General features: G+C 58.9%; 55 protein-coding genes (2 of these 55 cut by a window edge). 20 read left to right on the top strand and 35 right to left on the bottom strand.

Features of this window, described 5'->3' with window-relative positions; translation table 11 throughout:
* A protein-coding gene (gene cfa, locus ACTJJ6_RS03925) for a cyclopropane fatty acyl phospholipid synthase (protein ID WP_004931341.1) crosses the window boundary here: on the bottom strand, window positions 1-1,113 show its 5' portion. The gene continues 39 nt to the left of window position 1, outside the view; 1,113 of the gene's 1,152 nt are visible here — the first part of the coding sequence; the start codon lies at window positions 1,111-1,113; the stop codon falls past the left edge of the window.
* A 344-nt stretch (window positions 1,114-1,457) separates the two neighbouring features.
* Window positions 1,458-2,669 carry a purine nucleoside transporter PunC gene (punC, locus tag ACTJJ6_RS03930; protein WP_028128175.1) on the bottom strand — a complete coding sequence of 404 codons (1,212 nt, stop codon included), beginning with the start codon at window positions 2,667-2,669 and terminating at the stop codon, window positions 1,458-1,460.
* 123 nt (window positions 2,670-2,792) lie between these two features.
* Between punC and punR the strand changes: the two genes are divergently transcribed.
* Window positions 2,793-3,749, top strand: a complete 957-nt coding sequence (gene punR / locus ACTJJ6_RS03935) for a DNA-binding transcriptional activator PunR (RefSeq protein ID WP_089184537.1) — start codon at window positions 2,793-2,795, stop codon at window positions 3,747-3,749.
* Here punR and purR read toward each other — a convergent pair.
* Window positions 3,737-4,762: an HTH-type transcriptional repressor PurR gene (gene purR / locus ACTJJ6_RS03940; protein ID WP_004931336.1), complete on the bottom strand. Its 1,026-nt coding sequence runs from the start codon at window positions 4,760-4,762 to the stop codon at window positions 3,737-3,739. The two genes, punR and purR, sit on opposite strands and share 13 nt — an antisense overlap.
* 324 nt (window positions 4,763-5,086) lie before the next feature.
* Between purR and cydH the strand changes: the two genes are divergently transcribed.
* Complete coding sequence (cydH, locus tag ACTJJ6_RS03945) at window positions 5,087-5,176, top strand: cytochrome bd-I oxidase subunit CydH (protein ID WP_004931335.1); 90 nt, start codon at window positions 5,087-5,089, stop codon at window positions 5,174-5,176.
* Between the two features lie 64 nt (window positions 5,177-5,240).
* Here cydH and sodB read toward each other — a convergent pair whose 3' ends face one another.
* Entirely contained in the window at window positions 5,241-5,819 is a 579-nt protein-coding gene (gene sodB / locus ACTJJ6_RS03950) for a superoxide dismutase [Fe] (RefSeq protein ID WP_004931333.1), read from the bottom strand.
* A gap of 199 nt (window positions 5,820-6,018) precedes the next feature.
* Window positions 6,019-6,837: a C40 family peptidase gene (locus tag ACTJJ6_RS03955; protein ID WP_049300308.1), complete on the bottom strand. Its 819-nt coding sequence runs from the start codon at window positions 6,835-6,837 to the stop codon at window positions 6,019-6,021.
* Window positions 6,838-7,253: 416 nt separating this feature from the next.
* On the opposite strand from ACTJJ6_RS03955, the gene ACTJJ6_RS03960 reads away from it, so the two are divergent.
* Entirely contained in the window at window positions 7,254-7,601 is a 348-nt protein-coding gene (locus ACTJJ6_RS03960; protein ID WP_004931329.1) for a Grx4 family monothiol glutaredoxin, read from the top strand.
* Window positions 7,602-7,669: 68 nt separating this feature from the next.
* Here ACTJJ6_RS03960 and rnt read toward each other — a convergent pair whose 3' ends face one another.
* The 6 genes from rnt to ACTJJ6_RS03990 form a co-directional block, all read right to left on the bottom strand.
* Window positions 7,670-8,353 (bottom strand): ribonuclease T, encoded by a 684-nt coding sequence (gene rnt, locus ACTJJ6_RS03965; RefSeq protein ID WP_016927925.1) that lies wholly within the window; start codon window positions 8,351-8,353, stop codon window positions 7,670-7,672.
* A gap of 79 nt (window positions 8,354-8,432) precedes the next feature.
* On the bottom strand, window positions 8,433-8,840 hold the full coding sequence (gene gloA, locus ACTJJ6_RS03970; RefSeq protein ID WP_004931325.1) for a lactoylglutathione lyase: 408 nt from the start codon (window positions 8,838-8,840) through the stop codon (window positions 8,433-8,435).
* 342 nt (window positions 8,841-9,182) lie between these two features.
* Window positions 9,183-10,286: an alkene reductase gene (locus tag ACTJJ6_RS03975; protein ID WP_016927923.1), complete on the bottom strand. Its 1,104-nt coding sequence runs from the start codon at window positions 10,284-10,286 to the stop codon at window positions 9,183-9,185.
* A gap of 89 nt (window positions 10,287-10,375) precedes the next feature.
* Window positions 10,376-10,996: a TetR/AcrR family transcriptional regulator gene (locus ACTJJ6_RS03980; RefSeq protein WP_079449299.1), complete on the bottom strand. Its 621-nt coding sequence runs from the start codon at window positions 10,994-10,996 to the stop codon at window positions 10,376-10,378.
* Between the two features lie 103 nt (window positions 10,997-11,099).
* Window positions 11,100-12,737 (bottom strand): phosphoethanolamine transferase EptA, encoded by a 1,638-nt coding sequence (gene eptA / locus ACTJJ6_RS03985; protein ID WP_016927921.1) that lies wholly within the window; start codon window positions 12,735-12,737, stop codon window positions 11,100-11,102.
* A gap of 139 nt (window positions 12,738-12,876) precedes the next feature.
* Window positions 12,877-13,518 carry an NAD(P)-dependent oxidoreductase gene (locus ACTJJ6_RS03990; RefSeq protein ID WP_016927920.1) on the bottom strand — a complete coding sequence of 214 codons (642 nt, stop codon included), beginning with the start codon at window positions 13,516-13,518 and terminating at the stop codon, window positions 12,877-12,879.
* Window positions 13,519-13,657: 139 nt separating this feature from the next.
* On the opposite strand from ACTJJ6_RS03990, the gene ACTJJ6_RS03995 reads away from it, so the two are divergent.
* The 3 genes from ACTJJ6_RS03995 (at window position 13,658) to ACTJJ6_RS04005 (ending at window position 15,846) form a co-directional block, all read left to right on the top strand.
* The gene (locus ACTJJ6_RS03995) at window positions 13,658-14,587 is read left to right on the top strand and encodes a LysR substrate-binding domain-containing protein (RefSeq protein ID WP_187178368.1); all 930 of its coding nucleotides are present in this window, start codon (window positions 13,658-13,660) and stop codon (window positions 14,585-14,587) included.
* A gap of 23 nt (window positions 14,588-14,610) precedes the next feature.
* On the top strand, window positions 14,611-14,850 hold the full coding sequence (locus tag ACTJJ6_RS04000; protein ID WP_015377731.1) for a DUF1289 domain-containing protein: 240 nt from the start codon (window positions 14,611-14,613) through the stop codon (window positions 14,848-14,850).
* Between the two features lie 99 nt (window positions 14,851-14,949).
* Window positions 14,950-15,846: an aldo/keto reductase gene (locus tag ACTJJ6_RS04005; RefSeq protein WP_440802167.1), complete on the top strand. Its 897-nt coding sequence runs from the start codon at window positions 14,950-14,952 to the stop codon at window positions 15,844-15,846.
* A 59-nt stretch (window positions 15,847-15,905) separates the two neighbouring features.
* Here the strand turns inward: ACTJJ6_RS04005 and ACTJJ6_RS04010 are convergent, their stop codons facing one another.
* Window positions 15,906-17,750 carry a polyurethane esterase gene (locus tag ACTJJ6_RS04010; RefSeq protein WP_097102149.1) on the bottom strand — a complete coding sequence of 615 codons (1,845 nt, stop codon included), beginning with the start codon at window positions 17,748-17,750 and terminating at the stop codon, window positions 15,906-15,908.
* 241 nt (window positions 17,751-17,991) lie between these two features.
* Here ACTJJ6_RS04010 and sodC point away from each other — a divergent pair, with 241 nt between their 5' ends.
* Window positions 17,992-18,513: a superoxide dismutase family protein gene (sodC, locus tag ACTJJ6_RS04015; protein WP_033640491.1), complete on the top strand. Its 522-nt coding sequence runs from the start codon at window positions 17,992-17,994 to the stop codon at window positions 18,511-18,513.
* Here the strand turns inward: sodC and ACTJJ6_RS04020 are convergent, their stop codons facing one another.
* The 3 genes from ACTJJ6_RS04020 to ACTJJ6_RS04030 are packed head-to-tail and all read right to left on the bottom strand — an operon-like array spanning window position 18,514 to window position 21,651.
* A complete protein-coding gene (locus ACTJJ6_RS04020; protein WP_049300533.1) occupies window positions 18,514-20,544 on the bottom strand; it encodes an FUSC family protein in 2,031 nt (676 codons plus the stop codon).
* A gap of 3 nt (window positions 20,545-20,547) precedes the next feature.
* Window positions 20,548-21,411 (bottom strand): efflux RND transporter periplasmic adaptor subunit, encoded by an 864-nt coding sequence (locus ACTJJ6_RS04025; protein WP_004931305.1) that lies wholly within the window; start codon window positions 21,409-21,411, stop codon window positions 20,548-20,550.
* 3 nt (window positions 21,412-21,414) lie between these two features.
* Window positions 21,415-21,651: a DUF1656 domain-containing protein gene (locus ACTJJ6_RS04030; protein WP_004931303.1), complete on the bottom strand. Its 237-nt coding sequence runs from the start codon at window positions 21,649-21,651 to the stop codon at window positions 21,415-21,417.
* A 180-nt stretch (window positions 21,652-21,831) separates the two neighbouring features.
* On the opposite strand from ACTJJ6_RS04030, the gene slyA reads away from it, so the two are divergent.
* A complete protein-coding gene (slyA, locus tag ACTJJ6_RS04035; RefSeq protein WP_004931301.1) occupies window positions 21,832-22,263 on the top strand; it encodes a transcriptional regulator SlyA in 432 nt (143 codons plus the stop codon).
* 92 nt (window positions 22,264-22,355) lie between these two features.
* On the opposite strand, the gene ACTJJ6_RS04040 is transcribed toward slyA, so the two are convergent.
* On the bottom strand, window positions 22,356-22,820 hold the full coding sequence (locus tag ACTJJ6_RS04040; protein ID WP_028128178.1) for a glycine zipper 2TM domain-containing protein: 465 nt from the start codon (window positions 22,818-22,820) through the stop codon (window positions 22,356-22,358).
* A 359-nt stretch (window positions 22,821-23,179) separates the two neighbouring features.
* Here ACTJJ6_RS04040 and anmK point away from each other — a divergent pair, with 359 nt between their 5' ends.
* From anmK to tyrS, 4 genes are all read left to right on the top strand, one after another.
* Window positions 23,180-24,301, top strand: coding sequence for an anhydro-N-acetylmuramic acid kinase (anmK, locus tag ACTJJ6_RS04045; protein ID WP_016927911.1), 1,122 nt, complete (start codon window positions 23,180-23,182; stop codon window positions 24,299-24,301).
* A gap of 44 nt (window positions 24,302-24,345) precedes the next feature.
* Entirely contained in the window at window positions 24,346-24,648 is a 303-nt protein-coding gene (locus ACTJJ6_RS04050) for an MliC family protein (RefSeq protein ID WP_016927910.1), read from the top strand.
* 89 nt (window positions 24,649-24,737) lie between these two features.
* Window positions 24,738-25,391 carry a pyridoxamine 5'-phosphate oxidase gene (gene pdxH, locus ACTJJ6_RS04055; protein ID WP_028128179.1) on the top strand — a complete coding sequence of 218 codons (654 nt, stop codon included), beginning with the start codon at window positions 24,738-24,740 and terminating at the stop codon, window positions 25,389-25,391.
* Between the two features lie 138 nt (window positions 25,392-25,529).
* A complete protein-coding gene (tyrS, locus tag ACTJJ6_RS04060) occupies window positions 25,530-26,804 on the top strand; it encodes a tyrosine--tRNA ligase (protein WP_049300531.1) in 1,275 nt (424 codons plus the stop codon).
* Between the two features lie 76 nt (window positions 26,805-26,880).
* On the opposite strand, the gene ACTJJ6_RS04065 is transcribed toward tyrS, so the two are convergent.
* Window positions 26,881-29,985 (bottom strand): DUF4214 domain-containing protein, encoded by a 3,105-nt coding sequence (locus tag ACTJJ6_RS04065; protein WP_143778931.1) that lies wholly within the window; start codon window positions 29,983-29,985, stop codon window positions 26,881-26,883.
* 139 nt (window positions 29,986-30,124) lie between these two features.
* The gene (locus ACTJJ6_RS04070; RefSeq protein ID WP_164052863.1) at window positions 30,125-32,479 is read right to left on the bottom strand and encodes a hypothetical protein; all 2,355 of its coding nucleotides are present in this window, start codon (window positions 32,477-32,479) and stop codon (window positions 30,125-30,127) included.
* Window positions 32,480-32,784: 305 nt separating this feature from the next.
* Between ACTJJ6_RS04070 and pdxY the strand changes: the two genes are divergently transcribed.
* The gene (gene pdxY / locus ACTJJ6_RS04075; RefSeq protein WP_033640488.1) at window positions 32,785-33,645 is read left to right on the top strand and encodes a pyridoxal kinase PdxY; all 861 of its coding nucleotides are present in this window, start codon (window positions 32,785-32,787) and stop codon (window positions 33,643-33,645) included.
* A 39-nt stretch (window positions 33,646-33,684) separates the two neighbouring features.
* Here pdxY and gstA read toward each other — a convergent pair whose 3' ends face one another.
* The 4 genes from gstA to ACTJJ6_RS04095 all read right to left on the bottom strand — a co-directional run bounded on the left by gstA (window position 33,685) and on the right by ACTJJ6_RS04095 (window position 36,683).
* Entirely contained in the window at window positions 33,685-34,290 is a 606-nt protein-coding gene (gstA, locus tag ACTJJ6_RS04080) for a glutathione transferase GstA (RefSeq protein ID WP_016927904.1), read from the bottom strand.
* Window positions 34,291-34,382: 92 nt separating this feature from the next.
* Entirely contained in the window at window positions 34,383-35,267 is an 885-nt protein-coding gene (dapA, locus tag ACTJJ6_RS04085) for a 4-hydroxy-tetrahydrodipicolinate synthase (RefSeq protein ID WP_049300527.1), read from the bottom strand.
* Window positions 35,268-35,628: 361 nt separating this feature from the next.
* Window positions 35,629-35,892, bottom strand: coding sequence for a DUF3811 domain-containing protein (locus tag ACTJJ6_RS04090; RefSeq protein ID WP_004938373.1), 264 nt, complete (start codon window positions 35,890-35,892; stop codon window positions 35,629-35,631).
* Window positions 35,893-35,987: 95 nt separating this feature from the next.
* Window positions 35,988-36,683 carry an HD domain-containing protein gene (locus tag ACTJJ6_RS04095; RefSeq protein ID WP_079449294.1) on the bottom strand — a complete coding sequence of 232 codons (696 nt, stop codon included), beginning with the start codon at window positions 36,681-36,683 and terminating at the stop codon, window positions 35,988-35,990.
* A gap of 202 nt (window positions 36,684-36,885) precedes the next feature.
* Between ACTJJ6_RS04095 and ACTJJ6_RS04100 the strand changes: the two genes are divergently transcribed.
* Window positions 36,886-37,278 carry a nuclear transport factor 2 family protein gene (locus tag ACTJJ6_RS04100; protein WP_004938379.1) on the top strand — a complete coding sequence of 131 codons (393 nt, stop codon included), beginning with the start codon at window positions 36,886-36,888 and terminating at the stop codon, window positions 37,276-37,278.
* Here ACTJJ6_RS04100 and ACTJJ6_RS04105 read toward each other — a convergent pair.
* The gene (locus ACTJJ6_RS04105; protein WP_004938382.1) at window positions 37,275-37,544 is read right to left on the bottom strand and encodes a hypothetical protein; all 270 of its coding nucleotides are present in this window, start codon (window positions 37,542-37,544) and stop codon (window positions 37,275-37,277) included. The two genes, ACTJJ6_RS04100 and ACTJJ6_RS04105, sit on opposite strands and share 4 nt — an antisense overlap.
* Before the next feature lie 276 nt (window positions 37,545-37,820).
* On the opposite strand from ACTJJ6_RS04105, the gene ACTJJ6_RS04110 reads away from it, so the two are divergent.
* Window positions 37,821-38,201: a nuclear transport factor 2 family protein gene (locus tag ACTJJ6_RS04110; RefSeq protein WP_015377744.1), complete on the top strand. Its 381-nt coding sequence runs from the start codon at window positions 37,821-37,823 to the stop codon at window positions 38,199-38,201.
* A gap of 7 nt (window positions 38,202-38,208) precedes the next feature.
* Here the strand turns inward: ACTJJ6_RS04110 and ACTJJ6_RS04115 are convergent, their stop codons facing one another.
* The gene (locus tag ACTJJ6_RS04115) at window positions 38,209-38,589 is read right to left on the bottom strand and encodes a RidA family protein (protein ID WP_028128181.1); all 381 of its coding nucleotides are present in this window, start codon (window positions 38,587-38,589) and stop codon (window positions 38,209-38,211) included.
* Between the two features lie 188 nt (window positions 38,590-38,777).
* On the opposite strand from ACTJJ6_RS04115, the gene ACTJJ6_RS04120 reads away from it, so the two are divergent.
* Complete coding sequence (locus ACTJJ6_RS04120; RefSeq protein ID WP_370446670.1) at window positions 38,778-39,623, top strand: aminoglycoside phosphotransferase family protein; 846 nt, start codon at window positions 38,778-38,780, stop codon at window positions 39,621-39,623.
* Here the strand turns inward: ACTJJ6_RS04120 and ACTJJ6_RS04125 are convergent.
* Together ACTJJ6_RS04125 and ACTJJ6_RS04130 are read right to left on the bottom strand one after the other, a co-directional pair.
* Window positions 39,588-40,091: a cupin domain-containing protein gene (locus ACTJJ6_RS04125; protein ID WP_004938395.1), complete on the bottom strand. Its 504-nt coding sequence runs from the start codon at window positions 40,089-40,091 to the stop codon at window positions 39,588-39,590. The two genes, ACTJJ6_RS04120 and ACTJJ6_RS04125, sit on opposite strands and share 36 nt — an antisense overlap.
* 100 nt (window positions 40,092-40,191) lie before the next feature.
* Window positions 40,192-41,379: a benzoate/H(+) symporter BenE family transporter gene (locus ACTJJ6_RS04130; RefSeq protein WP_049300526.1), complete on the bottom strand. Its 1,188-nt coding sequence runs from the start codon at window positions 41,377-41,379 to the stop codon at window positions 40,192-40,194.
* A 115-nt stretch (window positions 41,380-41,494) separates the two neighbouring features.
* On the opposite strand from ACTJJ6_RS04130, the gene ACTJJ6_RS04135 reads away from it, so the two are divergent.
* Together ACTJJ6_RS04135 and ACTJJ6_RS04140 are read left to right on the top strand one after the other, a co-directional pair.
* The gene (locus tag ACTJJ6_RS04135; RefSeq protein WP_151254786.1) at window positions 41,495-42,058 is read left to right on the top strand and encodes a helix-turn-helix domain-containing protein; all 564 of its coding nucleotides are present in this window, start codon (window positions 41,495-41,497) and stop codon (window positions 42,056-42,058) included.
* Window positions 42,059-42,252: 194 nt separating this feature from the next.
* Entirely contained in the window at window positions 42,253-44,346 is a 2,094-nt protein-coding gene (locus tag ACTJJ6_RS04140; RefSeq protein ID WP_440802181.1) for a prolyl oligopeptidase family serine peptidase, read from the top strand.
* A 75-nt stretch (window positions 44,347-44,421) separates the two neighbouring features.
* On the opposite strand, the gene dtpA is transcribed toward ACTJJ6_RS04140, so the two are convergent.
* From dtpA to rsxD, 5 genes are all read right to left on the bottom strand, one after another.
* Window positions 44,422-45,936: a dipeptide/tripeptide permease DtpA gene (gene dtpA / locus ACTJJ6_RS04145; protein ID WP_016927896.1), complete on the bottom strand. Its 1,515-nt coding sequence runs from the start codon at window positions 45,934-45,936 to the stop codon at window positions 44,422-44,424.
* A gap of 603 nt (window positions 45,937-46,539) precedes the next feature.
* Window positions 46,540-47,181, bottom strand: coding sequence for an endonuclease III (nth, locus tag ACTJJ6_RS04150; RefSeq protein WP_004938407.1), 642 nt, complete (start codon window positions 47,179-47,181; stop codon window positions 46,540-46,542).
* The gene (locus tag ACTJJ6_RS04155) at window positions 47,181-47,879 is read right to left on the bottom strand and encodes an electron transport complex subunit E (RefSeq protein ID WP_004938409.1); all 699 of its coding nucleotides are present in this window, start codon (window positions 47,877-47,879) and stop codon (window positions 47,181-47,183) included. The genes nth and ACTJJ6_RS04155 overlap by 1 nt, the downstream gene beginning before the upstream one ends.
* Window positions 47,876-48,505 (bottom strand): electron transport complex subunit RsxG, encoded by a 630-nt coding sequence (gene rsxG, locus ACTJJ6_RS04160; protein WP_004938412.1) that lies wholly within the window; start codon window positions 48,503-48,505, stop codon window positions 47,876-47,878. Before rsxG ends, ACTJJ6_RS04155 begins: the two co-directional genes overlap by 4 nt.
* A 9-nt stretch (window positions 48,506-48,514) precedes the next feature.
* Window positions 48,515-49,600: an electron transport complex subunit RsxD gene (gene rsxD, locus ACTJJ6_RS04165; protein WP_016927895.1), complete on the bottom strand. Its 1,086-nt coding sequence runs from the start codon at window positions 49,598-49,600 to the stop codon at window positions 48,515-48,517.
* 365 nt (window positions 49,601-49,965) lie between these two features.
* Here rsxD and ACTJJ6_RS04170 point away from each other — a divergent pair, with 365 nt between their 5' ends.
* Window positions 49,966-50,859 (top strand): helix-turn-helix domain-containing protein, encoded by an 894-nt coding sequence (locus tag ACTJJ6_RS04170; protein ID WP_016927894.1) that lies wholly within the window; start codon window positions 49,966-49,968, stop codon window positions 50,857-50,859.
* Window positions 50,860-50,892: 33 nt separating this feature from the next.
* Here the strand turns inward: ACTJJ6_RS04170 and rsxC are convergent, their stop codons facing one another.
* From rsxC to ACTJJ6_RS04190, 4 genes are all read right to left on the bottom strand, one after another.
* A complete protein-coding gene (gene rsxC, locus ACTJJ6_RS04175; protein WP_440827389.1) occupies window positions 50,893-53,094 on the bottom strand; it encodes an electron transport complex subunit RsxC in 2,202 nt (733 codons plus the stop codon).
* Window positions 53,087-53,659 carry an electron transport complex subunit RsxB gene (gene rsxB, locus ACTJJ6_RS04180; RefSeq protein WP_004938428.1) on the bottom strand — a complete coding sequence of 191 codons (573 nt, stop codon included), beginning with the start codon at window positions 53,657-53,659 and terminating at the stop codon, window positions 53,087-53,089. The genes rsxC and rsxB overlap by 8 nt, the downstream gene beginning before the upstream one ends.
* Entirely contained in the window at window positions 53,659-54,240 is a 582-nt protein-coding gene (gene rsxA / locus ACTJJ6_RS04185; protein WP_004938443.1) for an electron transport complex subunit RsxA, read from the bottom strand. The genes rsxB and rsxA overlap by 1 nt, the downstream gene beginning before the upstream one ends.
* Window positions 54,241-54,375: 135 nt before the next feature.
* Complete coding sequence (locus ACTJJ6_RS04190) at window positions 54,376-54,816, bottom strand: DUF2569 domain-containing protein (protein WP_016927891.1); 441 nt, start codon at window positions 54,814-54,816, stop codon at window positions 54,376-54,378.
* Window positions 54,817-55,038: 222 nt separating this feature from the next.
* Here ACTJJ6_RS04190 and ACTJJ6_RS04195 point away from each other — a divergent pair, with 222 nt between their 5' ends.
* Window positions 55,039-55,456: the 5' end (the start) of an oxidoreductase gene (locus ACTJJ6_RS04195; protein ID WP_049298926.1), read on the top strand. It continues 623 nt past the right edge of the window; 418 of the gene's 1,041 nt are visible here — the first part of the coding sequence; its start codon is at window positions 55,039-55,041; the stop codon falls past the right edge of the window.

Consider the following 55,456-nt stretch of genomic DNA (forward strand, 5'->3'; position numbering starts at 1 on the left):
GCTGAACACCACCTGCCATAGCTGCAGATCGCGCGCCCGGAACGCGCCGGCGCAGGCGTTCAGATAATAGCTGAACATCCGTTCGAAGCGCTCGGAATAGCGCTCGGCGAGCTGCGGCCACGCCTGTTTGAAGCGCTCGAACCAGGCCATCAGCGTGCGATCGTAGTCGGCGCCGATGTTGTGCCAGTCTTCCATCACGAAATGGCCTTCGCTGGCCTCGGCGATATGTCTCACGGAGGGCAGGCAGCCGTTCGGGAAGATATATTTGTTGATCCAGGGATCGACGTTCATGTCGGTCTTGTTGGAGCCGATGGTGTGCAGCAGGAACAGGCCGTGCGGCGCCAGATTGCGCTCCACCACGTCGAAATAGGTGCGGTAGTTTTTCGGCCCGACATGCTCGAACATGCCAACGGACACGATGCGATCGAACTGCTGATGCAGATCGCGATAATCCTGCAACAGGATCTGCACATCCAGCCCGGCGCAGCGCGCCTGAGCCAGCTTCTGCTGTTCGGCGGAAATGGTCACGCCGACCACCGACACGCCGTAATTTTTCGCCGCATAGGCGGAAAGGCCGCCCCAGCCGCAGCCGATGTCCAGCAAACGCATGCCCGGCTGCAGCTGCAGTTTCTCGCAGATCATCCGCAGCTTGGCTTCCTGCGCTTCCTCCAGCGTGGTGGCGTCTTTCCAGTAGCCGCAGGAATATTGCATGTAAGGATCGAGCATCAGGGTAAACAGATCGTTGCCAAGATCGTAATGCTCTTTGCCGACGATCCAGGCGCGCTTTTTCGATTGCAGATTGGTCAAGCGCGCGGCGGCGATACGCAGGGTATCTTTCAGGTGGTGGGGGAGTTTCTTCTCCAGCCCGGCGCTGACCACGCGCTGAAAGAACATATCCAGCCGCTCGCACTCCCACCAACCGTCCATATAGCTTTCGCCCAGGCCCAGTGACCCTTGCTGCAAAACGCGTTTAAAGAATTCGGGATTTTTAACCTGAATATCGAAAGGGCGCGATCCGTTGATTTCGATACCGGCCAGACCGAGCATTTCGTGCGCGATACGGTACCACTGGTTATCCTGGATGCTCAGATCTTCTATACACGATGAACTCATAGCTTCTCCATCACCTTCTTCTGACTGATGACCCGTTAGGAAACAGCTTAGACAATTTCTGCGGGTGCATACGTATACCAACGGGAAATAAGCCCGCGGCGTCTGATATCCGACTATGAACAGAGGAAATTTAAAGAAACGGCCCGACGCAAACGGCGCAGGATAAACGCCTCTTTAAAAAAAGAGTGTGACGCAAGGCGCGTACACAATAGCTGATTGAGATATAGAGATTATAAGGTGTTACTTTACAAGGTTGTTTTTGAGTATAGGCGTGCCGAGGCGTTGACTCAACTGTAAATCGCACTCGGCACGCATATTCTTTAAGTGATTATTAATCTTGGTAATTATGACGCTGAGTTAGCATGTTCCCGCTGTGCCTTTTGCTGCGCATCGGCCGCTTTTCCCCGCTGCAGGAAATAACCCAGCGCGGCCAGGACTACCGTAGATACCATCACCGTCACCGTTGCCAACAGCGGCTGGGCAATAAACGCCGACACCAGCATGCTTGCCACAAAACACAGCCCCAATTGCAGCGTATTTTGCAGCGCGGCGGCTTTACCGCTGCTTTCCGGGAATGGCATCAGCGCATTCGCCACCATGATCGGGTAGCCGGCGCCGTTGACCAGCGCCATGACGCAGAACGGGATCAGCAGCGTGGTGAGCGTCGGATTGGTCAGGGTCGCCACCAGATACAGGGCCACCATGCTGACAGCGTAAGCTACCAGCAGCCACGGCAGCAGGGTTTTGCCATTGATGCGCTTGAGCGCGGCGCGGCAGCCATAGCCCCCCAACAGGAAAGCCAGCGTCTGCGGCACATAGCTCAGACCGATGTCGCTCGGGCCGTAGCCCATATCACCGAGGATGAACGGCGAGCCGGTCAGCCAGGCAAAGAAGCCGGCCGAGCAGGCGGCGTACATAGCGACGTTGCCGCTGAACACCGGGGATTTCAATAATTGCCAAAAACTGACGCCGCTTTTTGGCGCATCGGCGGCGGGTTGCGTTTTGGCGCGATCTTTGAGCAGCAACGTCGGCAGCAGCAGCAGGGCGGTGATGGCCAACAGCACGGCGAAGATCGCGCGCCAGCTGGCGTGGTTCAGCAGCCAGGCGCCAAGCAGTGGCGCCAACGCCGGCGACAGCGCCACCAGCGGCATGATGGTGGCGAATACGCGGTTGGCCTGGCCTTCGCGATAGCGGTCGACCACCAGCGCTTGCCAGATGGCGGCGGCGGAACAGACGCCGACGGCCTGAATAAAGCGCAGTATCCAGAGCTGCACGGCATTTTCCACCCACAGCATGCCCAGGCAGCCGAGCGCGAACAGCGACAGGCCAATCAATAATACCGGTTTGCGGCCCAGTCGGTCGGAGAGCGGCCCCCACAGCAACTGCGCGAAGGCGAAGCCGGCCAGAAAGATGCTCAGGCTGGCGCTGACCGCGCCGGCGGAAATTTGCAGTTCCTCCCGCATGGCGCCGAAGGCGGGCAGGTACATATCGGTCGCCAGATAACCCAGCATGCTCAGGCCGGCGAGGTAGAACATAAAACCAAAGGAATTTCGCATGGTATTTCTCGTTAATATTTTAGTGTCGCAGGTTTTTAGCGCCGGCCAGTGTATCCGGCTGGATCTCTGCTTGTGAAACGGTAATATTTGCAAAGTGCTGTTAAAAAAATTGAAGGCAAAGCGATGTGGTCTGAATATTCTCTTGAAGTTGTTGACGCGGTGGCGCGCACCGGCAGTTTCAGCGCGGCGGCGCAGGAGCTGCACCGGGTGCCGTCGGCGGTGAGCTATACCGTGCGGCAACTGGAACAATGGCTGGCGGTGCCGCTGTTTGAGCGGCGTCACCGTGATGTGGAGTTGACGCCGGCCGGCGCGCTGTTTATCAAGGATGCGCGAGTTGTTATCAAAAAAATGCTCGACACCCGCCGCCACTGTCAACAGGTGGCCAACGGCTGGCGCGGCCAGCTGAATATCGCAGTTGACATCATCGTCAAACCGCAGCGCAGCCGCCAGCTGGTGCTGGATTTCTACCGCCATTTCCCCGACGTTGAACTGATGCTGCAACCCGAGGTGTTCAACGGCGTGTGGGATGCGTTGGTGGACGGCAGGGTGGACATGGCGATCGGCGCCACGCGCGCGGTGCCGGTCGGCGGCGGCTTCGCTTTCCGCGACATGGGGGATATGAACTGGCTGTGCGTAGTCAGCCCACAGCATCCGTTGGCGCAGCTGGCAGGGCCATTGAATGACGATCGGTTGAGGCCATACCCTGCGCTTTGTCTGGAAGACACCTCGCGCAATCTGCCCAAGCGCGTCACCTGGACGCTGGATAACCAGCGGCGGCTGGTGGTGCCGGACTGGACCTCGGCGCTCGACTGTTTGTGCGCCGGATTGTGCGTCGGCATGATGCCGGCGCATCTGGCGCTGCCGCTGGTGCAGCGCGGTGAGCTGAAGGCGTTGCAGTTGCAGCAGCCGTTTCCCGCCAGCCCCTGCTGCCTGACCTGGCAACAGGATAAACCGTCACCGGCGATGAGCTGGCTGCTGGCGTATTTGGGCGATGGCGAGACGCTGAATCAGGAGTGGCTGAGTGAGGCCGCACCGGAAGCCGCGCAGGCCTCCGGCAGGGAAGATGATCAGCGGCGGTAGTCGATGAACGGACCATCGGCGACCGAACGGCGTTCGACCAGCTTCGGATGCACTTCGATCACCTGCGATTCTTCGCGCTTGCTGATGATGCGATCCAGCAGCATGGTGAAGGCCATTTCTCCCAGGCGTTCTTTCGGCTGATGAATGGTGGTCAGCGCCGGGGTGAAGTAGCGGGCGTTGCGCACGTTGTCATAGCCGATCACGGAAATATCCTGCGGCACTCGCAGCCCCAGCTCGTCAGCGGCGCAGATGGCGCCCATCGCCATGATGTCGCCGCCGCAAAATACCGCGGTCGGCCGCTGTTTTTGCGACAGGATTTGGTGCATCGCCTTGTAGCCGGACTCCGGCTCGAAGTCACCCTGGACGATCCACTCTTCGCGAATGTCGATATGCGCTTCCTGCAGCGCCTTCATAAAGCCCTGATGACGGCCGCCACCGGTGTTGCGCGACAGCTGGCCCGGGATGGCGCCGATATCGCGGTGGCCGCGCTCGATCAGGTAACGGCCGGCCAGATAGCCGCCTTCGAACGCGTTATCGATGATGGTGTCGGTGAAGTCGCCGCGCGCGGCGCCCCAGTCCATCACCACCATCGGGATATTACGGTAGTCCTCCAGCATGCCCAGCAGTTGATCCGGGTATTCGGAACACATGACCAGCAGGCCGTCGACGCGCTTTTGCGCCAGCATCGCCAGGTAGGCGCGCTGCTTGTCCAGATTGTTGTGCGAGTTGCACAGGATCAGGGTGTAACCTTTGCTGTAGCAGCTGTTTTCCACCGCCTCGATCACTTCGGCAAAATAGGGCGCTTCGCTCGAGGTGGCCAGCAGGCCGATCGACTTGGTGTGATTGACTTTCAGGCTGCGCGCCACGGCGCTCGGCGAGTAGTGCAGCTCTTTGATGGCGGCCCACACGGCCGCTTTGGTCTCTTCGGCGACGAAACGAGTCTTATTGATGACGTGCGAAACGGTGGTGGTGGAAACGCCCGCGCGTTTGGCCACATCTTTAATCGTTGCCATGTAAGGAATGACTCCTGAACTCACATGTTTACAGCATGTAAGTGTGATGTTAATCGTTTGCCTACGTAGATCCTTCTCCAGAGAAGCGAAAACTGAGTTTTTAGTGTGTTGAAGTCTTCAGCGCTTAATCAGGAGGGGCATGGATGCCGGTACGCAGTTGTGAACTGCGAATTTTGTCGCATATTGAACAAAAGTGGAAGAGGTAATCGAGATTATAAACCGGGAAATGATAACAAGATTTTATCGGCGAACTGTGGGAAAATGATTTGACGTACTAATTGTGCGCCTTTTATCCTTAGGAAAGCCCATTTTAAAGGAGTTGTCATGGATACCGATCTGAAGATGTCTCTGTTCACTACCGTCGGCGCGTTGGCGATGATCATCGCTTTCAGCTTTGTCGCCGCGTTGAACTGATTTCCCGCCAGTTTTAAAAAAGGCGCAGCCAAGCTGCGCCTCATCACTTAGGCAAGGCCTGCGCTTACGCCAGGTTTTCCGCCGCAAATGTCCAGTTGACCAACGCCCAGAAGTTTTCCAGGTATTTTGGACGCGCATTGCGGTAATCGATGTAATACGCGTGTTCCCACACGTCAACGGTCAGCAGCGGTTTATCTTCACCGGTCAGCGGAGTTGCCGCGTTGGAGGTGTTGACGATCGCCAGCGCGCCGTCCGGTTTTTTCACCAGCCAGGTCCAGCCGGCGCCGAAGTTTTTCACGGCGGCATCGGTGAACTGTTCTTTGAACGCAGCGAAAGAGCCGAAGGATTTGACGATCGCGGCCGCCAGTTCGCCCTGCGGTTCACCGCCGCCCTGTGGCGACAGGCAGTGCCAGTAGAAGGTGTGGTTCCACACCTGCGCGGCGTTGTTGAACACGCCGCCGTTGGAGGTCTTGATGATCTCCTCGAGCGATTTGCCCTCGAACTCGCTGCCTTTCACCAGGTTGTTCAGGTTAACTACGTAGGTATTGTGGTGTTTGCCGTAGTGGTATTCCAGGGTCTCGGCGGAGATGTGCGGCTCGAGCGCGTTTTTCTCATACGGTAATGCAGGTAATTCAAACGACATTGCTTCCTCCTTTACAGCGCCACTTTTTTCCCGCCGAGGCGGGAGCCAGATGGGCCGTTTTTTATTGTGGTCATTCAATCTTAACAATTTTCATCATAAAAAACAGGAGGAAAAGCGAGAAATGCGCGTGGGAGAGTGCGATGGGCGATAGCTTGAGCAGGCGGTTGCGACCGGGGCCGCAACCGCGCAGAACAGGGAATTAACGGATGGTTTTCGGCGTCACTACGCGGCGTGCGCCGATGTAGTGGTTCTGCCAATAGTCGTTGTCGAGCTGGCTGATGCGGATCTCTTCGCCGGTGCGCGGCGACTGGATGAATTTGCCGTTGCCGAGATAAACGCCGACATGATCCGCCACGCCGCGGTTGTTGATGCGGAAGAACACCAAATCGCCGCTTTCCAGTTCGCTTTTCTTGATCGGCGCCGCGTCTCGCAGGTGATACATTTCGTTGGCGGTGCGCGGCATCTTGATTTTCACCACGTCCTTATAGGCGTAATAGATAAGGCCGCTGCAGTCGAAGCCGGTGCGCGGCGAGCTGCCGCCCCAGCGGTAAGGTTTGCCCATCTGATCCATCAGCTTGGCCATCGCGGTCTGCTTGGCGTGCTGGTAACGCTTTTTGTGCGCCGGGCTGAGTTTCAACGGTTTTTCATCACGCGCCAGCTTGGCGGTAGCCATACCGGCGTCGCGGTGGCGGCCATAGCCTTTTTTATAGCCCTTTTTCGGCGGGGTGACTTTAATTTTGGCGATTTTCTGCGCTTTGGCCTTGGGTTTGGCGCTGACGATCTTTTTCGCGCTTTTCTCGCTTTTGACCTTGGCGGTCCTGGTTTTTTTCTCGGGGGCCGTCACTTTGGCTTTTTTGGCGGCTTTATCCGCTTTCTTTTTTCTGCGGTCATCGGGCCGCGCTTCATTAGCATGGCTTTTACGCTGCTCGGCGGCAACGCGCGCCTGTGGCGCAGCGTGCGCCAAATTGAAGAAGAGCTGCGTAAACAGCAGCGCAAAGAGCGTAAGAATTAAACGCATGTCGACGTCACCAACCTTGGCCCCGAAACGGATATCGAAAGAGTTACAGTATTCCCGAACTTCGCCATATAAAACAGCGAAGAACTCATAAATAATAATCCATATTGTGAGAAAACGTTAATGACATTTTTTTTGGTTTAAAATCAGCCTGTTGATGTATAAAAAAGCGCCAGGCGACGGTGGCGGATATAATTAAGCCGCGCCGTCATCGCGGCGCAATATATTAGTGAAATGGTCGGATTAAAAATGTTATTCTCAACGTATGTTTTGACCGGAATGACGTGGCCGGTGAAACGCGATCGGCGGCGGGCGAATATCCTTGCAAAAGATGGCGTTTTCTTGCGACTGTTCCAGCCGCTACAATAGCCCGCGTGATGCATGTTGTAGCCATGAAATGTGGCTTGAGGAAGCAATAAATGACGACGACACTTGAAAAAATTCAGCACCAGATCGCTGAAAACCCGATTCTGCTGTACATGAAAGGTTCGCCAAAGCTGCCGAGCTGCGGCTTTTCCGCGCAGGCTGTGCAAGCGCTGTCCGCCTGCGGCGAGCGTTTCGCCTACGTGGACATTTTGCAGAACCCGGACATTCGCGCCGAGCTGCCAAAATACGCCAACTGGCCGACGTTCCCGCAGCTGTGGGTAGATGGTGAGCTGGTTGGCGGTTGCGATATCATCATCGAGATGTATCAGCGCGGCGAACTGCAGCAGCTGATCAAAGAAACGGCAGAAAAGTATAAAGCGCAAGAAGACCAGCAGTCTTAATCGACGGGCTTGCGATTATCGCGTAACGGGCGGCGCCAGTGCAAACTGGGCCGCCTTTTTTGTTGATTTTATTCGGCGAGATCGCCGGCGGGCAGCGGCCAGCCGCCGAGACGTTTCCAGCGGTTAACCAGCTCGCAAAACAGCAGGGCGGTTTGCTCGGTGTCGTACAGCGCAGAGTGCGCCTGGCTGCTGTCGAACGGCATACCGGCCGCGATACAGGCTTTCGCCAACACCGTTTGGCCCAGCACCAGGCCGCTCAGCGCGGCGGTGTCGAAGGTGGCGAACGGATGGAACGGGTTGCGCTTCAGGCCGGCACGTTCGGCCGCGGCCATCAGGAAGCTGTGATCGAAGTTGGCGTTGTGCGCCACGATAATGGCCCGGTTGCACCCGCGATCCTTGAGCCCTTTGCGCACCGCTTTGAAAATGGCGTGCAGCGCGTCGTATTCGCTGACCGCGCCGCGCAACGGGTTGTGCGGATCGATGCCGTTAAACGCCAGCGCTTCCGGCTGCAGGTTGGCGCCCTCGAAAGGCTCCACGTGGAAGTGCAGGGTCTCGTCCCGCTGCAGCCAGCCATCTTCATCCATTTTCAGCGTGACGGCGGCGATCTCCAGCAACGCATCGGTATTGGCGTTGAAGCCGGCGGTTTCAACATCTATTACTACGGGATAAAACCCACGAAAACGACCACTCAGGGCGTTAAGATCACTTTTTTCGGCCATCAGTTTCTTATCTTCATCGAATGCAGCGCGCATTATGGCAAATTTTGCGCCTGGTTGCAGGCGCTATCGCGCGGAGAATCAGCAGGGCGCCAGCGCGCCCTGAAGGGGAGGCTTAGTGGCCGAGGCCCTGACCGGCGTGTTTGTTTTCGATCAGCTCAATTTTGTAGCCGTCCGGATCTTCGACGAAGGCGATGACCGTGGTGCCGCCTTTCACCGGGCCGGCTTCGCGGGTGACTTTGCCGCCTGCGCGACGGATGCTGTCGCAGGTGGCGGCAACGTCGTCCACGCCCAGCGCCAGGTGGCCGAAGGCGGTGCCCATGTCGTAGCTGTCGGTGCCCCAGTTATAGGTCAGTTCGATAACCGCGCCTTCGCTCTCTTCCGTATAGCCGACGAAAGCCAGGGAGTATTTGTACTCCGGGTTTTCGCTGGTGCGCAGCAGGCGCATGCCTAATACCTTGGTGTAGAAGTCGATGGCGCGTTGCAGGTCACCGACGCGGATCATGGTATGGAGTAAGCGCATAATTCCTCTGAATTGACTGTGCCGTGGCAGACGGCGGGTGGATTGAAGCACAAGCGAGTATAGCCTTGTCCCGCAAGGGAATTCAACGTAACGAGTTGGTGACAATGTCACTTCATGGTCTCGCGTCGAGGGTGTCTAAATATTGATCGAGCGTACCGATCGATACAGAGTAATTGATCTGCACAATCAATTATCTATTCCAGCGGCGATCGTGTAAAAATCGAACGGCAATAAAGATCAACACCAGGGAACACCGGCCCGCCTCGTGCGGGCCTTTTTGCGTTTGCGCGCGACGCATAAAAAACGGCCATGCGATTGCGTGGCCGTTGGAGTCAGGACGGGTTACTTCGCCAGAAACGGATAGTCGGTATAGCCTTCGGCGCCGCCGCCGTAGAAGGTTTCCGGCTTAGGTTCGTTCAGCGGGGCGTGCTGACGGAAACGCTCTACCAGATCCGGGTTGGCGATGTAGCTGCGGCCGAAGGCCACCGCGTCGATAAAACCTTTTTCGATCAACGCTTCGGCTTTTTCAGCGGTGTAGGCGCCGGCGCCGACGATCACCCCTTTAAAGTGGGCGCGCACCGAGTCGCGGAAGGCGTCGGAATACGGTTTGCCGCCGGCCCAGTCCGGTTCGGAGATGTGCAGGTAAGCGATGTTGCGCTTATTCAGCTCTTCCACCAGATACAGCGCCGCTTCTTCCTGATCTTCGCCGTTGTCCAGCCCGTTGAACGGCCCCAGCGGCGAGATGCGGATACCGATGTGTTCGGAACCCCATTCGGCGATGGTGGCGTCGACCACTTCCAACGTCAGGCGGGTGCGATTCTCGATGCTGCCGCCGTATTGATCGGTGCGTTGGTTGGAAGCCGGTGACATGAACTGGTGCAGCAGATAGCCGTGGGCAGCATGCAGCTCGATGAAGTCGAAGCCGGCTTCGCGCGCGTTAGCGGTTGCCTGGCGGAAATCGTTGATGATGCCCGGGATCTCGCTGGTTTCCAGCGCGCGCGGTGTGGAGGTCGGTACGCGCACCCAGGCGCCGGTTTCATCTCGCACGGTGGTGCGGGTTTCGGCGTTGATTGCCGAAGGCGCGACCGGCGCTTGTCCGCCCGGCTGCAGGCTGGCGTGGGAGATGCGGCCTACATGCCACAGCTGTACGGCGATGTGGCCGTTTTTGTCGTGTACCGCCTGCGTGATGTGTTTCCACGCGGCGATCTGTTCCGGGGTATGCAGGCCCGGCGCGCCGGCGTAGCCTTTCGCCTGGAAGGAGATCTGCGTCGCTTCGGTCACGATCAGGCCGGCGCCGGCGCGCTGCGCATAGTATTCCGCCATCAGTGGCGTAGGAATATCGCCCGGTTCGATGCTGCGCAGACGCGTCAGCGGAGCCATAAACACGCGGTTGGGCAGGGTGACGGCGCCAACCTTCAGCGGAGAGAGCAATTTTTCAGTCTTCATAGTGCATCCTGTATTTAATAGACCGGTCGTCTAGTGATGGGCGATAAAAAAACACGAACTGCATTTTTCACGAAAAAAGACGGTTGTCGTTACCGTTGCGGCGGGCGCAGCAGCAACTCGATGCTTTCCAGCGCACTGGTTAACGGCGCCAGCGAATGACGGATCTTGGCGCGCAGCGAGGCACCGAGCCACAGTGAATACAGCGTTTCTGCAGTCGCCGCCGGGCTCATGGCCACCGACAGCGAGCCCTCGGCGATACCGCGCTCGATGGCCTCCTGCAGATGGCCGATCACGCGAGCGGTGCCCGTTTCCAGCGCATGGCGCATCGGTTCCGACAGATCGCTCACCTCGGCGGAAAGTTTCACCGCCAGGCAGGCGTTGTGGCATTCGCTGCGGCAGTGGTAGCTGATAGCCTGGGCGTAATAGCCGAGCAGCTGGTGGCGGGCATCGCCGCGTCTGTCGGCAAACAGCGCCTGCATTTCTGCATCATAATGCGCGAAATAGCGCTGCAGCATCGCTTCGCCGAAGGCTTCCTTCGAGCGAAAATAGTGGTAGAACGAGCCTTTCGGCACGCCCGCGGTGGCCAGCAGTTCGCTCAGCCCCATGCCGGTAAAGCCCAGGCGCAGGCTGAGGGTTTCGCCGGTGGCGAGCAGATGTTCACGTGTATCCACGTTGCAATGCGTTGATTTGGTCATCATGGCGCCGAGCATAATAGACCGATTGGTCTAGGTCAATGGGAATAAAAAAACCGGCGCACAAAACGCCGGTTTGTCTGCAAGACATTGTGCCCCAGCGGCACGCGGAAGTTAAGCGCTACGCCGCGTTGCGGCAACGCTGCAGGATATCCAACTGGGATTGATATTCGCGGGTCTGTACGTTCAGCATGCCCAACAGGGTGTGGAACAGGTTGTCCTGTGAAACCTCGTCCTTTTCCGCCAACGTATTCAGACACTGGCGATCGATGTCGAAATTGCGCTGATAGTCGGCCGACATCCACATCAGGAAAGGCACGTGCGTTTGTTGGCTCGGCGCGAAGACATAAGGCGTGCCGTGCAGATACATGCCGTTCTCCCCCAGAGATTCGCCGTGATCGGATAAATAGACCAGCGCGGTATTGAACCGATCGTCATACTGCCGCAGCAGCTTGATGGTGGCATCGAGCATCGCGTCGGTATACAGGATTGAGTTGTCGTAGGTATTCACCAACTGTTCATGGCTGCAATCCTGGATCTGATTACTGTTGCAGGTCGGTGAAAACGCCTGGAACTCTGGCGTGCTGCGGCGATAGTAAGCCGGGCCGTGGCTGCCCATCTGGTGCAGCACGATCACACCATCGTCTTTCAGGCTATTGATGTAGTCGTTCAGCTTGTACAGCAGCACGTTGTCCATGCAAACCTCGCCGTCACAGTCCTGCGGCAGTTTCAGCTTGGTCATGTCGATGTGCGGCACCCGGTCGCAGGCGCCTTTGCAACCGCCGTCGTTATCGCGCCACAGCACATTGACGCCGGCATGCGCCAGCACGTCGAGCATGCCTTCCTGGTGCGTCGCCTGAGTCGCGTCATACTCCTTGCGTGGCATGTTGGAGAACATGCAGGGCACGGAGATCGCCGTTTCGGTGCCGCAGGAACTGGCGTTCTTGAAGTAGACCACGTCGTCCTGCTTCAGGCGCGGGTTGGTTTCGCGCCCGTAACCGCCGAGGGAGAAGTTTTCGGCGCGGGCGGTTTCGCCCACGACCAGGATCACCAGCGTTTTCTTGGTCTGCCTGGCGATCAGCGGCCCTTTACGCGCATCTTCGCCGATCTTGACCAGCGGCAGATTGCGGGTGAAGTAACGCTGTTCGGTAAACTTGATGGTGCCGGCCACGAAGTTGGAAGGCGTCAACATCTTCACCACGCTTTTATTGTTGCGGATCAGCGAAGCGTAGTCTTTGTAGAACAGCGCGGCGACGATCAGGATCACCACCAACGACAGCATGACGTTGGCGGCGCGCAGCCCGACCATGTACCACCAGGGGCGAGTCTGGCGAATTTGGGTGAAGCAGACCGCCACCGCCGGCAGAATGCCGAGCAGCGCAAGCCACAATCCCATGCGCGGCGTCAGCAGCGCGGTCGCCTCCTGGGGGTTGGTTTCGAAGGCGTTTTGCATCATGTTGCCATCGATCACCACACCATAGCTGAACATGAAATAGTTGGCTGCGGCGCTGCCGAGCAAGAAAAAGATGATCAACGGCTTACGCAGGTAGGGCACGGTCAACACGCTGAAGATAATATTCAGCGCACAAAAGATCACCACCGGCATACTGGCCGCGAAAATCACGCTGTGGACGCTATCGAAGGTGATATACGACCAGGCGCGATGCAGGAATAACGCGTTTTGAAACAGAGTGAAGAACAGGGCGGCGGCGAGGGTAAAACCGAGGCTGTTGCACTGTAAGCGTTGACGTAACCACATTGCCAATGTCGGGATCCTGAAAGTAGATAATGTCGTGAAATCTACCGGATGAAACTTAAGAAAACCTTAGAAATTCAGAATACTGGCGACGGAGAATACGTGAAAACCGCCAGGCCGAGCGGCCTGGCGGCAGGGCAGTTTAGTAGGCGGCGGTGAATTGCGCGCGAATAAACTGAGGTTTTTCAATCTCATCAACGATAGCGACTGCCAGATCTTCCACCGAAATGCTGGCCGGCGCTTCGCCGTTCATCAGCAGTTGCGTGGTGCCGAGGCGGAACTGGCCAGTGCGTTTGCCCGGCTCCAGCAGGGCGGCCGGCGAAAGATAGGTCCAGTCGAGTGCCGACTCGTTACGCAGTTTGTTGCGCAGATCGCGCACCGCCTGCGCGCCGGGGCGGATATTTTCCGGGAACTGCGGCGTATCCACCAGTTCAACGCCCGGCGCCACTTCCAGGCTGCCGGCTCCGCCGACCACCAACAGGCGTTTGACGCCGGCCTGCTCGACCGCGGTGAGGATCTGCTGGGCGCCGCGGGTGGTTTTCTCATACAGGTTGTCTTCGCCCCAGCCTGGGTTGTAGGCGCTGATCACCGCGTCCTGGCCGCGCAATTGTCCCGCCAGCCAGGCGGTGTCGGCGACGTCGCCCAGTGCGACGGTCAGATTGGCGTGCTCCGGCAAATCTTTTTTCTGGCGCGCGATTGCCGTCACCTGAATACCGCGAGCCAGCGCTTCATCCACCACGCGGCGGCCAACAAAACCGGTTGCTCCAATAATGGCTACTTTCATCTGTATGCTCCTTCGGGGATAGGTTCAGTATCGTGAGGCAGGCCGAGGTGCCTGCCGCGTGGTTTCTACTCTAGTCCTTAACAATAGCCGTGATTAGTGCCATATTCATGCTTTCTTGATTAAGTAAAACTTCATAATCGTGGATAAACTCAATCGAATGGCGGTATTCGCCACCGTGGTGGCGGAAGGCTCGCTGGCCGGTGCGGCGCGGCGTCTGGGCATGACGCCGTCGGCGGTCAGCCAGCACATGCGCTCGCTGGAGAAGGCGCTTGGGGTGCCGTTGCTGCATCGTTCCACCCGCCGTCTGGCGCTGACCGAGGCGGGAGCGGCGTTCTATCCCGGCTGCGAGGCGATGCTGCAACAGGCGCTGCAGGCGGAGCAGCGGTTGGCTGAGCTGCGGGATACGCTGGTGGGTGAGCTGCGCATCGCCACCCCGGTCGGCATCGGCGGCCGTTCGTTGGCGGAGGCGCTGTCGCCGCTGTTGCAGGCGCATCCCAAGCTCACGCTGCGCGTGCTGGCGGACGATCGCATCGTCGATATGATAGAACAACGGGTCGACATTGCGCTGCGGGCCAACCGGCAGCTGGCGGACGCCAATATGATCGCGCATCCGCTGACGGCGTGGCCGATGGTGCTGTGCGCCGCACCGCGCTACCTCAGCCAGCATGGGGTGCCGGAAAAACCGCAGGATTTGGTACAGCACCGTTGGATTTCCAGCGGCTACAGCGGGGCGCATCTGGATTTGCTGCACCAGTCCGGCCAGCAGGTCAAGCTGCGGCTGGCGGAAGGACAGATCGTCAGCGAGAGCATGAACGTGATGCGCGCCTTTACCCGCGCCGGGCTGGGCATTTCCGCTCAGCCGCTGTATGAAATTGGCGACGAACTGCAGCGCGGCGAGCTGTTGCTGCTGTTGCCGGAGTGGCGGCCGGCGGCGCTCCGGCTGCACGCGCTGACGCTCGAACGCAATGTGCCGGAAAAAAGCCGCCAGGCGCTGCGCTATTTGCGCGACTATTTTCGCCGCAATGGCGAAAAGGGACTTGCCAGCGGCGGCGATGGCGTCTTCAATTAGCAAGAGAACGCAGGAGGAGCCTCGTGGCGCAGCAGCTTGAGTTTTTCGACATCCCCAGCCCGTGTCGCGGCATTTGCCAGGCCGACGATCGTGGATTCTGCCGTGGCTGCCTGCGCAGCCGCGAGGAGCGTTTCGGCTGGATGAACATGAGCGATGCGCAAAAGCGCGAGGTGCTGCGCCTGTGCCGTCAACGCTTCCTGCGGCTGCAGCGCGCCAATAAAGCGCCCGACGAGCCGCTGCCGGAGCAACCGTCGCTGTTTTAACCTTTCCTGATCTGCCGCACGTTCGTGTGGCTTACCGCTTCCCTGTGCCTCACCGGCTTGTGTATGCTGGCTGACAACTAATGTCATGAGGTTTTCGCAATGGTAGAACGTATTCGTCTCGCGCCGCAGGGGCCTGAATTTTCCCGCATGATTTGCGGTTACTGGCGGTTGATGGAGTGGGGCAGGTCGCCGCAGCAGCTGCTGACGTTCATCGAACAGCATGTCGAACTGGGCGTCACCACCGCCGATCACGCCGATATCTACGGCGGCTATGCCTGCGAACAGGCGTTCGGCGACGCGCTGCGCCTGAAGCCGGCGTTGCGTCAGTCGCTGGAATTGGTGACCAAGTGCGGCATCGCCACCACCGCCAAGCCCGGCAACCCGATCGGCCACTACATCACCGACCGCGATCATATCGTGCAGAGCGCGGAACAGTCGCTGCGCCATCTGCATACCGATTACCTCGATCTGCTGCTGATCCACCGCCCGGATCCGTTGATGGACGCTGACGACGTAGCCGAAGCCTTCGTTGCGTTGCACAAAAGCGGCAAGGTGCGCCATTTCGGCGTCTCCAACTTTACGCCCGCGCAGTTCCAACTGCTGCAGTCGCGTCTGCCGTTCACGCTGGCGACCAACCAGGTGGAGATCTCGCCGATTCACCAACCGGCCATTCTCGACGGCACGCTTGACCAGTGCCAGCAACTGCGCATCAAGCCGATGGCCTGGTCCTGCCTGGGCGGCGGGCGCCTGTTCAACGACGCCGAGTTTCAGCCGCTGCGCGACGAGCTGCAGCGGGTGGCGCAAGAGATCGGCGCGGAGACCATCGAGCAGGTGGTGTACGCCTGGGTGATGCGCCTGCCGTCGTCACCGTTGCCAATCATCGGCTCCGGCAAGATTGAGCGGGTGCGTTCGGCGCTCAAGGCGCAGAAACTGGTGCTGAGCCGCCAGCAGTGGTTCCGCATTCGCAAGGCGGCGCTGGGGTATGACGTGCCTTAAGGCGGGCAGAAAGAGGAAAGCCGGGCGGCGAAAGCGCCCGGCTTTTTTTATGCCGATGCTTAGGCCAACACCACCTGATCGGTGCTGAAGTGATCGAGCGAGACGCCGATCAGCGTGACCTGGCTGTGGCCGAAGGCCAGCACCAGATCGTCGTTTTGCTGCGTGGCGTAATCGCGGATATTGCCGCTGGCGCCTTCGGTGCCGATAAACACCAGTTTATCGCTGGCGTTGAAGCCATACAGCTGATCGCGGCCGAAATCGCCGCTGAACAGGAAGGTGTTGCCGTTGCCGACGCCCTTCAGAATGTCATCGCCGCTGCCGCCGACGAAGGTCAGGTTGCCGCCGGCGTGGCCGATCAACGTGTCGTTGCCGGCGTTGCCGAACAGCCAGGCGTCGTGGCTGCGAGCCTGCAGGACGTCATCGCCGTCACCGCCGGTGGCGGCGGCGGCATAGGCTTTGAGGCCTGAGTCCGATTTCAATCCGGCGGCGGTTACCTGATGATCCACTTCTTTGTTGAAGATAAGCCAGGAGGTTTCTTTGCTGCGCAGGGTGCTGATGTCGTCCGCCAGCGTAATGCCGCCCTTGGCATCGCGCAGGTAAAGCGTGTTGCCGTCGTAGGCGACCTCGGTATTTTTCAACGCCTGCTGGGTATCGAAGATATTGTGGCCTTTGCCGCCGGCGATCAGGTTATAGCCGCCGGCGTCGCGGAAGATATCGTCGCCGTCGCGGCCCTCGAGATAGTCGTTGCCTTTGCCGCCCTTGATCAAATCATTGCCGTCGCTGCCGATGATAAACGTCGGCCCGCTGTGCGTTTCCGCGTTGCGGTTCAGGTCTTCCACCCAGGTATTGCCACGCGTGACGTTCGACAGGTTGGAGACGATGATGGTCGAGTCTTTGTCGGTCAGCGAATAAAACTCGGAGTTCAGCACCCGCATCAGGCCGTCCTGATAGAAGAACGGCAGGTGCGACAGCCAGGTCGGAATGTTGAGAATGGAAAACGGCAGCAGGTTCCAGGCGTCCGAGGCGTAGTGATCGTTGAAGTTGACGATATTGTTGGTGGCGGAGGTATGGGGCGCATCGTGAACGCCCAACGACGCCCCGGTCAGCGTGGTGCCGTCGAGCGCGCGGAACACCGGGTCGTTCTCGTAGCCGATGTTGAGCACCTTGCCGCCGGTTTCGTACTGGGTCGGCGAGGCGAAGGCGACATAGTTGGACTGCGCGTAGAAGCCGCTCCAGCTGGCGTCGCTCTGCGCCGCCATGCTGTTGACCGCCAGCCCGCCGAGGCTGTGGCCGCTGACCACCACGTCCTCGCCGCTCAGCCCGTGGGCCTGCGCGAATTTCGCCACGTCGCCCAGCAAGTTGCCGAAGGCCTTCAGCGTGTAGCCGTCGGCGTAGCCTTTCGGCCCGAACCCGGCCAGCAGATCGTTAATCACATCGCCGATGGTATCGCCGATCAACGACTCGCGCGGGCCGCTGGTGCCGCGAAATGAGATGCCAATGGCGGTGAGATTGCCTTCGCTGTCATATTTGCCCAGCACCTCGGCCTGTGCGGTGGTGTAACCGGCGGTCTCGCCGTAGTAGGTGCCGCGCGCATCGGTTTTGCCGGCGTAACCGAGCTGCTCGGCGCTGATCACCGACCAGCCGGCATTGTTTACCGCCTCCTGCGCGGCCTGTTCGGAGTCGGGATTCCAGGGGAGGCCCGGCAGGCCGCCCTGCGACTGGGTGCTGCCGATGAGCGCAGTGACCAGCGTCAGCGGCAGACCCAGCCCGAAACCGGTCTGGTGATAGCCTTCATCGAAGCCGTTATCGATATTGTGGTAAGCGTAGGTAGAGATGGCCAAGGCGTCGGAAAACAGCGCCTTCGACGCGTTTTCGTCCAGATCCTTATAGCTAAAGATGCCCATATCAGTTCCTTATGAAGTATGCCGCCTGGCCTGGAAGCGAACTCTCATGCGCCGGCGGTGGAAACAGGGAAACAACGTTAGCCGAACGACAGCTGGTCGGAGGACCAACATCGGTAGAATTATTATTAGTGCCAAATATTAGGTCTGCGAATCAAATTGGCGAGATTGTGCGTTGGTTAACAGTGCCGGCGCAGGCTCTCCTATACTGATAGCTCGATATAGTCATTAAGGAGACTGATTGATGAAACGTTATTGGTATGCGGCGCTCGGCCTGATGGCGTGTGGCGCGGCTCAGGCGGCGGCAACCGACGTCGAGATGCATCTGGTGACCGGGCAGGGTATCGGTCAGGACATCGGCAACGTGGTCATCAGCGAAACGCCGTACGGCTTACTGTTCACGCCGAGCCTGAAAGCGTTGCCGGCCGGAGTACACGGTTTCCACGTGCATGAAAAAGGCAGCTGCGAGCCGGGCATGAAGGACGGCAAAGCGGTGGCGGCGCTGGCGGCCGGCGGACATTTCGACCCGCAAAAGACCGGGAAACACCTCGGGCCGTACGCCGACGGGCACCTAGGTGATTTGCCGGCCATCTATGTGACCGCCGACGGCATGGCGAATTACCCGGTGTTGGCGCCGCGGCTGAAAAAAATCAGCGAAATTGAGGGCAAGGCGCTGATGGTGCACGCCGGCGGCGATAACCATTCGGATCATCCACAGCCGCTCGGTGGCGGCGGCGAACGCTTCGCCTGCGGCGTGATCAAGTGATCACCCGCCGCTAACGGCCGGTGCGGCGGCGGGCTGGCTCATCGCCTGTTGCAGCTGCTGCAGTGAGCAGTAAAGCCGCCAGATCAGGCCGGCCAGATCGCGCGCCGCCTGTTCCGGGTGATGCGCCAACGCGTTGCTCATGCGCAGCAGTTCCTGCAGCGTGGCGTCCAGCGAACTGTGCTGCACGCCTTTCTCCGTCATGATGCCGCGCAGGCAGTGGATACAGACGTTGCGCACCGCCGACAGTGGATCGGAACGGGTCTGCCAGTCGCGCAGCTGCCAGACGATATGGCTGCAGTTGAGCAGCACCACGCCCCAACGCAGCAGCCAGGTGCGCGCTTCCTGATCCTGACTTTGATTGAGTTGGCTGATGCGATGGTAGATCAGCGATTCGAACTGACTTTCGCTCTGCTGCGGCCGTTTGCTCAACTGATCGATAAAATCGCGCCGCAGCGCGCGGATAATGCGGCGGCTTTTGCGTTTGTCCGAGCTGGGGCGCAGGATCTGAAACGCCAACCCGGCCAGCAATACACCGACGATTTTAGCGATGTTGTCATTGATAAAGGACTGGTAGTCATAGCTCGGCGGATTGCTGACGGTCAGAAACGAGCCCATAAAGACGATCAGCTGCCCCCAAAGCGCGGCATAAGGCGGGTTCTGCAGCTTGAGCATCTGCATGGTCACCAGGATCGGGAACAGGAAGGCGCAAAACACCCAGAAATCGTCAATCTGGATCATCAAACCGAATTTCACCACGAAGCAGGCGACCGAGAGCAGCAGCACCGCCTTGAGCAAGGTGCTGACGCTGTTGATCGGCGAAGGCGTGGAAGAGTAGAGCACGCAGCTGATGGCGGTGAGCGTCAGCGCCGCGCTGCCGGCGTCCCATTGCGTGTTGATCCAGTAGGCGCAGCCGATCACGATGCATAAAAAGGTGCGCAGGCCGTTATAGGCGGCTTCGTAGCTGTCGGTATGGCGCGCCAGTGGGGTGACGCGCGGCGGCTGGAGATCGCTGACCGCCGTGGCGCTTTCCAACCGCCGCAGCCAGCGGTTGCAGCGCAGGTAGAGCCAACAGAAATCGCGTAACCGCAGCCAGAAGGCGCGATGGCGATAGTCCGCGGGATCGTGCGGCGCGATCTGCTGGAGCAGGCGCGCCAAGCGATATTTATCGGTGGCGGGATCGCGCAGTTCGTCCAGCAGTTGCGTCAGCACCGGCATCAGATTGGCGGGGCGATCCGGCCAGTTCAGCAGCATGCGGCGCAGGCTGGAGATGACGCTGGTAATGCGCAGCTGTTGATGCAGCAGATAGTTGAGCAGGTTATTTTGCCGCCGCAGCCGGTAGTGGCTCCAGAATGCCTGAATGCGCAGCAGGTTCATGGTCAGGATCTGGCCGATGACCCCTTCGTGCGAGGTGCGCATCTGCGCGGTGACCTCCGGCTGCCACAGCATGGCGGCGTGCTCCAGCAGCCGCAGCTGCATGCGCCGCAGCGAGGTCAGCAGGGCTTCGCCGTCGGAGGTGCTGGGCAGGATCATCATCATCAACCCGCCGCACAGAATGCCGGTGATCACTTCGCAAACGCGCGCCTGAGCGATGTCGAAGATCTGCTGGGTGTCGGTGACGTTGACCGTGCCGAAGGCGATGATGGCGGCGGTATAGCCCGCCAGCGCGAAGGCGTAAGAGACGTTGTTTTGGTAATGATTCGAGACGTAGGTGCACAGCCCGATCCAGGCGGCGATGAACAGCGTAAACAGCCAGGGATCGTTCAGGCAGTGGCCGGCGATCGCCACCGACGCGGCGGCGCCCACCAGGCTGCCGAAGATGCGGCCGATGCTTTTGCTGATCACGCCGCCGATGGTGGGGAAGCTCACCACCGCGGCGGAGGTGAGTGCCCAATAGGGTTCGTCGAGTTCGAGCACGAACGCCACCCACAGCGCCAGACACATCGCCAGCGAGTTGCGCAGGGCATAGCGCCATTGTCCGCCGGTCGCCTTACCCCAGGGGGTCCGGCTCCACTCCAGAAAAGGCAGATTCACACTTTAGTTCCGCTGATGAATCGAGATGGTGCAGGTGGTGCCGGCGACCAGCGTCAAATCGGCGGGCACGTTGAGCAATTTTATCCGCACCGGCACGCGCTGGGCCAAACGCACCCAAGGCACATTAGGCTTAACGTCCATTAATAGATCGTTGCTGCTGTCGACGCTCTGATCGTAAATGGCGCGCCCGATGCTCTCTACTTCCCCCTGCAGCGGCGTGTTGCCGTTATATAAAACGATGTCCGCTTTATTGCCTTCTTTTATATGCTTCAGCTTGGTTTCTTCGAAATATCCGAGCACATAGAACGAATGCACATCCACCAACGCCACCAGGGGCGTGCCGGCGTTGGCGTAGTTTCCGACGCGTGCCTGCAGGTTGGTGATATAACCGTCGGTTGGCGCATAAATTTTGGTTTTGCTCAAATTCCATTTGGCCTGTTCCAGGTTGGCCAGCGCGGCTTTATAGGCGGCCTTCATTGCCTGAGCGGCTAAATTGGACTCGTCCAAGTCTTCAGCGGAAATAACGTTACGCGGTAAACCGCGGCGGCGGGCAGCCTCGTGGTCCGCTTTGGCCAGATCGGATTGCGCTTTTGCCACCGCGGCCTCGGCATTGTCCAGCGCAATCTGGTAGGGCACCGGGTCGAGGGTAAAAATCAGACTTCCCGCAGGTACGAACTGATTGTCATTCGCGCTTATTTTCTCTAATCTTCCAGAGACTTCAGGGGTGATATTGACGAGTTCGGCGCGCACTTTTCCATCACGGGTCCATGGGGATTGCATATAATAATTCCAGAGCCACCAACCGGCGCAGACGGCAATGGCGCAGACGATCACCGTAGAGAAGTATTTTAATGTTTTATGCTGCATGGGTTACCAACTCGCTAAAATCCATAAGGAACCGCTGACGGTCAGAACGAAAATGGACAGGTCCATCAACATGGGATGCCAGATTTCACCGGAATACATCCAGTCTCTCAGCAGTTGATGAATCAGCAGCCATAAGACCAGTCCTAGTAAAAAAGCTTTAAATATAGGTGGAAAATAAAGCGATGCCCCCAGGACCAAATCGGGTAAGGGGGATGAGGTGTGTAACCATGATGTATTCACATTAACAATCCCTAAGGGTGAATATGTTGAATATTTGCATAACGATTAAACAATAACGGCTAAAAATAGTGGCTATTTCCACAATATACATTATATACATTTGTGTTTTTAATGTGAGTTACCCAAAATAGTCTAAACTCTGGGAGGTAATGTTAGCATGCTAATTATAAGGAGGGGGAAGTGGAGTCAACATTAGGTTCAGATTTAGCACGATTAGTTCGTGTTTGGCGCGCGCTCATCGATCATCGGCTCAAGCCGTTGGAGCTGACCCAAACGCACTGGGTCACTTTGCACAATATCAATCGTTTGCCGCCGGAGCAGTCGCAAATCCAGTTGGCCAAGGCGATCGGTATCGAGCAACCGTCACTGGTTCGCACGCTGGACCAATTGGAGGAGAAGGGGCTGATCACGCGTCACACCTGTGCCAACGATCGCCGCGCGAAGCGCATCAAGCTGACCGAGGCGGCCGATCCGATCATCAGGGAAGTGGACAGCGTGATCACGTCTACACGCAGTGAGATTTTAAGCGGCATTACCGCCGACGAAGTGCATCTGTTGGTAGGGCTGATTGGCAAGTTAGAACAAAATATCACCGAACTGCAGAACAAATAATAATATTCTTATTTTCTACGATTACAGTTTCACAGCATCAGAAATAAAACCGGAGGCGATTGCCTCCGGTTTGCCGTTTGTCGCCGACTGACTTACAGCGGGGAAACGGTGATGGTGTCGCCCATGCGCGCCATGCGCACACGCTGGCCAGGGCTGAACTTGGTGTCGCCCGCTTTCTGTACCACCACGATGTTCTCTTTCTGGTCGGTCTTGATTTCCAGCTCGTAGCCGGAGGTCCGACCGGCCACTTCACCGATGCTGTTACCCGCCGCGCCGCCGGCAATAGCGCCCGCCGCGGTAGCCAGCGTACGACCGGTGCCGCCGCCAACGGTGTTGCCCAACAGCCCGCCAATCACCGCGCCGCCGATCATCCCCATGGCGTTGGAGCCTTCGCCGCCCTGAATTTTAACCGGACGCACGGAAACCAGCGTCCCGTAGGTGACGGTCTGTACCTGCTTGGCCTGCGAGGACGAGTAGACATCGCCGGACATGGATTCATTGGCACAGCCGGCCAGCGTAACGGCGGCGACGGCGACGACGAGAAGACGCTTGATCATATAAAACTCCTGATGGTAGTAGTCCATAGCCTGGCAATGCTCACCAGGCAAGATTCAGTGAAAATGATAGACAAAGTATGGCTGAAAGTTGACACACCGCCATGCTTCATCGCTGCATGCAGCTTAACTTTTCTCTGTTCAACCAATAATAAACCGCGGTTTACCTTTATGACAGCCTTGGCGACATTCCGTCGCCTGTTATGGCACGGTTTAACACATAGCCCGTGCCACAGCGGCGCCAGGGGGCATCTGGCTCACGGTGCGTAAAAAAAGCATCATAATTCATGGCGTTAATCCGGCAATTCTGGTTTATTTGTCAGGATAAATTTTGCTTACCGCGCGGGTTAGAGGATGTTGCTATGAAGTCAGGCCGCTATATAGGCGTCATGTCCGGCACCAGTCTGGACGGAATCGATGTGGTATTGGCCGCGATCGACGATCGCATGGTGGCGCAGCAGGCCAGCTATAGCCATCCGATGCCGATGGCGTTGAAAAAAGAGATCCTGGGGATGTGCCAGGGGCAGCAAACTACGTTGGCCGCCGTCGGCCGGCTGGACGCGCAGTTGGGCTCGCTGTTCGGCGAGGCGGTGCTCGGCCTGCTGAAGCAAACCGGCATCGACGCGGAGCAGGTCACCGCCATCGGTTGCCACGGCCAGACGGTGTGGCACGAGCCGGAAGGCGACGCGCGTTTCTCGATGCAGCTCGGCGATAACAACCGCATCGCCGCGCTGACCAATATCACCACCGTCGGCGATTTCCGCCGGCGTGACATGGCGTACGGTGGGCAGGGCGCCCCGCTGGTGCCGGCATTTCATCAGGCGCTGCTTGGGCATCCCGTCGAGCGGCGCATGGTGCTAAACGTCGGCGGCATCGCCAACCTTTCTCTGCTATTGCCCGGTACGGCGGTGCGCGGTTTCGATACCGGGCCGGGCAACATGCTGATGGACGCCTGGGTGTGGCGCCACCGCGCGCAGCCTTATGATCAGGACGGCGGCTGGGCGATGCAGGGGCGGGTCTGCTTGCCGTTGTTGCAGCAGATGCTGGCGGATCCGTACTTCGCGCAGCCGGCGCCGAAAAGCACCGGCCGCGAGTATTTCAATATCGCTTGGCTGGAACGGCAGCTGGCCGGATTGCCGGCGATTGCGCCGGTCGACGTACAGGCCACGCTCACGGAACTGACCGCCGTCAGCATCAGCGAACAGGTGCAGCTGGCCGGCGGGTGCGAGCGTCTGTTGGTGTGCGGCGGCGGGGCGCGCAACACGCTGCTGATGGCGCGTTTGTCGGCGCTGCTGCCGGGCACGGAAGTTGGGCTGACCGACGATTTCGGCGTCAGCGGTGACGACATGGAGGCGTTGGCCTTTGCCTGGCTGGCCTTCCGTACGCTGTCCGGCCAGGCCGGCAATCTGCCTTCGGTAACCGGCGCTAGCCGTGAAACGGTGCTGGGTGGGATTTATCCGGTTTTGCCATTGGGGGGCCGTTAGCTCTGTTAGGATAGCCTGTGAGGATTTTTCTAAGGAGCAACAGCATGAAAAAAGTCTTTTTCGTCGCCGGCGCGCTGGCGCTGTCCGGCTGCAGTTACATCCTGCCGCAGAGCAGCCAGACGATGCACTATCAGTGTGGCACTACGCCGCTGACGGTGGCGCTCGACGGCAAGGCGAGTGAAGTCAGCCTGCTGATGGATGGCGAGCAGCTGCATCTTAAGCAGGTGCTGGCGCTGACCGGCGCCAAATACAGCGACGGTAAATACACTTTTTGGTCGAAAGACCGTAACGCCTATCTTGAGCGCAACGGCAAGGTAGTCATGAGCGACTGCGTGTTGACGGAGTGAGGGTTGACGGCGGCGTCGGAGCGATTGAGTTCCTGACGCCGCAGGCGCAGAATGTAACGACGGATTTTTTCAGTTGGTCGATAACCCAGATGATTGAAAAGAATGAGTTTGATGTTGCGGACCTGCGCCGTGAATACACCCGGGGCGGCCTGCGCCGCAACGATCTGACCGCCAGCCCGCTCGAACTGTTCGAGCGTTGGTTGAAACAGGCCTGCGACGCGCGCCTGGCGGATCCCACCGCCATGTGCGTCGCGACCGTCGACGAACACGGCCAGCCTTATCAACGCATCGTGCTGCTGAAGCATTTCGATGAGCAGGGGCTGGTGTTCTACACCAACCTCGGCAGCCGCAAGGCGCAACAGCTGGCGCACAACCCGCATATCAGCCTGCTGTTCCCCTGGCACATGCTCGATCGCCAGGTGATTTTCCTCGGCCAGGCGGAGCGTCTGTCGACGCTCGAGGTGCTGAAGTATTTCAACAGCCGGCCGAAGGACAGCCAGATCGGCGCCTGGGTCTCGCAACAATCGTCGCGCATTTCCGCGCGCGGCGTGCTGGAAAGCAAATTCCTCGAGCTGAAGCAGAAGTTCCAGCAGGGCGAGGTGCCGTTGCCGAGTTTCTGGGGCGGATTCCGCGTGAAATTTGACTCTGTCGAGTTCTGGCAAGGCGGCGCCCATCGTCTGCATGACCGTTTCCTGTATCAGCGGGACGGGAATGACTGGAAAATTGACCGACTGGCACCCTGAAGGCGGAAAATCCTCTCTAAGCGCTGGTGCTGATGCCGCCGGCGCTTTATTCTATGCGCTACCCTGAATTTTTATTTCGCCACTGGGCGAAAGGCCGTGTACCGGCAAAGGTGCATTCGTTTATACATGGAGTCATTGATGGCAAGCAGCAACTTGATTAAACAACTGCAAGAGCGGGGCCTCGTTGCCCAGGTTACGGATGAGGAAGCGTTAGCGGAGCGACTGGCGCAAGGGCCAATTGCACTGTATTGCGGTTTCGATCCGACCGCTGACAGCTTGCATTTGGGCCATCTGGTTCCTCTGTTGTGCCTGAAGCGCTTCCAACTGGCCGGCCACAAGCCGGTAGCGTTGGTGGGCGGCGCCACTGGCCTCATCGGCGATCCGAGCTTCAAAGCGGCGGAGCGCAAGCTGAACACCACCGATACGGTGAACGAGTGGGTCGAGAAGATCCGCAAACAGGTTTCCCCGTTCCTCGACTTCGACTGCGGCGACAACAGCGCTATCGCGGCCAACAACTACGACTGGTTCGGCGGCATGAACGTGCTGACCTTCCTGCGTGACATCGGCAAGCACTTCTCCGTCAACCAGATGATCAACAAGGAAGCGGTCAAGCAGCGTCTGAATCGCGACGACTCCGGCATCTCCTTCACTGAGTTCTCGTATAACCTGCTGCAGGGCTACGATTTCTCCGAGCTGTATAACCGCCACCAGGTGGAACTGCAGATCGGCGGTTCCGATCAGTGGGGCAACATCACCTCGGGTATCGATCTGACGCGCCGTCAGCACCAGAAGCAGGTGTTCGGCCTGACCGTGCCGTTGATCACCAAAGCCGACGGCACCAAGTTCGGTAAAACCGAGGGCGGTGCGGTCTGGCTGGCGCCGGAAAAAACCAGCCCGTACAAGTTCTACCAGTTCTGGATCAACACCGCCGACGCCGACGTCTACCGCTTCCTGAAGTTCTTCACCTTCATGAGCCTGGAAGACATCAACGCGCTGGAAGAAGAAGACAAGAACAGCGGTAAGGCGCCACGCGCCCAGTACGTGCTGGCGGAAGAAGTGACCGGCATGGTGCACGGTGCGGAAGGCCTGGCGGCCGCCAAGCGCATCACCCAGAGTCTGTTCTCCGGTGCGCTGCACGACATGACCGAAGCGGACTTCGCCCAACTGGCGCAGGACGGCATGCCGACCATCAAACTTGAGCGCGACGCCGATCTGCAGCAGGCGCTGGTGAATGCCGAACTGGTGCCGTCACGCGGCCAGGCGCGCACCATGATCGGCTCCAACGCGGTGACCATCAACGGCGAGAAGCAGTCCGATGCCGAATACCGCTTCAGCGATTCAGACCGTCTGTTCGGCCGCTACACGCTGTTGCGTCGCGGCAAAAAGCATTACTGCCTGGTGGATTGGCAGTAAGCGTCAGCCAGTCTATATGACATGAAAAGCCCGGGGAGCTCCCCGGGCTTTTTTTATCGCATGGCGCGGATGACGATTAGGCAAACGCCTCCGGCAGCGAGTTTTCGGCCGCAACACCGTTCACGGTGACGGCGGGCGAGTGGTAGTGCAGAGAGACGGCAGCCAGATAAGGATCCTGATTGCCGATCGAGAACACCACATCATCGGCGTCAAAGCTGTGATTATGATTGCTATCCACGATGACATAGAGCGATTTGTCCAACTTTAGCAATCCGACTTCCGCCAGGTTATTGGTGCTGGCGCCGTTCGTTATTTTCGCCAGTACCTGTGAGAACAGCGCTTGGGCATTGTCCGTCGCATTCAGGCCACTGAACGCATTTTGTAACTCAGCTTGGGTGGTGGCGCTGCCGTACAAGGTTGCGGTCTTGTCTCCTGTCTTGGAGAAAACCCACGGGTTGTCGGTTTCTCCCACGGAGATGACGCTGTTGGCATAGCCGGTATTGAGCGTGACCATATTGTCTATTTTGCTATCGGTAAAATGTAACGTACCGGCGCTATCCAACGTCGTGTTGCCCTTAACGTCGGCTTTATAGACGGTCAATCCGGTGCGGTCGACCGTTAACTGGTCGCCGGCAAGTTCGGCAATGACATGGGCGAAATCGTCTTTATTGGCCAGCGTGTTTAGCGTGTTGTAGAAAGCGCCGCCGCCGGTGCCGCCTTTTTCTGCGACGAGGAACAGCTTCATGTCGGAGTAATAACGGCGTTCATCGGTAAATTCGCTGCCTATGATGGTTTTCAGGTTATCACTAAAATCTGCGGCAACGGTCAGATTAAGCACCAGCGGCTTATCGCCTGTGTACATATAGCCGCTCAGCATCAACGTGCTAATCGAGTTGTCCCCGCCGCTCAGGGTCAACGTGCGATTTTGCACAATGTCGAGATTGCTGCCCATACGGATTTCGAGCGTTTCTTTATGGTTCGATGTAAAGCTGAAAGTACCCATATTGAGGTTGGTTACCGTATGGCTAGCCGTATCGGTAAAGAACAATTTAAAACTGTCGTCGCTATGTGCCGTATCGCTGATGTGGATACGGCTTTTCGCGGTCAAGTCGCCGCCGAGGGTAAACTGTCCGCTGCTGACGTTGAGCAGCGTTAAATCTCCGGAGTAGGCCGTAATTACCCCTCCAGCCGACCCCGTAGCGTTTTGCGAAGCATTGGGTTGCGCCATTTCGCCTTGTTTTAGCGAGTTGATGTTACCGTAAATCGGGTGGGAGACGGTGGCTTCTTGCGTGAACACCCCAAAGTCAAATACCTTGTTGCCTTCGGTAGCGACCCGCTGCCCGTTAAGATAAATCTCTCCGGTACCGCGATAGTGGGTCAAATCTACATAGTTGAAATATAGGAACTGATTAACGTTATTTGTAATTTCAGCGTCATAGCCGCCGCCGACGCTGGCCGTCAGGTGGACGACCTTGGTGAAAAAATTGGCTGAGACACTATAGTAAGATGTCTCGGGATCGCTATTAAGCGCCGTCGCTTTGAAATCACGGCTGACCCTATTGCCGCTGTCGGCGGTGGCATTGCCTTGCCAGACAAGCTGATGCTTCCCGGCGGCCAGATTGATTTGCGCGGCTGCCGTCGTCATATCGAGCCGGTCGGCGACGACGGTGCTGTTCTTCACGTTGGAAAAGTTAATCCCTTCGGGGGCGTTCAGCAGGTTGCCCTCGCTAAGAAAAAGGGTGACATTCAGGTTTCTCAGCGATTGAAGTATTGCTTCACTGGTGGCGAAGTCGCCCTGCAGCGTGACTTTTTGCAACGATTTGGCAAAGCTGAGATCGACCGCGGAGCCGATCTCGGCGTTAAGGGTGATCTCGCGCAGCTGGCTGATTTCCGCATGGCTTAACGCGTGTTGCTTACCGGTATTCAGGCTGCCGTTGAGGGCGCCGTCGGCATTCGACATCGTGACGTTGCCGCGGATCTGGTATCCCAGCTCGCTGCCAATTTTGTATTCGAGATTGACGAGTTGCTCGTGACTTGGGCTGACTCCGCCCTCCAGCGGCGCTTCCCCGTTGCGGAACGCATGCAAAATATTCAGCGTCGCCTGCAGCGGATTATTGCCGGCTTTGAGCAAAATTGCCTGTTTTTGCAGTTCGCTCAGCGCCGGGCCGTAATACAGTTCGTGATAAATCCTGGCGAAGTCTGCGGCATCTTTGAAGGGGGAGGATTTAGCCAGAATGGTCAGCAGATCGAGCTCGGAGTTCCCCGCGGCGAGGAATTTGCTGTAACTGTCCAGTCCGGTTGATTCCAGCGTGGTCTTTTTCCCCAGTTGCAGAAAGAGCAGCGCCACGCTTTCCTGATAGTTGGCCGCAGCCATCTCACCCGCAGCGTAGACATGGGTAGCATTAAGAAAAGCCTGTTTGGCGGCGGCATGTGCTGTGTCGTTGCGAATATCGGCGATCAGACGCATGATGACGTCGCCTCGCGTTTCGGTGTGATTATTCAACCCGGTGACATAATTGGCGAGCTCGCTTGCGCCAGCATCAACGCCGAAAGTATTTTTATAGACGGTTTTGACGAAGTCTTCATTACTTAACGTGGTCAACGCGCTACGCGTATCGACGAAACGGCCGGCAATATAGCTGGCGTCAGCTTTTCCTGTCGCCAGCACCTGGCTCCAATAATTGACGCCTTCCGCCACCGCGAGGCTGCCTACGATGTAAAACAGGGCTTGAATATCGGCTGCCGCTTCAGCATTCGCGGGATAGGGGGACAAAGCGGGGTGTAAGGTTGTATCAATAATATCAAACAAATGCTGTTGCTGTGCGACCGGTGCCGCAGCATCACCCATATAGCTCTTCACGCCGGCGATAAGATCCTTGGTAATCAGCCCCAGCGTTTTTCCTGCATTGGCTTGCGCGACCAGCGTGGCCAGCAAATCGGGTGCTGGATCGGCGCCTGTCGTATTTTTATAGATGTATTGAATTTTTTGCGACGTTGTCAGGCCGTCATAGCGATGATGCCCATCCTGAGACTGGATGAATTTTTCGGCCAGCTGATCTCTGCTGTACTGCCCCGATTCCAGCTGGCGGGCAAAGAAGTTTAATGCGGCGCTATCGGCTTTTTTACCGAGTGTGGCATAAAAAAGGATGGCTACATCCTGTTGTGACGATAATAAACTCATGTTAACCCCTGTGTTGACAAAAAATAAGCATCAACAAGTACAGTCCAAATCCACATGATTGCAATGCGGTTGAGCCTAAGGAAATTCTGTATTTTTCGCGAATGCGGCCGCCGTTTGAGGCGACCGCACCCGCAGAGAGTTAGACCAAACTTAGCTCTGTGACGGATGGGGTGGAAGTGCCGGCAAGATCAATAGTCGGCGCCCGATAATGAAGGTTTGCTGCAATCTCATAAATATCTTTATCTCCCAAGGAGAATACAATGTCCTCAGCGTCAAATTGCTTATTGTGATTATTATCAATGATAATGTATGCATTGGTTGCCAACTTGAACACGCCTACGCTTTGCAGATTATTTTCACTGCCGCCATGGGTTATTTTTGATAGCGCCTGAGCAAATATATCTTGCGCCGTGCTGTCGTCTGCGACGGTTAATGAATCAAACAGGGTATTGATGTCGGCCATTTGCGTCAGGCTGCCATAAGGCACGATATTGCCGGATTTTTCGCTGTCGAACAGCCACTGTTGACCCCGAACACCAACGGTAAGCGTGTCGGTCGGCGTGAGAGTGTTAATCGTGACCATGCTGTCGACCGTGCTTTGTTCAAAGTTGATTTTGTTGTGGTGCGCGTATTGATTGGCCATCGCCAGGTTATTCAGCGTGGTATTGCCTTTGATAGTCAGGGTCTGAGTATTGGTGTACTGGATGTTGATCTGTTCGCCGGTCAGTGCGCCGATAATACCGCCATAGGCGCTCGGGTCGTTCAGTGCGGATAGCAGTTTATAAAACTCGCCGCCGCCGCTGCCGGCCTTATCCAGCTTCAGATCGGTTTCAACGCGCGGGATCCCTTCATTCATGGGATCGAAAATGGGTTCAATAACAATATGTTTCAAGCTGTCGCTAAAGTCAGCTTTTACCGTCACTTCCAGCTTTCCTATGCCGCTGATGTTGATCTTGGAAATATTGTTGCCGGCGCCTTCCAGCGCCACCGAGGCGAGTTTCGAACCATTGGCATACAGCCGCAGCTCTTCTTGCGGCCGTGCGCCAATGAAATGGCTGGCGAAACTGAGCGTTCCTGCGTCCAGGCGTTCGATGGCGCTATTTCCGATGCTTACCCCCCAAGGGCCAAATAACGTCGAGGGAGGCGTAACCGGCGCCAGTTCCAGGTGAAGCTTGCTCTGCGCACCGGCATCGCCGTTGATGGTGAGAAAAGGCAGCGTGTCGAAGACGGGAAGATTGATGATATGTACATTATCGGCGAAACCGGAAAGCGTAAGCCCTTGACTTCCCGTCCAGTAATAACCGTCACCACTTTTTACAGCATGGGGCGCCTGCTGTAAGTGGGTGACGCCTGTATAATGGTCGTTATAAATACTGGCCGTTTGATTGATTACGCCATAATCGAATACGTTGGCGCCTTCTGTCGCGATCAATTTGCCATCCAGATAAATGTTTCCGGTACCGCGATAACCTGCCAGATCGATCTGAGGAAAGAATTGGAACTGGTTAACATTGGTTTTGATTATTCCTTCAATACTGCCGCTTGCCGTTGTGGTCAGATAGATATCCTTTAAGATCAGGTTGGCGGAAATAACGCCATCCGCATCAAAATAGTTCTGTGCGGTGAACGTCGTGCTGACAATATTGGCGCTATGATTCACGCCATTGCCATTCCAAAACAGACTGGCACCACCGATGCCAAAAAGAATTTCCATTTTGGCATTGGCGAGATCGAACTTATCGGAAATCACCACCACATCCCGTTCGGTACCAAATGTAATCTTGTCTACCGTTTTGAAGTAAGGGTTATCATCCAGATTAAGCCGCAAAGCGAATCCCTTATTTTTTAGCGAGTTCAGGGCGGTGGTATCGGTTGGCGCACTCCCTTGCAAGGTCACCTCTTTCAACTGGGGCGAATGGCTGAAATCAACGGCGGCCGAGGCATTCACATTAAGAAAGACGTGCGTCAGAGCGGCCAATTCCTCAGGACTCAACGGATGCTGACTGCCGGTGTTCACCGAGCCGCTCAATATGCCGTCGGCGGAGAGCGACAATTCGGCGATAGGCGTGTAATTCAGCGGTTGAGCGATCTTGAGTTGATAGGCGGCGACATCCGTCGACTGAGGCTCACGAGCACCGTCGAGTGGGAGCATCCCCTTGCAGAATGACGCGATGCTGGTTTGGTATCGATCGTGGCCGGCGTTCTGTAGCAAGGTCAGGGAGACGTCCTGGCTCAGATTTTCGTGATACAGCGAAGCGTAGATTTTTTCGTTGTTGTCAGCCCGCAGGAAGTGGCGGGCGCTGGCCAGCAGCTTAAACTGCTCGACGGAAGGTGTCCCGCTGGCGAGCGAACGGCCAAAGGTATCGAGAGCGGCCGCGTCGGCGAAGGCACCTGACTCACTTTGGCTATCAGCGCTTTTCTCAAGCTGTTTAGCTAAATAAGTCAAGGTATTGGCATCGGCCTTCTTTCCCCATTGAAGTTTCAGTAAGCTCATGAAATATATCCTCTGGATACGCTGAAGTGATAGTGAATGAATAGACAATTACAGTTCATAAGGGCCGAAATGCAATGTTAGGCCAGTCTGAGGATGGCCTGATTTTTCCCGCTGTCACTGCCTTGTCGGTCGGTTCTCGGCTTTTTTTGGATCGGACTTTTCGCTACAATATGCCGCCGTCGAAAGCATAAAAATTCCTCTCATTTCTTGTTTTTAACAGCGCCGGCATGACGTTTTTGCGTTGTGCACCCATTATCATTTCGCCGCGGGCTGATGCACACGGCATGGCGAGGTCAGTTGTTCCGATGAAAAACATTCTTTCTATCCAGTCGCACGTGGTGTTTGGTCACGCCGGCAACAGTGCGGCTGAATTTCCGATGCGCCGCATGGGCGTCAACGTCTGGCCGCTGAACACGGTACAGTTCTCCAACCATACGCAATACGGCCAGTGGACCGGCTGCGTCATGCCGGCCAATCACCTGACCGAGATCGCGCAGGGCATCGCCAATATCGATCAGCTGAAGCGCTGTGATGCGGTATTGAGTGGCTATATCGGTTCGCCGGAGCAGGGCGACCATATTCTGGAGATCGTGCGTCAGGTTAAGCAGGCGAACCCGAATGCCTGGTATTTCTGCGATCCGGTGATGGGACATCCGGAAAAAGGCTGCATCGTGGCGCCGGGCGTGGCCGAGTTTCACTGTCGCCAGGCGTTGCCGTGCAGCGACATGATGGCGCCGAACCTGCTGGAGTTGGAGATGCTGAGCCAGATGGCCGTCGCCAACGTGGCCGATGCGGTGCAGGCCGCCCGCGCGCTGATCGCCAAAGGGCCGCGGCTGGTGCTGGTCAAGCACCTGGCCCGCGCCGGCTATCACGCCGACTGCTTCGAAATGCTGCTGGTGACGGCGGACGAGGCTTGGCACATCAGCCGGCCGCTGGTGGACTTCGGCGCGCGTCAACCGGTCGGCGTCGGCGATTTGACCAGCGGTCTGCTGCTGGTGGATCTGCTGAAGGGTGAGGCGCTGGATAAAGCGCTGGAGCACGTGACCGCCGCCGTGTATGAGGTGATGCTGACGACTCAGGAGATGGGGGAATACGAGCTGCAGGTAGTGGCGGCGCAGGATCGGATCGTGCAGCCGCGCAGCGAGTTCAAAGCGGTAAAACTGTAAGTGCAACGGGCCCCGGCGATAGCCACCGGGGCCGAATGTTTACTTCAATCCTTCGGCGTTCAGCGCCGCATCCACCGCCGGGCGCGCCGCAACGCGATCGAACCAGGCCGCCAGATGGGCGTGCTTGCGCACGTCAAACTGCAGGGCGAATGCCCAGCGCAGCACGGTGAACAGGTAGGCGTCAGCCACGCTGAAACGGCTCCCCAACAGGAAGTGCTGCTTCGCCAGTACCGAATCCAGATAGCTGAACTGCTGCTCCAGCTTGGCGCGCGCGATGGTTTTGTATTCCTCGGGCGTTTTCGGGTTGAACAGCGGGCTGAATCCTTTGTGCAGCTCGGTGGCAATGTAGTTCAGCCATTCGATCGCGTGGTAGCGCGACAGGGTGCCCGCCGCCGGGATCAGGTTGCGATCCGGCACGCGGTCCGCCAGATATTGCACGATCGCCACGCCTTCGGTCAGTAGGCTGCCGTCATCCAGCAGCAGCGCCGGGACCTGTCCCTTGGGGTTGATGGCGAGGTAATCGGCGCCGCTCTCGGTTTTCTTCTGCGCCAGATCGACCTTCTCCGCCGTAAAATCCAGCCCTGCCTCACGCAGCACGATATGCGGGGACAGCGAACAGGCGCCGGCTTTATAGAACAGTTTCATCGGAAGCTCCTTGTTGATGACGAATGACGGGCATGCTTAACCTCTCATCGTAGTCCCGTGGCGCCAAAATTACAGCGGCTTAGCTAACAAATTTAACCGACGATCGCCTCTGCGGGCTGCAGTTGCGCCAGCGTCGCGGCGATCTGTTGCTGCAGCGCCGGCGGCGCCACCTGCATCGGCGAACGCAATTCGTTGGCGATCAGCCCCTGCTGGGCCAGCACCGTCTTGACCGGCGCCGGATTCGGGAAGCTGAACATCTGGTGGATCATCGGCAGCAGCTCATAGAAGTTGCTGCGCGCCGCGGCCAGATCGCCGGCGGCGACCTGCTGCACCAGCTGGACGAAACGTTCCGGGTGAACATGCGCGGCGGCGGAGATGGCGCCGGTGCCGCCCAGGCACAGCGTGGTGAGGATCAGATTGTCTTCCCCGGTCATCACATCGATTTCGCCATCGGCGATCAGCGCCATGGTGGCGTCAGGGTTGCCGCCGCAGTCCTTGATGGCGGTGATGCGCGGATGGCGAGCGAGCCGGCGCAGCGTGGCCAGCTCCATGGCGATGCCGGTGCGCTGCGGAATGTTGTACAGGATCACCGGCACGGCGGAGGCGTCGGCCAACTGGGTAAAATAGTCGATCAGGCCGCATTGCGAAGGGCGGATGTAGTAAGGCGCCGGGATCAGCACGCCAGCGATGTCGCGCAGCTGAATGGCCTGCTGCATTTGCAGTGTGGCGGCCATGTTATTGCCGGAAAGGCCCATCACCACCTGGCGTGCAGGCGCCACCTCCAATACGGCGTCGAGCACCGCCAGCTGTTCTTCTTTGCTCAGCGCAGCGGCTTCACCGGTGGAGCCGCAGACCACCAGACCATCGACGCCGGCGTCGAGCAGGTGCCGCGCCAGGCGTTGCACCGCCGGCAGGTCGACGGCGTCGTGATTGAAAGGGGTAACCATCGCCACCCAAATACCCGAAAATGAGGCCATAAAATATTCCTTCTGTGTGACCGACAGAGAAGCCAGATGAGAAAATTGAAGGCGGGGCGTTGCGTGCCATCCAGTCAGCTCATCTGACGGGACAGCGCGCCCCGGTCAAATGAGCGTCTGTTTCTTCGATGTAACCGCCGCCAAACCGCCAACGAGCAACGCAGGTGTCATCAGAATATCAGCGTTGCGTGGGTAGGCCATGGCAGTCTCGCGAAAAGGGGAAGTGGGGTGATAATGAATATTCTTCATCAGACTGTCAATTTACAACAGATTGATAACATTGTTATTCATGATTCACCGGTGAGGATGAGTTTGGCTAATAAATAAAAATCCCCGCCGCGGCGGGGAGGGTTGAGTTGGCTCAGCGCGGCGGGCGGGAGCCGATGGTGGCGGACCAACTGAAAGTGTCGCCGCTCGGCCGGTAGCGATTGGCTTTGCGTTCTGCACGCTCCGCCTTGGCGAGCTTCGCTCTGGCGGCCATGATGCGCGCCACCACTTCATCCTTGACCTTGTGCTGTTCGGCATTGGTCAGCGGCCTGCCATGGCTTTTACGCGCCTTGTCCAATTCGGTTTTCACTTCCCGCTGTTCGCTTTCCGTCATCTCTTTCAACGTCAACTTTTTCATCTGTGCCGCCCGTTCGGTGAAGTTGACTTACAGTTTAGCGGCGTTATATGACCGAAAATGTTATGGGCATAACGAAAATGCCCCATAGGCCGGCATTACACCTCTTCCAGCAGATCGTCGACAAAGCGCCGCATGCGTTCGGTGCGCTGTTCGGCCATCTGCCGCCCGGCGGCGGTCTGGAAGCCGTCTTGCAGTTTGAACAGCTTGGTTTCGAAGTGATCCAGGCTGAAACGCTTGTCGTCGTATTGGCGATGTTCAGCCCGCGGGTCGGCGGCGTCGTACAGCGCGCTGCGCATGCGGCCGCCGATATAGAAGCAGCGCGCCACGCCGATAAGGCCGATAGCGTCGAGGCGATCGGCATCCTGCAGGATCTTCGCCTCCAGCGTTTGCGGCGGGATGCCGGCGGAAAAACTGTGCGCTTCAATGGCGTGAGCCACCGCCGCGATGTCCGCCGGCGCCCATTCCAGCCGGGTCAGCGTCAGCGTGGCTTGCTCCGCCGCCATGCGCGAGGCCAGATGGCGCTGCGGCGAATTCTTTTCCACCGCGACGGCGTCGTGCAGCAGCACCGCCGCGCAGAGAATGCGCCGGTCGCCGCCTTCCAGCTTGCTGATCCGACGGCAGTTCTTCCAGACCCGATGCAGGTGCGCCACGTCATGCGAACCGTCGTCCGACTCGAGGGTGAGCGGCAACAGCGTTTGCGCCAGCGTCTGGTAGGGGGAAAACGGTTGTAACAACTCTTGCGTCAGCGAGGGTAAAGACACGTTCAGCTCCTGTTGGGGAAAATCGGTCAATCAGCATAGCCGTGTCGGATGCCGGGAAAATGACAGAAAAATGGCTATTGTTTACTAAAGTGCAACCCACTATTGTCATAACTGCGGTTTTTGCAGCGAAACAAGCAACCTAGAATAGCCGCATTCCGCCGTCTCCGCTTGGTGAGAGCCTGTGTCCGCGGGGATGGCCGGAATATCCTCATCAGCCATTTGGAGAAGAGACATGCCAACCCCTCTTGAAATAGTGCGCGCAACCTATGAAGGCAGCTCCGAAGAAAACGGCCGTAATCTGCTGGCGGCGCTGGCCCCCGATGCCGAGTGGACCGAAGCCGCCGGTTTCCCTTACGCCGGTACCTATATCGGCCCGGAGAACATCATCAAGAACGTGCATCAGCGCCTGGGCAGCGAATGGCAAGGTTACCGCGCCGACGTCGATCACTTTTACGACGCCGGCGACAACGTGATCGCTCAGGGTTTTTATCACGGCACCTACCGGGCCACCGGCAAATCCTTCAGCGCCTCTTTTGCGCATATTTATACGCTGCGCGCCGGCAAAATCGTGAAGTTCGTGCAGATCGTCGACAGTGCTAAAGTGCTGGAGGCGATGCAGCCTTAATCGCCGCTGCGCTTGCCGAATTTGCGGTCGAACTCGCGCCGATAACCCCGGGCCTTGTTGCGATCGCGGATCCACAAATAGCCGCATACCAGCGCAACCGCTCCCGAGAAGGTGACGTTGCGCATATCCCGGTCATACCAAAACACCAACAGCGCATCCAGCGCCGCAATCAGCGCGATCCATTTGTACATATGGGATTGGCGCCGCGTGGCGGCGTTGAGTCGTTTTAACTGTCTGGCTTCGTCCAACACCGGTTTTTGCTGCATAGCGTTTCGTTATCGTCAGGCTGTTCACGCTAAATTAGCAGAATTTCCCTCACCGTCGCAAAGATTAACGCGCGGCGCCATGCGGTTTTCATCGCCCCTGGCACGGCGCAGAAAATTTATGCGCGGGCGCTTGAATTGTTCATCGGGCGTGATAGGTTGTTTATTCGTTATTTTTGGTTTTTTATTCAAAATTCACCGTGTCATCAAGCTGCAGCACGGGGCGGTTAACGTGATGGGTTCGACGCATGCGGCGGTTAACTTCGGCAGGAGGATGTGATGAACGATAAAACGGCACGCCCGCAGGATGTGGTTCAACAACAGCTTGACGCCTATAACGCCCGCGACATCGAGGCCTTTATGGCCTGCTGGGCGGACGACGCCCAGTATTACGAACATCCAGACACGCTGTTGGCCAGCGGCAAAGCGGCGATCCGGGAACGGCATCTGGTGCGTTTCCAGGAGCCGAGTCTGTATGGCGAACGGATAAAACGCATGGCGGTAGGCAATATGGTGGTCGATCAGGAGGTGGTGACGCGCAATTTCCCGCAGGGGCGCGGCAAAATGGATGTCATCGCCATCTATGAAGTGGAGCAGGGGCGGATCGCCAAAGCCTGGTTCAAGATCGGCCCCTGCGTGCCGGATGAGGGCGCGCTCTAGCCGCGCATTATTGCAACGCCATCACCGCCTCTATTTCCACACACACCGCGGGTGAGAACAACGCGCTGACCGCCATCAGTGAACAGGCCGGCAGCGCGCCATCGAAATAGTCAAACAGCACCGGGCGCACGCCCGCCAGATCGGCGATGTCGGTCAGGAACACGCTGATTTTAATCAATGCCTTGAGGTTGACGCCTTCGCTGGCGGCAATGGTGGCCAGCTGTTCGAGGATCTCCTGCGTTTGCTCCGGCGCGCTCAACCCCTGAGCGTCGGTGGCGAAAGCCGTCAATCCGGAAACGTATAAGCGATCGCCGTGGCGCACCGCATGCACATAGGGGCCGCCCGGCGTCGGCAACTGCGGATAATTCGTGCGTTTTAATGATGTCATGGTCAAACCCCGCGCAAGACCGGTTAATAAAATCGATAAACTTGGTTAGGATACTGAAGAAACGGCGGCCAGGCGCCGCGCACCGATGATATTTGAGAGTATCATCCCTCTTTTTTATACGTCGTCTTCACCCGAATGTGACAGTGCGGCGCAGCTCGGCCACAAGGACGCATGAGACGATGAACCCGATTTTTACTCCCTACCTGCAACGCTGGCAACTGGAACAGGACGGCAAAGCCTTCGAAACCCACAGCAGTCTGCTGATGCCGGTGCGTTACCGGGGCGAGGCCGCCATGCTGAAGATCGCCCGCGAGCAGGAGGAGCGCTTCGGCGGCCAGCTCATGTGCTGGTGGCGCGGAGAAGGCGCCGCGCTGGTGCTGGCGTGGCACGACGACGGCATTCTGCTGGAGCGCGCGCAGGGCGAAGGTTCGTTGGCGCAGTTGGTGCGTGATGGCGACGATGAGCAGGCCACGCAGATCCTGTGTCGGGCGATCGCCGCCTTGCATGCGCCGCGAGAGGCACCGCTGCCCGAATTGATCCCGCTGCAGGAGTGGTTCAGCTCGCTGTGGCCGGCGGCGCAGGCGCACGGCGGCATGCTGCGCCTCAGCGCCACAACGGCGGCGGAATTGCTGAGCAGCCCGCGAGAAGAAAGCGTGCTGCACGGCGACATCCACCATGACAATGTGCTCGACTTCGGCGAACGCGGCTGGCTGGCGATCGACCCCAAGCGTTTGTACGGCGAACGGGGCTTCGATTACGCCAATATCTTCTGCAATCCCAACTACGGTATCGCCACCGATCCGGCCATTTTCCAGCGCCGCGTGGAACAGGTGTGCCGGTTGGCCGGGTTGGAGCGCCGGCGCTTGTTGCAATGGATCCTGGCCTGGTCGGGGCTCTCCGCCGCTTGGTTCATGGAAGACGGGCAGGCGGCGGATATCGACTTCCGCGTGGCCGAACTGGCGGCGCGCGCGTTGGATATCCCGTTGCCGGACGGCGATTCAGGGTTCATCCTGCCAGTAATCGAGCGAGGTTGAAGGGCGCTGCAGGTAGCGCACCTGCTCGCCGTCTGCGCTGCGCGCCATCGCCTGGTATTTGCCGGAATCCGGGTACATCACCAGCTCCGGCTGTTCGCGCGTGCTGACGGACAGGTACTTCAGCGGCGCATCGGAAGTGTTGATGATCTGGTGCGGGTATTCCGGGCCCGGCGGAATGAAAATGACATCTCCGCTGACGATCGGCAGCATTTCTCCAGCCACCCGCAGCGTACCGCTGCCTTCCAGAATGATGAACATTTCTTCCTGAGCGTAGTGAAAATGGTAGGGGCAGGAACGCATGCCCGGCGCCACGCAATCGAAAGAGGCGCCCAGTTTGTCGGCGGCGGTGCCGGTGCCGAGACGGGCGCCGACGCTGTCATACAGCGGCGGCCGCCGGTCATGTTTCATCTCTACCTGTTCGACATTGCGTATCAGGCGCTGAGCTAACAGCGCGGCTTTCTCAGTCATAAGCTTCCTTGGTGACGGCGTCACTTATTAGGTGAATTGACAGTCAGACGACAGAGAAAGTGAAGGCGCCACGGCGTCGCTTGTCAATGTAGACCGCCCGTTACGCCTCGGAGGTTCGCCGCGGCAGCGACAGCAGCAGATGGGCGATGGCGCCGCCGACAATCCCCCAGAAGGCAGAACCGATGCCGAGCAGCGTGACGCCGGAGGCGGTGATGAGGAAGGCGATCAGCGCCGCGTCGCGCTGTTTTTCATCATGCAGCGCGCGTTGCAGGCTGCCGCCAATGGTGCCGAGCAACGCCAGCCCGGCAATGGTGTGGATCAAGGCGACCGGCAACGCGCTGAATAGCAGGCCGATGGCGCCGCCGAACAGACCGGCCAGCAGATAGAAGCCGCCGGCGGCCACTGCGCCCATATAGCGCCGCTGCGGATCGGGATGCACATCCGGCCCCATGCAGATGGCGGCGGTAATGGCCGCGATGCACACCGAGAAACCGCCGAATGGCGCCAGCAGCAGCGCGGTCAGAGCCGTCCAGGCGATCAGCGGTGAGGTGGGGACGCGGTAGCCCGCCGCCTGCAGCGTAGCGATCCCGGGGGCGTTCTGTGAAGCCATTGTGACCACGAAGAAGGGCACGCCGATGCCGAGCAGCGTCGGCCAGCTGAAATGCGGCGCGATAAATTCCGGCACGGCGAACGCCGGCGTCTGTTGCGCCAGCTGGATATCGCCCTGCAGCGCGGCGATCGCCAACCCAATCGCCAGCGTCAATACGATGGCGTAGCGCGGCAGGAAACGGCGGCTGAGCAGATAGGCCAGCCCCATGCCGGCGCTGAGGGGAAAATTGAGCTGCAGCGAAGCGAAGGCGTCCAGCCCGAAACGCAGCAGGATCCCCGCCAGCATCGCCGCAGAAATCGCCTGTGGAATATAGTCCATCAGGCGGGCAAACAGCCCGGTGACGCCGCAGAGCAGGATCAGACCGGAGGCGAAGATAAACACGCCGATCGCCTCGTTGATCGGCGTGCCGGGCAGGCTGGTGACCAGCAGCGCCGCGCCGGGCGTCGACCAGGCGGTGAGGATCGGCGTGCGATAGTAAAGCGACAGCCCGAGGGAGGTGACGCCCATTGCGATCCCCAGTGCGCTCAGCCAGCCGCCGATCTGCGCCGGCGTGGCGCCCGCGGCGGCGGCGGCCTGGAAAATGATGGCGGCAGAGCTGGTATAACCGACCAGAACGGCGACAAAACCGGCCATGACGGCAGGCAGGGTCAGATGACGCAGGGTGACGGCAGGGCGCATGGGCAGCTCCAATCGGTGGTTGTGCGTTATAACGCACAGCGAGAAATCAGCATAGCATCGTGCGTTATAGCGCACAAGCGGGTATAATCGGGCACGATACGCAGAGGAGAACAGGATGCAGGAACTTGCCGGCCATTTGGCGCACACCCTGCGCACGTTGCGCGCACAGCGCGGTTGGAGCCTGACGCAGGCGGCGGAATACACCGGCGTCAGCAAGGCGATGCTCGGGCAGATTGAACGCGGCGAGTCCAGCCCGACGGTGGCGACGCTGTGGAAGATCGCCACCGGTTTCAACGTGGCGTTTTCCGCCTTCCTTGAGGCCTCGCCCGCGCAGCAGCAGGCGACGCTGCATCGCTACGGCGAGCTGCCGGTGTACGATCAGGACAATGCCGATATGCGCGTGGTGCCGCTGTTTCCCTACGATCGCCAACTGGGTTTCGACATGTTCGTCATCGATCTCGCGCCGGGCGCGCTCAGCGAATCGTCGCCGCATGAGCCGGGCGTGATCGAGCATGTGATCGTGATCAGCGGCCGGTTGGAATTGGCGATAAACGGCGAGTGGCACCGCCTGGCGGCCGGCGAGGCGATGCGCTTTCAGGCCGATCGGCCGCATGCCTACCGCAACGCCGGTTCACACACGGTGCGTATCCACGATCTGATCCACTATCCTCAATCCTGACTCAACGCGGCGGCCGTGGGCTTTGACTCCGCGCCGCCAAACGCCTACCTTGTTGAAAATGACTCTTATTTCACAGGTTGTCGCCCATGACGGGGCGGCGTTGCAGCCGACTCAAAAGGAGCTTGATTTTGCCGGTCACCAATCGACGTCAGTTTATTAAACTCAGTGCACAAACCGCAGGAGCCGTATTCGCGATGACTTCATTACCCAACAGTATCCGCCTGGCGATGGCGGCGGAGGGCGGCGCGGCCGCCGGCGATGAATTCCTGTGGCTGGAAGAGCTGCAGGGTAAAAAAGCGCTGCAATGGGTGCAGCAGGAAAATCAGCGCACCGTGGCGCGTTTCGTCCAGGGCGAAGACTTTCAGCGCATTGAGCGCGAAGTCCTGGATATCCTCAATAAAGACACCCAGATCCCGTGGGTGAGCAAACGCGGCGAGTACTATTACAACTTCTGGCAGGATCAGGCCAACCCGCGCGGCCTGCTGCGGCGCACCACGCTGGACGAGTACCGCAAGGCCAAACCGGCCTGGGAGACGGTGCTGGATATCGATGCGTTGGGCAAGGCGGAAGGCAAGGATTGGGTCTATCAAGGCTCGCAACCGCTGGCGCCGGAATACCGTTATTGCCTGATGCAGCTGTCGCCGGACGGCGGTGACGCCACCGAAATCCGTGAATTCGATCTGGTGGCCAAACGCTTTGTCAAAGACGGTTTCAACGTGCCGGTGGCGAAAAGCCGGGTTTCCTGGGTCGATCGGGACACGCTGTTCATCGCCACCGATTTCGGCCCCGGTTCGATGACCCAGTCAGGCTACGCGCGCATCGCCAAACGCTGGCTGCGCGGCACGCCGCTGAGCGCCGCCGAAACGCTGTACGAAGCGCAGCCGGAAGATATGGCGGTCTTCGCCTATCACGATCGCACGCCGGGTTTTGAGCGTGATTTCGTCGGCCGCAGCCTGGACTTCTATCGCCGTGACTATTTCTTGCTGGCTCAGGATGGCCGGCAGAAAAAAATCGACATCCCGGCCGACGCCGAGCTGGATACGCATCGGGAATGGCTGCTGATCAAACCGAGCAGCGACTGGGAAGTGGGCGGCAAGCGCTATCCGTCCGGCGCGCTGCTGGCGGCCAACTTCGATGACTATCTGGCGGGCAAGCGCGAGCTGCAGCTGCTGTTTACCCCAACGGCGGAGCAGGCGCTGAGCGGCTACAGCGGCACCCGCGATCACCTGATCCTCAGCATCATGGATAACGTGGTCAACCGGCTGGAAGTGCTGACGCCGCAGGGCGGCAGCTGGCAACGTCGCCCGCTGGGCAACCCCGACGACATCAGCACCCTTTCCGCCGGCGGCATCGACGAAGAGAGCAACGCCTATTTCCTGACCGTCAGCGGGTTCCTGCAGCCGACCTCGCTGTACATGGGCAATCTCGACGGCGGTGAGGCGACGCTGTTGAAACAGGCGCCGCAGGACTTTGACGCCGCCGGCTATCAGGTCAGCCAGCATTTCGCGCGCTCCAAGGACGGCACCCGCGTGCCGTATTTCCAGATCGCCGCCAAAGATCTCAAAGCGGACGGCAGCACGCCGACGCTGCTGTATGGCTACGGCGGGTTTGAAGTGCCGCTGTTGCCGGGCTATCTCGGCGGCAAGGCGCCGGCCTGGCTGGAACGCGGTGGAGTATACGTGGTGGCCAACATTCGCGGCGGCGGCGAATACGGTCCGGCCTGGCATCAGGCGGCGCTCAAGCAAAACCGCCATCGCGCCTACGAGGATTTCGCCGCCGTGGCCGAAGATCTTATCGCACGCAAGGTGACCTCGGCGCCGCATCTTGGCGCGCGCGGCGGCAGCAATGGCGGCCTGCTGGTGGGCAATATGCTGACGCTGTATCCGCAGCTGTTCGGCTGCATCGTCTGCGAAGTGCCGCTGCTGGACATGCAGCGCTATACCCAGCTTTCCGCCGGCGCGTCGTGGATCGCCGAATACGGTGACCCGAGCAAGCCGGAGGAATGGGCCTACATCAAGACCTTCTCGCCATACCACAACATTCAGGCGCAGACGGCCTACCCGCCGGTGCTGTTCTATACCGCGACCAGCGACGATCGGGTCAACCCGGCCCACGCCCGCAAAATGGCGGCGCGCATGCAGGCGATGGGGTATCAGCAGGCCTATTTCTATGAAAATACCGAAGGCGGGCACAGCGCCGCCGCCGACAAGCAACAGGCGGCGTTCCACAGCGCGCTGGTAAGCGAATTCATGTGGGCCAACCTGAGCGGCAAACCCAAGTCAGCGTAAGCCTTTTTCTTGCGGCATAAAAAAACACCGGGGCGTTAACCCCGGTGTTTTTATTTACGTTCAATCCGCTGGCGGTCAGCGAGCCGCAGTGGCTTCCTGTGCTTGCTGATTGGCGTCTTCGGTGGTGTCCAGCGTCATGCGGTACAGCTTCGGCGCGGTCAGCATCATCAGGATAGCGATGACGGCGGTGACGATGCCGATCTGCATAAACACATGGCTGTAGATGGCCAGCGAAGCGTGCGCGTCGTTGATGTCGCTTGGCACGGCGGTCAGACCGGCAACCTTACCGGCGATCAGCGCGGCGGCGGCGGTAGTCAGGAACCAGGAGCCCATGATGAAGCCCATCAGACGCTGTGGCACCAGCTGCGCTACCATCGCCAGGCCCAGGCCGGAAATCATCAGCTCGCCGATGCTCTGCAGCGCGTAGCTCAGGATCAGCCAGTTGACCGACACGATGCCCTGTTCGTTGGCGAAGCTGGCACCCCATGGCAGCACCAGGAAGGCGCAGGAGCAGAGGATCATGCCGAAAGCGAACTTGTGCGGCATCGGCAGGCGATCGCCCATTTTGTTATACAGCGCGGCCAGAATCGGGCTGGCGAGCATGATCCAGAACGGGTTCAGCGCCTGATACTGCTCCGGCTCGAAGGCGACGCCGAAGATGCTGTGTTCCACGTTATGGATGGCGAAGAAGTTCAGCGAGGTTGGCATCTGGCTGTACAGCACGAAGAACACCACCGCTTCCAGCATCAGCAGGAAGGCGACGATCATCTTGCGGCGTGCAGCGCCGTGCAGGGCGAAGGTTTCCTTGGCGAACACCAGAACGATGCCGGCGGAAACGAGGGCCAACGCCCAGCGCGCGATCACCTGGTTGTGCAGCAGCCAGCTGGACACGGCGATCAACGCCACGATGCCGACCAGCACCATCAGCAGCTTCGGCAGATGCAGCGGCTTGAAGTCAGGTCTGGAGCCGTTTTCCTTCACCCACTTGTGGCACATCATAAAGTTGACCAGGGTGATCAGCATGCCGACCACGCTCAGGGAGAACGCCACACTCCAGCCGTATTTCGCCGCCAGCCACGGGGTGGCCAGCATGGAGAAGAAGGAACCGATGTTCACCGACATGTAGTACATGGTGAAAGCGCCGTCGATGCGCGGATCATCTTTCTCATAGCAGGTGGACAGCAGGGAGGACGGGTTAGCCTTGAACAGGCCGCTGCCCACGGCGATGGTCGCCATGCCCATGTAGACCCAGAAGATGTCGTGGCCGGAGTAGGCCACCATGGCGTAACCGGCGGCCAGCACCAGCGCGCCGAGCACGATCACGCGTTTGGCGCCCAGCACCTTGTCGCCCAGCCAGCCGCCGATGGCGACGAAGCCGTATACCAGGGCGCTGAAGGAAGAGAACAGGGTGATGGAATCGGCTTCGCTCATGCCGAGCATCTTGACCAGATAAACCGCCATGATGCCCTGCAGGCCGTAATAGCCGAAACGCTCCCACAGTTCGATCGAGAAGATCAGGTAGAACGCTTTCGGTTGTTTGAACGCGTTAAGGCTAACGCTCTCCGGGTGTTGGTTGTTTGCTGTTGACACTGGTACCTCTGTTTTTTCGCAGCCCGTCTTTGGAGGACGGGAAAGTACAAAAGTTGATGCGGAACGGCATCCTTTTGCGTTGTTATAGGATGGGGACGGCGGTTAATGTTCACTATCTTTGTCAACGTGGCAAGCAGTTTGTCATATTCGGTTACATTTAACGCTCGCAGGATTATGCTGCGATGTTGCAAATGTTATGCAGTATTAACTTTCGGGTTTTAATGGTTTGCCGATTTTTTGTTTTGATTAAAAGCTATACGCATTTTAAACAGGGATATATTCTGCTGAATTGCTATTTTTTAGCGCATCAGTGTATGTGTGGTTGTTAATCCATTGGAATGTTGTGCATATGCAGCGTTTTGTAAAATTATAGAAATTTAGGAAAACGGGACTGGCATTTGTGAACGCCTTGTGATCCTGAAAGCGTGACGTTCACCGCAATTTTTGACTAATTTTTCGCTTGAAAATAACGCGGCACTGAGTTTTTCACTGAAAACCGTGATAACGCCGGGGTTACTGCTGCGCGATATCACATTTCCGATAAAAAAGAGGCGCTGGCGGGGGGAGTGGCGGCGACGGGGGCTGTTTGCCGCCCCGTCAGACTCAGGATTCTGGATAAACCTTCTCTTTATACTCGCACAGGTCTTCGATGATGCAGGAGCCACAGCGCGGTTTGCGCGCGATGCAGGTGTAGCGCCCGTGCAGGATCAGCCAGTGATGGCAATCGACCTTGAATTCGGCGGGCACCACCTTCAGCAGCTTCTCTTCCACCTGATCGACGTTCTTGCCCGGCGCGAAGTGGGTGCGGTTGCACACCCGGAAGATATGGGTGTCCACGGCGATGGTCGCCCAGCCGAAGGCGGTATTGAGCACCACGTTGGCGGTCTTGCGGCCGACGCCCGGCAGCGCTTCCAGCGCGGCGCGATCTTCCGGCACTTCGCCGCCGTGCAGCTCCAGCAGCATACGGCAGGTTTTGATCACGTTTTCGGCCTTGCTGTTGAACAGGCCGATGGTCTTGATGTACTCCTTGACGCCATCAACCCCCAGCGCCAGCATGGCGGCGGGAGTGTTGGCGACCGGGTAAAGCCTGGCGGTCGCCTTGTTGACGCTCACGTCGGTGGCCTGCGCAGACAGCAGCACGGCAATCAGCAGTTCAAACGGCGTGGTGTACACCAGCTCGGTGGTCGGGTGCGGGTTGTTGTCGCGCAGCCGGGTCAAAATTTCCAGTCGCTTCTGCTTGTTCATCAGGCCTTCTCAGCACGTCCTTGTTCCAGCAGCGGTTCCGCCGCCACGGCGCGAGCTTTACGCGCCTTCATTTTTTCGTCGATCAGATATTTGACCGCCAGCAGCAGCCCCAGGCCGATAAAGGCGCCCGGCGGCAGCATGGCCAGCAGGAATGGGCTGTCGAAATGCACCACTTCGATGCGCAGCGATTTGGCCCAGCCGCCCAGCAGTTGGTCGGCGCCGTCGAACAGCGTGCCGTTGCCCAACAGTTCGCGCATCGAGCCCAGCGTCACCATCACGCCGGTGGCGCCGAGGCCGATCGCCATGCCGTCCAGCGCCGAGAGGCCGACCGGCTTCTTGGCGGCCACCGCTTCGGCGCGGCCGACCACGATGCAGTTGGTTACGATCAATGGAATAAAGATGCCGAGCGACTGATACAGGCCGAAGGCATAGGCGTTGATCAGCATCTGCACGATGCTCACCACCGCGGCGATGATCATCACGTAGATTGGAATACGCACTTCGCTCGGCACCCAGCGGCGCACCGCGGAGATGGAGGCGTTGGTCAGCGTCAGCACCAGCGTGGTGGCCAGCCCCAGGCCGAGCGCGTTGGTGACGGTGGAGGTCACCGCCAGCAACGGACACATGCCCAGCAGCTGCACCAGGGCGGAGTTGTTTTTCCACAACCCCTGGACGATCAATTCTTTGGCTTCACTCATTCGGCGGCTCCACACGCAGGTAAGCTTTCAAGTTTAGGCGGCAGCGTTTCCATATACAACGCCGTGCGGCGCACCGCATTGACCACCGCCCGTGGGGTGATGGTCGCGCCGGTGAATTGGTCGAACATGCCGCCGTCTTTCTTCACCGCCCAGCGCTTATCGTCCGGGCCTTCGATTTTCTTGCCGCTGAAGAAGGAAATCCAGTCGGAAATGCGCAGTTCAATTTTGTCACCCAGCCCAGGCGTTTCGTGGTGTTCAATCACCCGGGTGCCGAGCACCGTGCCGTTGAAATCGGCGCCGACCAGCAGCTTAATGGCGCCGGAGTAACCGTCCGGCGCGGTGGTTTCCAGCGCGGCGGCAGTCGGCTGCCCGTTTTTGCGCGCCAGGTACAAGCGGTGCGGCGCGCCGTCGCCCAAGGCCGGATCGCTGACCAGCAGGCATTCGTTCTGCATGATGTTGTCGTAGTTTTCCGGCGGCACCACCTGATCGAGCAGCGCTTTTTGCTGCAGCGCCGCCTGATGGGCGATGGTGGTTTTCGTCAGGGCGTAGACCACGGCGGTCAGGCCGGTGGTGACCGCCGCAAACACCGCCAGCGTGGTGCCGTGTTTTCTCATGGAATTCAGCATGGCGGCTCCTTAGCGATGGCCGTACACGCGCGGCTGCGTGTAGTGGTCGATTAACGGGACGGTGATGTTGGCGAGCAGCACGGCGAAGGCCACGCCGTCAGGGTAGCCGCCATAGACGCGGATCAGCCAGACCAGCACGCCGATCAGCGCGCCGTAGATTAAGCGGCCCTTCGGCGTGGTGGAGGCGCTGACCGGATCGGTGGCGATAAAGAACGCGCCCAGCATGCTGGCGCCGGAGAACAGGTGGATCAGCGGCGAAGCCTGATGCGCCGGATCGATCCACCAGGCCAGACCGGAACAGAAGGCGATGGCGGCCAACATGCTGCAAGGGATTTGCCAATGGATCAGGCGACGCGCCAGCATAAACAGGCCGCCGGCCAGGAAGCCGAGGTTGACCCACTGCCAGCCGATGCCGGCCAGCGCGCCGCCGAACAGCGGCTGCTGCAACACCTGTTCCACGCTGTGGCCGCTGCGCAGGCCGGTTTTGAAACCGTCGAGCGGCGTGGCCTGGCTGATGCCGTCCACGCCCATCTGCAGTTCGTGCAGCGTCGCGCCCTGTGCGGTATGGCCGCTGAAAATGGCCAGCAGCGTGTCGTGGAGCGACAGCGCGGTGGCGCGCAGCTCATCCGGCGGCAACCAACTGGTCATCTGCACCGGGAAGGAGATCAGCAGCACTACGTAACCGACCATCGCCGGGTTGAACGGGTTCTGCCCGAGGCCGCCATACAGCTGTTTGGCGATAACGATGGCGAAGAAGGTGCCGATGACGATCATCCACCACGGCGCCAGCGGCGGCAGGCTGATGCCGAGCAGCAGCGCGGTCAGCAGGGCGGAGTTATCCGCCAGCCGGCTGCGCACCGGCAGCTTGCGCAGCTTGAGGATCGCGCCTTCCGCGGCCAGCGCGACGATCGCCGCCAGCGCCACCTGAATCAGCACGCCGTAGCCGAAAAACCAAATCTGCGCCGCGATGCCGGGAATGCACGCCAACATGACCCATAGCATAATGCGGCTGGTGCTTTGCTGGTTGTGGGTGAAAGGCGAGCTGGCGATGTGTAAGCCTTTGGCGGCTGTGGGTGATACCGGCCTGAACTTCATAGAGTAACGATACCTTCTGCGCCGCGCCTGCGGCAGTTTCGATGCGCCATACTGCGGGCGCGGCAAAAATGATAGCCGAGCATTCTACCTGATTCGATGCGAGGGTAATACGCCTTAATGATAGGGGTATTCGGCTTTCCGCGCATCTGGCGATCGGGGCGGCGCGATTTGATTTTTTTTTGGCCGGGAAATGGGCTAACGTGAGGAATTGTCAGTGGAACTTGTGCCGCCATCGACCGCGGGAAATGGGGTAAGCGTATGAATGAGATATCATTTTTCTCCAGACTTCCGCACAAAATAACAACTTTCACATAATCCGTGTAGGTTACTATCGCGAACATTATTGAGTCAGTGAATCCATAATAATGACAAATGAAGACATTTTTTTTATTGAAGAGCTAATTGAGTGGGTGGAGATACATCTGGAGAAACGGCCAAACCTGGATGAAGTCGCGCGTATTTCGGGCTATTCCAAGTGGCATCTGCAGCGTAAATTTAAGCGTATTACCGGCATTCAACTCGCCACCTATATCCGTTCGCGCATCCTGACACGCGCCGCGGTGGCGCTGCGTATCACCCGTCGCTCCATCATCGACATCTCCGATGAGCTGGGCTTCGACTCTCAGCAGACTTTTACCCGCATGTTCAAGCAGCGCTTCGGCACCACCCCCAATCGCTATCGCTCGATGGAGCACTGGGACGTGAAAAACCTGATGCCGCGCTTTAACTTCGAAGCCAGCTACGGCGCCGGTTATTACCCGGAAGTGAAGCGGCTGACGCTGCCCGACATGCAGTTGGTCGGCTTCACGCGCCGGCTGGATTTCGCCTCCGAACAGGAGCTGGAGTACTCGTCCTGCATGGCGATGAAGGACGAGATTTTCAACGACTTCTTCAAGGGGCTGCACGTTGACTGTCGGCGGATTTACAGCATCTACTCCCCTCATGCCGGGGAGGGCGACGAGCTCTCATCCACGCTGGTGATGGCGGTCGATCCTGAACACAGAAAGGATATTCTTTCCAACCATCAGATAGACACCTTCCATTTGCCGAGCCGCGAGTTTATCTCTATCAACCATAAGGGGTCGGCGAAAGAGTGTTTGCAGTTTTTCGGCTACCTGATGTCGCATGTGATGCCGGGGTTGAAGGATGAAGTGCGCGGCAGTATGGAAATGGAGATCATTCAAACCAAAGAGTGGAATCCGGAATCCAAACTGCGCCAGATTGAAGTGGATTACACCTACCTGATCTCTATCGATTAAACGGCGCCCGGCGTCAGCCAGGCGCCGCTGTCATCATTTGTCTTCCGTTTCCGCCGCCAGCGATTCCCTGGCGGCTTTTTTGGCTTTGGCGCGGGCGATAGCCGCCGCGACCGCCGCCTTGCGCGGATCTTCTTCGGCTGCAACCGGCGCCGGTTCCGCCGGTGCAGAGGCATCCGTCTGTTGCGCGGCTTTCTTGGCTTTGGCGCGGGCGATAGCCGCCGCGACCGCCGCCTTGCGCGGTTCTTCTTCGGCTGCAGCCGGCGCCGGTTCCGCCGGTGCAGAGGCATCCGCCTGTTGCGCGGCTTTCTTGGCTTTTACGCGCGCCAGTGCCGCCGCGACCGCCGCCTTGCGCGGATCCTCTTCGGCTGGAGCCGGCGCCGGTTCCGCTGGAGCAGGGGCATCCGCCTGCTGCTCTGCCTTTTTGGCCTTCACGCGCGCCAGGGCGGCCGCAACGGCCGTTTTGCGCGGATCGTCCTCTGTTGCCGCCGGGGCGGAGCTGTCTGCGGCCGGCGCCTCTTTGCGCGCTTTCACGCGGGCCAGCGCCGCGGCCACGGCGGCTTTACGCGCGTCGTCGCCGGCGGTCGCCGGTGGCGCTTCCGTTTCCACCTCGGCAGCCAGCTGGGCACGACGTTCGCGCGCCTGCGCTTTACGCGCTTCGCGGGCGGCGATCATCTCGCTGTTGTCCGGCTGCTGGCCGTTGACCGGCGTAACCGCCGCTTCGGCATTCTTGCTGCGCACGCGCGCCAGCGCGGCCTGCACTGCGCCCTGATCGTCGTCGGTCAGTTTGACGGCGGCCTTTTTATGTCGCTCTTCACGCGCCAGTTTTTCACGCTCCAGACGCGCCAGTTTGGCCTCGTAACGCGCCTTGGCCTCGGCGGTGCGCGCCGCTTCCAGATCGATAGCCTTGATTTCGGCCTTTTCCTGCCGGTAGTACTGTACCAGCGGGATATTGCTGGGGCAGACGAACGCGCAGGCGCCGCATTCGATGCAGTCGAACAGGTTATGGTTGCGCGCCTTGTCGTGCTCCTGTCCACGGCTGAACCAGTACAGCTGTTGTGGCAGCAGCCCGGCAGGGCAAGCGTCTACGCACAGGCCGCAGCGGATGCAGGACTGCTCCGGTTCCTGCGGCGTCATTTCATCCACCGTCGGCGCCAGAATGCAGTTGCTGATCTTGACGATCGGCACGTTCAGCGCGGGCAGGGTGAAGCCCATCAGCGGGCCGCCCATGACCACCATCTGCTGCGCCTGCGGGCGGAAACCGACGACGTCGAGCAGGTGCTGCACCGGCGTGCCGATGCGAGCCCACAGATTGCCGGGGCGCTCAATCGCCTCGCCGGTCAGGGTCACTACGCGCTCAATCAGCGGTTCGCCGTCGACGATCGCTCGCTTGATGGCGAAGGCGGTGCCGACGTTTTGCATCAATACGCCGATAGCGGAGGAGTGCTTGCCGTGCGGCACTTCCTTGCCGGTCAAAATTTTGGTCAGCTGCTTGGCGCCGCCGGACGGGTATTTGGTCGGGATGACGCGCAGCGCAATGCCGGACTGGCCGCGCAACGCCAGTTTCAGCGCCGCGATTGCCTCCGGCTTGTTGTCTTCGATGCCGATCAGCGTGACCTTGGGCTGCAGAATGTGTTGCAGGATCTGCGTGCCTTCAATGATCTGATCGGCATGTTCCTGCATCAGGCGATCGTCGGCGGTGATGTAAGGCTCGCACTCGGCGGCGTTGAGGATCAGCGTTTCCACGCCGCTCATGCCGCCTTGCAGTTTGCTGGCGGTCGGGAAACCGGCGCCGCCCAGGCCGGCGATGCCGGCCTGATGAATACGTTGAATCAGTTCCGTGGCGGGCGATTGGCGATAGTCCGCCACCGGATCGCGCTCGCACCAGCGGTCTTCCCCGTCTGCCTCGATAATCACGCACAGCTCCGTCAGCCCGGACGGGTGAGCGGTGATGTGCGGGGTAATGGCGCTGACGGTGCCCGAGGTCGGGGCATGCACCGGCACGGTGCGGCCGCGGCCGACGGTCAGAGGTTGGCCTTTCAACACCCGATCGCCGGCGCTGACGCACAGCTCGCCTTCCGGCCCCAAATGCTGCTGCAGCGGAATGATAAAGGTCTTGGGCAGGGGCGCGACACGCAGCGGCGCACCGCTGGACTGCGTTTTCATTTCCGGTGGATGGATCCCGCCGTCGAAATCCCAGATCCGGTCTTTTTTAAAGGCGGCGAACAGATTAAGCATGTTGCTCCACGTGGATCACTTGCACCGGGATCGTCTTCATGTCCCACTTCCAGTTGGCGGTGGTGGTAGCGACCGGTCTCATTTCAATACAGTCGGTAGGGCAAGGGGCGACGCACAGATCGCAGCCGGTACAGAGGTCGGTGATGACGGTGTGCATGGCGCGGGTGGCGCCGACGATGGCGTCCACCGGGCAGGCCTGAATGCACTTGGTGCAGCCGATGCAGTTGGCCTCGTCGATATAGGCCACTTTACGCTCCGGCTCGGCGGCGGCTTCGCTGCCCAGCGGCTGCGGCTCTACGTTGAGCAGCTCCGCCAGTTTCAGCATCACCTGTTCGCCGCCCGGCGCGCATTTGTTGATCATCTCGCCGTTGGCTACCGCCTCGGCATAGGGGCGACAGCCGGGGTAGCCGCACTGCCCGCACTGGCTCTGCGGCAGGATCGCGTCGACCTGCTCGGCGACCGGATCCTCTTCCACCTCAAAACGGCGCGCGGCGTAGCCCAGCACCAGTCCGAACAGCAGCCCGAGCGCGCTCAAAGCCGCGATAGCTATCCACAACGCAGTCATTAGAATTTCACCAGCCCGGTAAAGCCCATAAAGGCCAGCGACATCAGCCCGGCGGTGATCAGCGCGATCGAGGAACCGCGGAACGGCGCCGGCACGTCGGCGACCGCCAGACGTTCGCGAATGGCGGCGAACAGCACCATCACCAGCGAGAAACCGGCGGCGGCGCTGAAGCCGTAAACGGCGGACTGCAGGAAGTTATAGCCGAGGTTGACGTTAAGCAACGCTACGCCCAGCACCGCACAGTTGGTGGTGATCAGCGGCAGGAAGATGCCCAGCAGGCGGTAGAGCGCCGGGCTGGTCTTGCGCACCACCATCTCGGTGAACTGAACGACGACGGCGATCACCAGAATGAAGGAGAGCGTGCGCAGATACACCAGATCCAGCGGAACCAGAATAAAGGTGTTGATCACCCAGGCGCTGACGGAGGCCAGCGTCATGACGAAGGTGGTGGCCATTCCCATGCCGATGGCGCTTTCCAGCTTCTTGGAAACGCCGAGGAACGGGCACAGGCCAAGAAACTTCACCAGAACGAAGTTGTTCACCAGTACGGTGCCGACAAACAGGAGCAGGTATTCGGTCATTGCGATGCCTAAAAAAATAAAAGCCGCCTATTATCGGGAATCGGCGGCCGGACGACAACATATGAATCGCAGGGGTATTGCCTTTTTTGGCGAAAATTTACACAAAAAACCCGATAAAACGTGCTGCAATCGCCATTAACGTTCGGTAAAGGTGCCTTTGACCCGCTGCGAGCGCTTGATATAAGGCACCAGCAGCGCCGCCATCAGCAGCGGCCAGCCGAGGCTGCGCACCGCCACTTCATCCGGTACCGGCGCAAAGGCGAAGGCTTTCACCGCCAGGATCACCGTGATCAGCAGCCATAACAAGAACAGTTTGGGGAAGCGCTGCGAGCGCTGGCAAAATAGAAACACCAGCCACAGGGTGAAGCCCCACATCAAAAGCGTGGTCAGCACCGAAAAGTACCATTGCAGGGTAAACGCCTGGGCGTTGGTCAACAGATAATCGCGCGACTCGGGCATGAAGATCGCCATGGCGTACAGGAGCAGCATCAGGCTGGCGCTGAGCAGGGTGACGATCAGATAGGCCAGCGGGGCCAGCAACCAACCGCCGATACGAGTGTATTCAGCTTGAGACATAAAGGCTTCCTGATTGAAACGGGGATCACAGGCGGCATAGCTTAGCGGGTAATATAGGCTTCGTCATCTCTATCAAGCGGATAGCTCGGCATCGCGACGCCGGGCCGCACGTTTGGCTACTCCTGCCTCGCTTCGAATTAACATCTCATTTACTTCTTGTTCCATCCGGCCGCATGGTGTCAAATCGAAAGGGTCTGTCGTGAGCCAGCAAGAGGAAATCCCATGGCTGAGAAAATTCGTGTCGGGCTGGTCGGTTACGGCTACGCCGGCAAAACCTTTCATGCGCCGCTGATTGCCGGTACGCCGGGGCTGGAGTTGGCCGCCGTCTCCAGCAGCGATGCCGGCAAAGTGCACGCCGACTGGCCGTCGATGACGGTGGTGGGGGATGCGCAAGCGCTGTTCGCCGATCCGGCCCTCGATCTGATCGTCATTCCTACCCCCAACGATACCCATTTCCCGCTGGCGCAGCAGGCGTTGGCCGCCGGCAAGCACGTGGTGGTGGATAAACCGTTTACCGTGACGTTGTCACAAGCGCAGGCGCTGCAACAGCAGGCGCAGCAGAGCGGTTTACTGCTGTCGGTGTTCCACAACCGCCGCTGGGACAGCGATTTCCTTACCCTTAAAGCGCTGTTAAAGGACG

The organism is Serratia sp. 22278 (assembly GCF_052045405.1).
Classification (GTDB): Bacteria; Pseudomonadota; Gammaproteobacteria; order Enterobacterales; family Enterobacteriaceae; genus Serratia; species Serratia marcescens.

What these genes read in the sequence shown, in the direction of transcription:
- ACTJJ6_RS04100 (WP_004938379.1), top strand. Translation starts at nt 36,886, where the DNA reads ATGCCAACCCCTCTTGAAATAGTGCGCGCAACCTATGAAGGCAGCTCC.
- ACTJJ6_RS04130 (WP_049300526.1), bottom strand. Translation starts at nt 41,379, where the DNA reads ATGCGCCCTGCCGTCACCCTGCGTCATCTGACCCTGCCTGCCGTCATG.
- ACTJJ6_RS04090 (WP_004938373.1), bottom strand. Translation starts at nt 35,892, where the DNA reads ATGAAAAAGTTGACGTTGAAAGAGATGACGGAAAGCGAACAGCGGGAA.
- sodC (WP_033640491.1), top strand. Translation starts at nt 17,992, where the DNA reads ATGAAACGTTATTGGTATGCGGCGCTCGGCCTGATGGCGTGTGGCGCG.
- anmK (WP_016927911.1), top strand. Translation starts at nt 23,180, where the DNA reads ATGAAGTCAGGCCGCTATATAGGCGTCATGTCCGGCACCAGTCTGGAC.
- eptA (WP_016927921.1), bottom strand. Translation starts at nt 12,737, where the DNA reads ATGTGGTTACGTCAACGCTTACAGTGCAACAGCCTCGGTTTTACCCTC.
- rsxD (WP_016927895.1), bottom strand. Translation starts at nt 49,600, where the DNA reads ATGAAGTTCAGGCCGGTATCACCCACAGCCGCCAAAGGCTTACACATC.
- ACTJJ6_RS04190 (WP_016927891.1), bottom strand. Translation starts at nt 54,816, where the DNA reads ATGTCTCAAGCTGAATACACTCGTATCGGCGGTTGGTTGCTGGCCCCG.
- ACTJJ6_RS04105 (WP_004938382.1), bottom strand. Translation starts at nt 37,544, where the DNA reads ATGCAGCAAAAACCGGTGTTGGACGAAGCCAGACAGTTAAAACGACTC.
- gloA (WP_004931325.1), bottom strand. Translation starts at nt 8,840, where the DNA reads ATGCGCTTACTCCATACCATGATCCGCGTCGGTGACCTGCAACGCGCC.
- pdxH (WP_028128179.1), top strand. Translation starts at nt 24,738, where the DNA reads ATGATTGAAAAGAATGAGTTTGATGTTGCGGACCTGCGCCGTGAATAC.
- ACTJJ6_RS04140 (WP_440802181.1), top strand. Translation starts at nt 42,253, where the DNA reads ATGACTTCATTACCCAACAGTATCCGCCTGGCGATGGCGGCGGAGGGC.
- sodB (WP_004931333.1), bottom strand. Translation starts at nt 5,819, where the DNA reads ATGTCGTTTGAATTACCTGCATTACCGTATGAGAAAAACGCGCTCGAG.
- rsxA (WP_004938443.1), bottom strand. Translation starts at nt 54,240, where the DNA reads ATGACCGAATACCTGCTCCTGTTTGTCGGCACCGTACTGGTGAACAAC.
- purR (WP_004931336.1), bottom strand. Translation starts at nt 4,762, where the DNA reads ATGGCAACGATTAAAGATGTGGCCAAACGCGCGGGCGTTTCCACCACC.
- ACTJJ6_RS04010 (WP_097102149.1), bottom strand. Translation starts at nt 17,750, where the DNA reads ATGGGCATCTTTAGCTATAAGGATCTGGACGAAAACGCGTCGAAGGCG.
- ACTJJ6_RS04125 (WP_004938395.1), bottom strand. Translation starts at nt 40,091, where the DNA reads ATGACTGAGAAAGCCGCGCTGTTAGCTCAGCGCCTGATACGCAATGTC.
- ACTJJ6_RS04135 (WP_151254786.1), top strand. Translation starts at nt 41,495, where the DNA reads ATGCAGGAACTTGCCGGCCATTTGGCGCACACCCTGCGCACGTTGCGC.
- ACTJJ6_RS04170 (WP_016927894.1), top strand. Translation starts at nt 49,966, where the DNA reads ATGACAAATGAAGACATTTTTTTTATTGAAGAGCTAATTGAGTGGGTG.
- cydH (WP_004931335.1), top strand. Translation starts at nt 5,087, where the DNA reads ATGGATACCGATCTGAAGATGTCTCTGTTCACTACCGTCGGCGCGTTG.
- rsxG (WP_004938412.1), bottom strand. Translation starts at nt 48,505, where the DNA reads ATGCTGAATTCCATGAGAAAACACGGCACCACGCTGGCGGTGTTTGCG.
- punR (WP_089184537.1), top strand. Translation starts at nt 2,793, where the DNA reads ATGTGGTCTGAATATTCTCTTGAAGTTGTTGACGCGGTGGCGCGCACC.
- ACTJJ6_RS04065 (WP_143778931.1), bottom strand. Translation starts at nt 29,985, where the DNA reads ATGAGTTTATTATCGTCACAACAGGATGTAGCCATCCTTTTTTATGCC.
- ACTJJ6_RS04040 (WP_028128178.1), bottom strand. Translation starts at nt 22,820, where the DNA reads ATGATCAAGCGTCTTCTCGTCGTCGCCGTCGCCGCCGTTACGCTGGCC.
- ACTJJ6_RS04050 (WP_016927910.1), top strand. Translation starts at nt 24,346, where the DNA reads ATGAAAAAAGTCTTTTTCGTCGCCGGCGCGCTGGCGCTGTCCGGCTGC.
- ACTJJ6_RS04115 (WP_028128181.1), bottom strand. Translation starts at nt 38,589, where the DNA reads ATGACATCATTAAAACGCACGAATTATCCGCAGTTGCCGACGCCGGGC.
- tyrS (WP_049300531.1), top strand. Translation starts at nt 25,530, where the DNA reads ATGGCAAGCAGCAACTTGATTAAACAACTGCAAGAGCGGGGCCTCGTT.
- nth (WP_004938407.1), bottom strand. Translation starts at nt 47,181, where the DNA reads ATGAACAAGCAGAAGCGACTGGAAATTTTGACCCGGCTGCGCGACAAC.
- gstA (WP_016927904.1), bottom strand. Translation starts at nt 34,290, where the DNA reads ATGAAACTGTTCTATAAAGCCGGCGCCTGTTCGCTGTCCCCGCATATC.
- ACTJJ6_RS03990 (WP_016927920.1), bottom strand. Translation starts at nt 13,518, where the DNA reads ATGAAAGTAGCCATTATTGGAGCAACCGGTTTTGTTGGCCGCCGCGTG.
- rsxC (WP_440827389.1), bottom strand. Translation starts at nt 53,094, where the DNA reads ATGCTTAATCTGTTCGCCGCCTTTAAAAAAGACCGGATCTGGGATTTC.
- dapA (WP_049300527.1), bottom strand. Translation starts at nt 35,267, where the DNA reads ATGGCCTCATTTTCGGGTATTTGGGTGGCGATGGTTACCCCTTTCAAT.
- rsxB (WP_004938428.1), bottom strand. Translation starts at nt 53,659, where the DNA reads ATGACTGCGTTGTGGATAGCTATCGCGGCTTTGAGCGCGCTCGGGCTG.
- punC (WP_028128175.1), bottom strand. Translation starts at nt 2,669, where the DNA reads ATGCGAAATTCCTTTGGTTTTATGTTCTACCTCGCCGGCCTGAGCATG.
- ACTJJ6_RS04110 (WP_015377744.1), top strand. Translation starts at nt 37,821, where the DNA reads ATGAACGATAAAACGGCACGCCCGCAGGATGTGGTTCAACAACAGCTT.
- ACTJJ6_RS03955 (WP_049300308.1), bottom strand. Translation starts at nt 6,837, where the DNA reads ATGCGTTTAATTCTTACGCTCTTTGCGCTGCTGTTTACGCAGCTCTTC.
- rnt (WP_016927925.1), bottom strand. Translation starts at nt 8,353, where the DNA reads ATGCGCGCTGCATTCGATGAAGATAAGAAACTGATGGCCGAAAAAAGT.
- ACTJJ6_RS03980 (WP_079449299.1), bottom strand. Translation starts at nt 10,996, where the DNA reads ATGCTCGGCGCCATGATGACCAAATCAACGCATTGCAACGTGGATACA.
- ACTJJ6_RS04155 (WP_004938409.1), bottom strand. Translation starts at nt 47,879, where the DNA reads ATGAGTGAAGCCAAAGAATTGATCGTCCAGGGGTTGTGGAAAAACAAC.
- ACTJJ6_RS04070 (WP_164052863.1), bottom strand. Translation starts at nt 32,479, where the DNA reads ATGAGCTTACTGAAACTTCAATGGGGAAAGAAGGCCGATGCCAATACC.
- ACTJJ6_RS03960 (WP_004931329.1), top strand. Translation starts at nt 7,254, where the DNA reads ATGACGACGACACTTGAAAAAATTCAGCACCAGATCGCTGAAAACCCG.
- pdxY (WP_033640488.1), top strand. Translation starts at nt 32,785, where the DNA reads ATGAAAAACATTCTTTCTATCCAGTCGCACGTGGTGTTTGGTCACGCC.
- ACTJJ6_RS04025 (WP_004931305.1), bottom strand. Translation starts at nt 21,411, where the DNA reads ATGCAGCATAAAACATTAAAATACTTCTCTACGGTGATCGTCTGCGCC.
- ACTJJ6_RS03975 (WP_016927923.1), bottom strand. Translation starts at nt 10,286, where the DNA reads ATGAAGACTGAAAAATTGCTCTCTCCGCTGAAGGTTGGCGCCGTCACC.
- ACTJJ6_RS04005 (WP_440802167.1), top strand. Translation starts at nt 14,950, where the DNA reads ATGGTAGAACGTATTCGTCTCGCGCCGCAGGGGCCTGAATTTTCCCGC.